The sequence below is a fragment of the Enterobacter cloacae complex sp. P16RS2 genome (assembly GCF_014982155.1).
In the GTDB taxonomy this organism is placed as follows: domain Bacteria; phylum Pseudomonadota; class Gammaproteobacteria; order Enterobacterales; family Enterobacteriaceae; genus Enterobacter; species Enterobacter cloacae_M.
The window spans coordinates 229,444-283,917 of record NZ_JADCKW010000014.1 but is presented as its reverse complement, the minus strand read 5'-3'; the positions used below and the strand labels follow the sequence as shown (position 1 = coordinate 283,917).

51 protein-coding genes, 3 tRNA genes and 3 pseudogenes are annotated in these 54,474 nt (G+C 54.5%); 36 read left to right on the top strand and 21 right to left on the bottom strand.

Annotation, left to right across the window (positions count from 1 at the left end; genetic code table 11):
* The first annotated feature begins 47 nt into the window (after positions 1-47).
* Together INF68_RS11170 and dkgB are read left to right on the top strand one after the other, a co-directional pair.
* Positions 48-124 (top strand) — tRNA-Asp (locus INF68_RS11170).
* 160 nt (positions 125-284) lie between these two features.
* Positions 285-1,088 (top strand): 2,5-didehydrogluconate reductase DkgB, encoded by an 804-nt coding sequence (gene dkgB, locus INF68_RS11165; RefSeq protein ID WP_109846604.1) that lies wholly within the window; start codon positions 285-287, stop codon positions 1,086-1,088.
* 29 nt (positions 1,089-1,117) lie between these two features.
* Here dkgB and yafC read toward each other — a convergent pair whose 3' ends face one another.
* Positions 1,118-2,023 (bottom strand): DNA-binding transcriptional regulator YafC, encoded by a 906-nt coding sequence (gene yafC / locus INF68_RS11160; protein WP_109846603.1) that lies wholly within the window; start codon positions 2,021-2,023, stop codon positions 1,118-1,120.
* 104 nt (positions 2,024-2,127) lie between these two features.
* Here yafC and INF68_RS11155 point away from each other — a divergent pair, with 104 nt between their 5' ends.
* From INF68_RS11155 to INF68_RS11145, 3 genes are all read left to right on the top strand, one after another.
* Positions 2,128-3,303 carry an MFS transporter gene (locus tag INF68_RS11155; RefSeq protein ID WP_109846602.1) on the top strand — a complete coding sequence of 392 codons (1,176 nt, stop codon included), beginning with the start codon at positions 2,128-2,130 and terminating at the stop codon, positions 3,301-3,303.
* Positions 3,304-3,439: 136 nt separating this feature from the next.
* The gene (locus INF68_RS11150; protein ID WP_024909448.1) at positions 3,440-4,240 is read left to right on the top strand and encodes an endonuclease/exonuclease/phosphatase family protein; all 801 of its coding nucleotides are present in this window, start codon (positions 3,440-3,442) and stop codon (positions 4,238-4,240) included.
* Between the two features lie 75 nt (positions 4,241-4,315).
* A complete protein-coding gene (locus tag INF68_RS11145) occupies positions 4,316-5,089 on the top strand; it encodes a class I SAM-dependent methyltransferase (protein ID WP_109846601.1) in 774 nt (257 codons plus the stop codon).
* Between the two features lie 52 nt (positions 5,090-5,141).
* On the opposite strand, the gene mltD is transcribed toward INF68_RS11145, so the two are convergent.
* Together mltD and gloB are read right to left on the bottom strand one after the other, a co-directional pair.
* Positions 5,142-6,506, bottom strand: coding sequence for a murein transglycosylase D (gene mltD / locus INF68_RS11140; protein WP_109846600.1), 1,365 nt, complete (start codon positions 6,504-6,506; stop codon positions 5,142-5,144).
* A gap of 68 nt (positions 6,507-6,574) precedes the next feature.
* Positions 6,575-7,333, bottom strand: coding sequence for a hydroxyacylglutathione hydrolase (gene gloB / locus INF68_RS11135; protein ID WP_126786071.1), 759 nt, complete (start codon positions 7,331-7,333; stop codon positions 6,575-6,577).
* Positions 7,334-7,365: 32 nt separating this feature from the next.
* Between gloB and INF68_RS11130 the strand changes: the two genes are divergently transcribed.
* Entirely contained in the window at positions 7,366-8,085 is a 720-nt protein-coding gene (locus INF68_RS11130) for a class I SAM-dependent methyltransferase (protein ID WP_023310484.1), read from the top strand.
* Here INF68_RS11130 and rnhA read toward each other — a convergent pair.
* On the bottom strand, positions 8,082-8,549 hold the full coding sequence (gene rnhA, locus INF68_RS11125; RefSeq protein ID WP_023310485.1) for a ribonuclease HI: 468 nt from the start codon (positions 8,547-8,549) through the stop codon (positions 8,082-8,084). The two genes, INF68_RS11130 and rnhA, sit on opposite strands and share 4 nt — an antisense overlap.
* A 64-nt stretch (positions 8,550-8,613) precedes the next feature.
* Between rnhA and dnaQ the strand changes: the two genes are divergently transcribed.
* The 9 genes from dnaQ to INF68_RS11080 all read left to right on the top strand — a co-directional run bounded on the left by dnaQ (position 8,614) and on the right by INF68_RS11080 (position 17,708).
* Complete coding sequence (gene dnaQ / locus INF68_RS11120; RefSeq protein WP_029739690.1) at positions 8,614-9,345, top strand: DNA polymerase III subunit epsilon; 732 nt, start codon at positions 8,614-8,616, stop codon at positions 9,343-9,345.
* A 132-nt stretch (positions 9,346-9,477) separates the two neighbouring features.
* Positions 9,478-9,554: transfer RNA gene (locus INF68_RS11115), tRNA-Asp, on the top strand.
* A gap of 379 nt (positions 9,555-9,933) precedes the next feature.
* Positions 9,934-10,653, top strand: coding sequence for a FadR/GntR family transcriptional regulator (locus INF68_RS11110; RefSeq protein ID WP_023334601.1), 720 nt, complete (start codon positions 9,934-9,936; stop codon positions 10,651-10,653).
* A complete protein-coding gene (locus INF68_RS11105) occupies positions 10,650-11,663 on the top strand; it encodes an ABC transporter ATP-binding protein (RefSeq protein ID WP_126786069.1) in 1,014 nt (337 codons plus the stop codon). Before INF68_RS11110 ends, INF68_RS11105 begins: the two co-directional genes overlap by 4 nt.
* On the top strand, positions 11,660-12,742 hold the full coding sequence (locus INF68_RS11100; RefSeq protein ID WP_126786068.1) for an ABC transporter ATP-binding protein: 1,083 nt from the start codon (positions 11,660-11,662) through the stop codon (positions 12,740-12,742). Before INF68_RS11105 ends, INF68_RS11100 begins: the two co-directional genes overlap by 4 nt.
* Positions 12,743-12,744: 2 nt before the next feature.
* Positions 12,745-14,259 carry an ABC transporter substrate-binding protein gene (locus INF68_RS11095; RefSeq protein WP_193525319.1) on the top strand — a complete coding sequence of 505 codons (1,515 nt, stop codon included), beginning with the start codon at positions 12,745-12,747 and terminating at the stop codon, positions 14,257-14,259.
* A gap of 18 nt (positions 14,260-14,277) precedes the next feature.
* Complete coding sequence (locus INF68_RS11090) at positions 14,278-15,219, top strand: ABC transporter permease (protein ID WP_193525318.1); 942 nt, start codon at positions 14,278-14,280, stop codon at positions 15,217-15,219.
* 2 nt (positions 15,220-15,221) lie between these two features.
* The gene (locus INF68_RS11085; RefSeq protein WP_048957588.1) at positions 15,222-16,097 is read left to right on the top strand and encodes an ABC transporter permease; all 876 of its coding nucleotides are present in this window, start codon (positions 15,222-15,224) and stop codon (positions 16,095-16,097) included.
* Between the two features lie 9 nt (positions 16,098-16,106).
* Positions 16,107-17,708 (top strand): gamma-glutamyltransferase family protein, encoded by a 1,602-nt coding sequence (locus tag INF68_RS11080; RefSeq protein WP_126786076.1) that lies wholly within the window; start codon positions 16,107-16,109, stop codon positions 17,706-17,708.
* 51 nt (positions 17,709-17,759) lie between these two features.
* On the opposite strand, the gene INF68_RS11075 is transcribed toward INF68_RS11080, so the two are convergent.
* Together INF68_RS11075 and fadE are read right to left on the bottom strand one after the other, a co-directional pair.
* Entirely contained in the window at positions 17,760-18,530 is a 771-nt protein-coding gene (locus INF68_RS11075) for an amidohydrolase (protein WP_039263863.1), read from the bottom strand.
* A 108-nt stretch (positions 18,531-18,638) separates the two neighbouring features.
* Positions 18,639-21,083, bottom strand: coding sequence for an acyl-CoA dehydrogenase FadE (gene fadE / locus INF68_RS11070; protein WP_109846591.1), 2,445 nt, complete (start codon positions 21,081-21,083; stop codon positions 18,639-18,641).
* 239 nt (positions 21,084-21,322) lie between these two features.
* Between fadE and lpcA the strand changes: the two genes are divergently transcribed.
* A complete protein-coding gene (lpcA, locus tag INF68_RS11065; RefSeq protein ID WP_010427884.1) occupies positions 21,323-21,901 on the top strand; it encodes a D-sedoheptulose 7-phosphate isomerase in 579 nt (192 codons plus the stop codon).
* Between the two features lie 46 nt (positions 21,902-21,947).
* Positions 21,948-22,715, top strand: coding sequence for a class II glutamine amidotransferase (locus INF68_RS11060; RefSeq protein ID WP_023310496.1), 768 nt, complete (start codon positions 21,948-21,950; stop codon positions 22,713-22,715).
* On the opposite strand, the gene dpaA is transcribed toward INF68_RS11060, so the two are convergent.
* Positions 22,686-23,426: a peptidoglycan meso-diaminopimelic acid protein amidase gene (dpaA, locus tag INF68_RS11055; protein ID WP_023310497.1), complete on the bottom strand. Its 741-nt coding sequence runs from the start codon at positions 23,424-23,426 to the stop codon at positions 22,686-22,688. The genes INF68_RS11060 and dpaA overlap by 30 nt on opposite strands.
* A gap of 298 nt (positions 23,427-23,724) precedes the next feature.
* On the opposite strand from dpaA, the gene INF68_RS11050 reads away from it, so the two are divergent.
* The 8 genes from INF68_RS11050 to dinB all read left to right on the top strand — a co-directional run bounded on the left by INF68_RS11050 (position 23,725) and on the right by dinB (position 30,933).
* Positions 23,725-25,068, top strand: a complete 1,344-nt coding sequence (locus tag INF68_RS11050; protein ID WP_126786066.1) for a Na(+)-translocating NADH-quinone reductase subunit A — start codon at positions 23,725-23,727, stop codon at positions 25,066-25,068.
* Positions 25,069-25,071: 3 nt separating this feature from the next.
* Positions 25,072-26,307 carry an NADH:ubiquinone reductase (Na(+)-transporting) subunit B gene (locus INF68_RS11045; protein WP_029739701.1) on the top strand — a complete coding sequence of 412 codons (1,236 nt, stop codon included), beginning with the start codon at positions 25,072-25,074 and terminating at the stop codon, positions 26,305-26,307.
* Positions 26,300-27,094, top strand: coding sequence for a Na(+)-translocating NADH-quinone reductase subunit C (locus tag INF68_RS11040; protein ID WP_033144700.1), 795 nt, complete (start codon positions 26,300-26,302; stop codon positions 27,092-27,094). Before INF68_RS11045 ends, INF68_RS11040 begins: the two co-directional genes overlap by 8 nt.
* Complete coding sequence (locus INF68_RS11035) at positions 27,087-27,725, top strand: NADH:ubiquinone reductase (Na(+)-transporting) subunit D (RefSeq protein WP_014882676.1); 639 nt, start codon at positions 27,087-27,089, stop codon at positions 27,723-27,725. The genes INF68_RS11040 and INF68_RS11035 overlap by 8 nt, the downstream gene beginning before the upstream one ends.
* A gap of 6 nt (positions 27,726-27,731) precedes the next feature.
* Positions 27,732-28,328 (top strand): NADH:ubiquinone reductase (Na(+)-transporting) subunit E, encoded by a 597-nt coding sequence (gene nqrE / locus INF68_RS11030; protein ID WP_008500255.1) that lies wholly within the window; start codon positions 27,732-27,734, stop codon positions 28,326-28,328.
* 10 nt (positions 28,329-28,338) lie between these two features.
* A complete protein-coding gene (gene nqrF, locus INF68_RS11025) occupies positions 28,339-29,562 on the top strand; it encodes an NADH:ubiquinone reductase (Na(+)-transporting) subunit F (protein WP_023310501.1) in 1,224 nt (407 codons plus the stop codon).
* Positions 29,562-29,765: a (Na+)-NQR maturation NqrM gene (gene nqrM / locus INF68_RS11020; RefSeq protein ID WP_023615899.1), complete on the top strand. Its 204-nt coding sequence runs from the start codon at positions 29,562-29,564 to the stop codon at positions 29,763-29,765. Before nqrF ends, nqrM begins: the two co-directional genes overlap by 1 nt.
* Positions 29,766-29,874: 109 nt before the next feature.
* The gene (dinB, locus tag INF68_RS11015) at positions 29,875-30,933 is read left to right on the top strand and encodes a DNA polymerase IV (RefSeq protein ID WP_023310503.1); all 1,059 of its coding nucleotides are present in this window, start codon (positions 29,875-29,877) and stop codon (positions 30,931-30,933) included.
* 76 nt (positions 30,934-31,009) lie between these two features.
* On the opposite strand, the gene pepD is transcribed toward dinB, so the two are convergent.
* On the bottom strand, positions 31,010-32,467 hold the full coding sequence (gene pepD / locus INF68_RS11010; protein ID WP_126786065.1) for a cytosol nonspecific dipeptidase: 1,458 nt from the start codon (positions 32,465-32,467) through the stop codon (positions 31,010-31,012).
* Positions 32,468-32,727: 260 nt separating this feature from the next.
* On the opposite strand from pepD, the gene gpt reads away from it, so the two are divergent.
* The 3 genes from gpt (at position 32,728) to crl (ending at position 34,994) form a co-directional block, all read left to right on the top strand.
* Positions 32,728-33,186, top strand: coding sequence for a xanthine phosphoribosyltransferase (gpt, locus tag INF68_RS11005; protein ID WP_010427903.1), 459 nt, complete (start codon positions 32,728-32,730; stop codon positions 33,184-33,186).
* Positions 33,187-33,290: 104 nt separating this feature from the next.
* Positions 33,291-34,535, top strand: a complete 1,245-nt coding sequence (gene frsA / locus INF68_RS11000; RefSeq protein ID WP_109846588.1) for an esterase FrsA — start codon at positions 33,291-33,293, stop codon at positions 34,533-34,535.
* 57 nt (positions 34,536-34,592) lie between these two features.
* The gene (gene crl / locus INF68_RS10995) at positions 34,593-34,994 is read left to right on the top strand and encodes a sigma factor-binding protein Crl (protein ID WP_023310506.1); all 402 of its coding nucleotides are present in this window, start codon (positions 34,593-34,595) and stop codon (positions 34,992-34,994) included.
* Positions 34,995-35,144: 150 nt separating this feature from the next.
* Here the strand turns inward: crl and phoE are convergent, their stop codons facing one another.
* Positions 35,145-36,197 carry a phosphoporin PhoE gene (phoE, locus tag INF68_RS10990; protein WP_126786064.1) on the bottom strand — a complete coding sequence of 351 codons (1,053 nt, stop codon included), beginning with the start codon at positions 36,195-36,197 and terminating at the stop codon, positions 35,145-35,147.
* Between the two features lie 304 nt (positions 36,198-36,501).
* Here phoE and proB point away from each other — a divergent pair, with 304 nt between their 5' ends.
* From proB to INF68_RS10970, 4 genes are all read left to right on the top strand, one after another.
* Entirely contained in the window at positions 36,502-37,605 is a 1,104-nt protein-coding gene (gene proB, locus INF68_RS10985; protein ID WP_023310508.1) for a glutamate 5-kinase, read from the top strand.
* Between the two features lie 11 nt (positions 37,606-37,616).
* Positions 37,617-38,870 (top strand): glutamate-5-semialdehyde dehydrogenase, encoded by a 1,254-nt coding sequence (gene proA, locus INF68_RS10980; RefSeq protein ID WP_126786063.1) that lies wholly within the window; start codon positions 37,617-37,619, stop codon positions 38,868-38,870.
* Positions 38,871-38,981: 111 nt separating this feature from the next.
* Positions 38,982-39,057 (top strand) — tRNA-Thr (locus INF68_RS10975).
* A gap of 577 nt (positions 39,058-39,634) precedes the next feature.
* Positions 39,635-39,949 carry a hypothetical protein gene (locus INF68_RS10970; RefSeq protein ID WP_109846586.1) on the top strand — a complete coding sequence of 105 codons (315 nt, stop codon included), beginning with the start codon at positions 39,635-39,637 and terminating at the stop codon, positions 39,947-39,949.
* On the opposite strand, the gene INF68_RS10965 is transcribed toward INF68_RS10970, so the two are convergent.
* On the bottom strand, positions 39,946-40,323 hold the full coding sequence (locus INF68_RS10965) for a DUF4225 domain-containing protein (protein WP_109846585.1): 378 nt from the start codon (positions 40,321-40,323) through the stop codon (positions 39,946-39,948). The genes INF68_RS10970 and INF68_RS10965 overlap by 4 nt on opposite strands.
* Positions 40,324-40,851: 528 nt before the next feature.
* Here INF68_RS10965 and INF68_RS23500 point away from each other — a divergent pair.
* Complete coding sequence (locus tag INF68_RS23500) at positions 40,852-41,130, top strand: fimbrial protein (protein ID WP_126786074.1); 279 nt, start codon at positions 40,852-40,854, stop codon at positions 41,128-41,130.
* A 354-nt stretch (positions 41,131-41,484) separates the two neighbouring features.
* Complete coding sequence (locus INF68_RS10955) at positions 41,485-42,096, top strand: LuxR C-terminal-related transcriptional regulator (protein ID WP_126786059.1); 612 nt, start codon at positions 41,485-41,487, stop codon at positions 42,094-42,096.
* Between the two features lie 21 nt (positions 42,097-42,117).
* On the opposite strand, the pseudogene INF68_RS10950 reads toward INF68_RS10955, so the two are convergent.
* The 9 genes and pseudogenes from INF68_RS10950 to INF68_RS10915 form a co-directional block, all read right to left on the bottom strand.
* Positions 42,118-42,236 (bottom strand): annotated as a pseudogene (locus INF68_RS10950) (IS3 family transposase); the annotation flags it as partial.
* Between the two features lie 3 nt (positions 42,237-42,239).
* Positions 42,240-42,908, bottom strand: a pseudogene (gene catA / locus INF68_RS10945) (type A chloramphenicol O-acetyltransferase).
* 63 nt (positions 42,909-42,971) lie between these two features.
* A complete protein-coding gene (locus INF68_RS10940; protein ID WP_109844790.1) occupies positions 42,972-44,903 on the bottom strand; it encodes a bifunctional diguanylate cyclase/phosphodiesterase in 1,932 nt (643 codons plus the stop codon).
* Between the two features lie 17 nt (positions 44,904-44,920).
* Positions 44,921-45,415, bottom strand: coding sequence for a molybdopterin-dependent oxidoreductase (locus INF68_RS10935; RefSeq protein WP_126786058.1), 495 nt, complete (start codon positions 45,413-45,415; stop codon positions 44,921-44,923).
* A 400-nt stretch (positions 45,416-45,815) separates the two neighbouring features.
* Positions 45,816-46,403 (bottom strand): annotated as a pseudogene (locus INF68_RS10930) (cytochrome b).
* Positions 46,400-46,927: a catalase gene (locus INF68_RS23425; RefSeq protein WP_252058469.1), complete on the bottom strand. Its 528-nt coding sequence runs from the start codon at positions 46,925-46,927 to the stop codon at positions 46,400-46,402. The pseudogene INF68_RS10930 and the gene INF68_RS23425 overlap by 4 nt, the downstream one beginning before the upstream one ends.
* Positions 46,852-47,472, bottom strand: a complete 621-nt coding sequence (locus tag INF68_RS23420; RefSeq protein ID WP_255518587.1) for a catalase — start codon at positions 47,470-47,472, stop codon at positions 46,852-46,854. Before INF68_RS23420 ends, INF68_RS23425 begins: the two co-directional genes overlap by 76 nt.
* A gap of 162 nt (positions 47,473-47,634) precedes the next feature.
* Complete coding sequence (locus INF68_RS10920) at positions 47,635-48,246, bottom strand: flavin reductase family protein (protein WP_126786057.1); 612 nt, start codon at positions 48,244-48,246, stop codon at positions 47,635-47,637.
* A gap of 217 nt (positions 48,247-48,463) precedes the next feature.
* On the bottom strand, positions 48,464-49,669 hold the full coding sequence (locus INF68_RS10915; RefSeq protein ID WP_126786056.1) for an L-dopachrome tautomerase-related protein: 1,206 nt from the start codon (positions 49,667-49,669) through the stop codon (positions 48,464-48,466).
* Positions 49,670-49,778: 109 nt separating this feature from the next.
* On the opposite strand from INF68_RS10915, the gene INF68_RS10910 reads away from it, so the two are divergent.
* The gene (locus INF68_RS10910; RefSeq protein ID WP_109844793.1) at positions 49,779-50,678 is read left to right on the top strand and encodes a LysR family transcriptional regulator; all 900 of its coding nucleotides are present in this window, start codon (positions 49,779-49,781) and stop codon (positions 50,676-50,678) included.
* A 16-nt stretch (positions 50,679-50,694) separates the two neighbouring features.
* The gene (locus INF68_RS10905) at positions 50,695-51,204 is read left to right on the top strand and encodes a hypothetical protein (RefSeq protein WP_109844794.1); all 510 of its coding nucleotides are present in this window, start codon (positions 50,695-50,697) and stop codon (positions 51,202-51,204) included.
* Between the two features lie 31 nt (positions 51,205-51,235).
* Here the strand turns inward: INF68_RS10905 and INF68_RS10900 are convergent, their stop codons facing one another.
* Positions 51,236-53,020 (bottom strand): diguanylate cyclase, encoded by a 1,785-nt coding sequence (locus tag INF68_RS10900; protein WP_109844795.1) that lies wholly within the window; start codon positions 53,018-53,020, stop codon positions 51,236-51,238.
* A gap of 119 nt (positions 53,021-53,139) precedes the next feature.
* Positions 53,140-54,249, bottom strand: a complete 1,110-nt coding sequence (locus INF68_RS10895; protein WP_059446603.1) for an AI-2E family transporter — start codon at positions 54,247-54,249, stop codon at positions 53,140-53,142.
* Positions 54,250-54,474: the final 225 nt, after the last annotated feature.

Sequence of the window (54,474 nt, the reverse complement as noted above, 5' to 3'; positions counted from 1 at the left end):
AAGTAGTAAGCCGGTGCATAAATCCGGTGGTTACAGCAGTCTTCGGTGGAGCGGTAGTTCAGTCGGTTAGAATACCTGCCTGTCACGCAGGGGGTCGCGGGTTCGAGTCCCGTCCGTTCCGCCACTTATTAAAAGCCCTGAGCTCACGCTCAGGGCTTTTTTCTTATCTAACGTTTAATTGTTGCGAAATTAGCAAAAATCCTCTGCGTTTTGCGCTCTTTTTCTCTATAACAACGCCAGCGATAATCTTCCTCAGTTTACGAACATAATGATTGAGGAATAGTATGACTCTCCCTGCATTTGGTCTGGGCACTTTCCGCCTGAAAGACGACGTTGTTATCGCATCGGTTAAAACCGCACTCGAACTGGGTTATCGTGCAGTTGATACGGCACAGATCTATGAAAACGAAGCTGCCGTTGGACAAGCTCTCGAAGAGAGTGGTGTACCGCGTAACGAACTGTTTATCACCACGAAAATCTGGATTGAGAATCTCAGCAAAGATAAGCTGATCCCTAGCCTGAAAGAGAGCCTGAAAAAACTGCGTACTGACTACGTAGATCTGACCCTTATCCACTGGCCATCACCGAATGATACCGTCTCAGTAGAAGAATTCATGCAGGCGCTGCTGGAAGCGAAAAAGCAGGGCTTAACCCGCGAAATTGGGATCTCCAACTTCACCATTCCGCTGATGGAAAAAGCCATTGCCGCTGTTGGCGCAGAAAATATTGCGACCAACCAGATTGAGCTGTCTCCATACCTGCAAAACCGCACAGTCGTGGACTGGGCAAAACAGCACGGGATCCACATCACCTCATACATGACGCTGGCCTACGGTAAAGCGCTGAAAGATGAAGTGATTACGCGTATCGCAGAGAAACATAACGCCACTGCTGCGCAGGTGATTCTGGCATGGGCAATGGGTGAAGGTTATGCCGTGATCCCATCTTCAACTAAGCGTGAAAACCTGGCCAGTAACCTTTTAGCAACGGATCTTCAGCTGGATGCTGACGATAAAAAAGCGATCGCAGCACTGGAGTGCAACGATCGCCTGGTCAGCCCGGAAGGTTTAGCCCCAAACTGGGATTAAGATTGACCCGCCCTCTGTAACCTGAACCCTCACACAGCTCCTCCGGGAGCTGTTTTTATATGTTCACTCAGGAAGTCAATAAAGGCACGAATGCGCGTGCTTACCGCTCTGTCACTGTAATACACTGCGCTAAAAGGCATTTCGACCGGCAGACGTCTGTCGGCCATCAGCTCCACCAGTTCACCTCGCGCTATCTCCTTATCAATCATATAGTCTGATAAACAGGCGATCCCGTTCCCTTCCAGGCACAGCTGTTTCAGCGTCTCTCCGCTGTTTGACGATAATCCGCAGGTAATTTCATAAAGTTGACCATCATGACAGGCAACAGGCCAGGTGTTCAGCGACACCGGCTCCGTAAAGCCCAGGCACAGATGCTGCTTCAATTCTTCAACCGTCTCCGGTTTACCATGTTCAGCAATATACTGTGGCGACGCGATAATTTTACGGTAGCTGGCAAACAGAGGGCGGGCACGCAAGCTTGAATCGGTCAGCGTCCCCGCCCGAATAGCCACATCCACTTTACGCTCGATGAGGTTAATAAACGTCTCTGAGGAGACGAGAGAAAGCGTCATCTCCGGATAGCGTTCGCGGAAAGGCTTGATCAGCGGCATCAGAAAGTGAAGCACCACCGGCGTGGCCGCATCAATGCGCAGCAATCCACGCGGCGTGCTGCGGGTCTCCATAATCTCCGTCTCCGCTGCGGCCATCTCCTGCAGTACCGACTGCACGCGGCGGAAGTAACGCTCACCTTCTTCCGTCAGGCTCAGCTGCCGCGTCGTACGGTTGAGCAGACTCACTCCAAGCTTCATCTCCAGTTTTTTTACCGAACGGCTGATGGCCGAATTAGCCTGTCCCAGCTGTTCGGCCGCGCGGCTAAAGCTGCCGCTTTCAACGACGGCGACAAAGATTGTCAGCTCTTCCGAAGTTGCTTTCATTTTTGCACCACCTGCAAAATTCTATTGAGATTTTGACCATTTTTGTTATTTAAGCACTGGCGCATACTGCCTGTCATCTTAATCCTGATGATACGGAGTATTTTATGCCACTGGCGCTACTTGCCCTGACGATCAGTGCCTTTGCAATCGGCACGACCGAATTTGTTATCGTGGGCCTGGTTCCCACTATTGCTAACCAGCTTGCGATCTCGTTGCCCTCTGCGGGGTTGCTGGTATCAATCTACGCCCTGGGCGTCGCCGTCGGGGCGCCAGTGCTGACCGCACTGACCGGGCGTTTTCCGCGTAAGCAGCTGTTAGTCGCGCTGATGGTGCTGTTCACCGCCGGCAACATTCTGGCCTGGCAGGCGCCGGACTACACCACGCTGGTGATAGCCCGTCTGTTGACCGGCCTTGCACACGGCGTGTTCTTCTCAATTGGTTCCACCATTGCAACCAGCCTGGTGCCCAAAGAGAAAGCGGCTTCAGCCATTGCGATCATGTTTGGTGGGCTGACCGTCGCACTCGTTACGGGCGTACCGCTGGGAACGTTTATCGGACAACACTTCGGCTGGCGTGAAACGTTTCTGGCCGTCTCCTTGCTGGGCGTCATCGCTCTGGTGACCAGCCTGCTGCTGGTACCGTCGAATATTCCAGGCCGGGCAAGCGCCAGCCTGCGCGATCAGCTGAAGGTGCTCACGCATCCGCGTTTGCTGATTATCTACGCGGTAACTGCGCTGGGCTATGGTGGTGTGTTCACCGCTTTCACCTTCCTGGCGCCGATGATGCAGGACCTGGCGGGCTTTTCGCCCAATGCCGTGAGCTGGATTTTGCTGGGATACGGTATTTCCGTTGCCATTGGCAATATCTGGGGCGGCAAGCTTGCGGATAAGCATGGTGCGGTACCGGCACTGAAATTCATCTTCGCCGCCCTGGTTGTTCTGCTGATGATTTTCCAGTTCACGGCTTCGGCACACTACGCCGCGCTGATCACTGTGCTGGTCATGGGGATCTTTGCCTTTGGTAATGTCCCCGGGCTTCAGGTTTACGTTGTCCAGAAAGCTGAGCTCTATACGCCAAATGCGGTGGATGTGGCGTCCGGGCTGAACATTGCCGCATTTAATATTGGCATCGCGCTGGGCTCCATCATTGGTGGGCAAACCGTAGCGCATGTTGGATTAGCCCAGACCCCGTGGATTGGCGCGGTGATTGTCCTGGTGGCCTTCCTGCTGATTGGCCTGAGTGGACGTCTCGATAAGCCAGCCCGGGTGGCGCTGGGGTAACATCAGTAAGTGCTTGCTTACAAAACTGGAAAGCGGTTTCTCAGAAATTGCGTTGAAAGTATGACCTAAAGTCCCTATAACATTAGAATCAGTCCGTTTTCCGGGCTGGTTCATGTTACAGAGGCTGTTTCCAAAAGTGCGAAAAAATACCTATGCCATGCGTTATGTTGCCGGAATGCCCGCGGAGAGGATCTTGCCTCCGGGGTCATTTGCGAGCATAAGCCAGGCATTACCCGCCGGCACACCGTTAAGCAGCGATGAGAAAATCCGTGTACTGGTGTGGAATATCTTTAAGCAGCAGCGTGCCGAATGGTTATCGGTGCTCAAGAATTTTGGAAAAGATGCCCATCTGGTTCTGCTTCAGGAGGCACAAACCACCCCTGAACTGGTACGCTTTGCCACCACGAACTATCTTGCCGCCGACCAGGTGCCAGCGTTTGTCCTGCCGCAACACCCCTCAGGTGTGATGACGCTTTCAGCAGCACATCCGGTCTATTGCTGTCCGCTGCGTGAACGTGAACCTATCCTGCGTCTGGCAAAATCGGCGCTGGTGACGGTCTATCCGCTGCCGGATACCCGAATGCTGATGGTTGTGAATATCCATGCGGTAAATTTCAGTCTGGGCGTGGATGTCTACAGTAAGCAGCTACTTCCGATCGGCGATCAGATTGCCCATCACAGCGGGCCCATCATTATGGCCGGCGATTTCAATGCCTGGAGCCGTCCGCGCATGAATGCGCTGTATCGCTTTGCGCGCGAAATGTCGCTGCGTGAAGTTCGTTTTAGCGATGACCAGCGTAAAAAAGCCTTTGGTCGTCCTCTCGATTTTGTCTTCTATCGTGGTTTGAGCGTGCACGATGCCTCGGTTCTGGTGACGCGCGCCTCGGATCATAATCCTCTACTAGTCGAATTCAGTCCCGGCAAACCTGATAAATAATGGTGTGTCAGGTCTGCCGTGGGGCAGGCCTGCGCGGGTGCTGCCCTTTATTTTTCACTCACAAAGGACAGTATGATGACAACAACACGCTCCCATCATGACAATGTAGAAAAACAGTTTGGTTCTCAGGCAAGTGCCTATCTGAGTAGCGCCGTGCATGCTTCTGGCCGCGATCTGGTGCGTCTCGGTGAACGTCTGGCGGCGTTCCCGCAGGCGCACGTGCTGGATTTAGGCTGCGGGGCAGGGCATGCCAGCTTTACGGCTGCGCAGCAGGTCGCTCACGTTACCGCGTATGACTTATCCAGCCAGATGCTGGACGTTGTTGCCGGTGCGGCGAAAGCGAAGGGACTGGACAACATCGATACGCAACAGGGCTATGCCGAATCCTTACCGTTCGATGATGAGTCGTTTGAGGTGGTTATCAGCCGTTACTCCGCGCACCACTGGCACGATGTCGGCCAGGCATTGCGCGAGGTCAAACGTGTTCTGAAGCCGGGTGGCATCTTCATTATTATGGATGTGATGTCCCCTGGACATCCGGTGCGCAATATCTGGCTGCAGACGGTCGAAGCGCTGCGCGATACCTCACACGTGCAAAACTATGCCAGCGGAGAGTGGTTGTCGCTTATCACTGAAGCGGGGCTGATCGCGCGCGCGTTGATTACAGACCGCTTACCGCTGGAGTTCAGCTCCTGGATAGCCCGTATGCGTACCCCGGAGGCGTTAAGCCAGGCAATTAGGCTTTACCAGGAGAGTGCGTCCGCAGAGGTGAAGGCGTACTTTGAACTGCAGGCGGATGGCTCATTTACGAGCGATACCATCATGGCTGAAGCGCAAAAAGCGGGATAAACAAAAAAGGCACCGAGGGGAATCGGTGCCTTTTTATCTTTCGATCGTGTTATCAGGAGTCTGGCGTGGCGCTGTTCTTCACAAACAGCGTCAGCTGGTCACCCGGTTTCAGATTGTCAGTATCATTATTCCAGCGCATCACATCTTTGATGTTCACGCCGTGTCGTTTTGCGATACTGGACAGTGAATCGCCTTTGCGCACGCGATAGGTGATGCTATCGCTGTTGCTGGCGAGACGCTGTGCGCTGTTACCTGCACCCACCGTCAGTGTCTGACCCACCTTCAGCCCAGAGCTGCGCAGGTTATTCCACTGCTGCAGATCTTTCGCCGTCACGCCAAGACGTGACGCAATGCCCGAAAGCGTATCACCTGAACGAACCTTATAGCTGCGGCTGTTAACTGATGATGCATCCGCGATCAGCGTTGACTGAACGGCGGCGATTTCACCAGAAGCTAAAGACTCGCGTAACTGCTCGGCATGTTTCTGCGGAACCATTACATACTGCGGGCCACTTGCCCCCAGGGTTGAGCCTTTAACGCCAGCATTAAAGGTTTTCAATTTACTTACCGACATACCCGTCATATCAGCAACCTGTTGAATATCAACCGGATTGCTGAGGCGAACACGCGCCAGTGCACGACTTTCGTCTGGTGTTGGCAGTTGTACACCGTAACGCTTGCTGTTCTTGAGAATATCGCTCAATGCCAGCATTTTCGGTACGTAAATCTTTGTTTCCTGTGGCAGTGAGAGCGACCAAAAATCGGTGGATTTACCCCGTGCTTTATTCGCTTTCATTGCCTTCAGTACACGACCTTCGCCACTATTATACGCTGCGACCGTTAACAGCCAGTCGCCGTCAAACATCTTGTTCAGACGTTGCATCATATCGAGAGCGGCTGTCGTTGAAGCGACAACATCGCGACGCGCATCATAGTTGCGGGTCTGTTTCAGACCATAGTTTCGCCCGGTGCTCGGAATGATCTGCCAAATGCCTGCGGCATTGGCGCCAGACGTCGCGTGTGGGTCAAAAGCGCTCTCCACTATGGGTAGGAGTACCAGCTCCATAGGCATGTTACGTTTCTTAACTTGCCCGGCTATCCAGTACATATACGGCTCTGCCCGTAACGTTACATCGTGGAGATAGCTCTTATTACTTAAATACTTCTGTTTCTGTTCGCGAATCCGGGGATTTTCCGGAATTCCCATCTTTAGCTCGTCGCCAATAGAGGTCCACAAGTCTTGATCCTGCGCGTAAGATGTTCCATCGTCCATCCATCGCGCCGAACTTGCAAACTTCCCTGCTTCCCCTTGACCAGCCGCAGAAAGGCTCTGTGCGTGCTGTTGTACGTTGCTGCCGTTTTGCGACTGGCAACCTACAAGCAGGACAGAGGCGAGTAATATCGCTTTTGCCTTCATGTGTGTGTCAATAGTTGCTTAAAAGACGAGCGATGATAACGGCGAAATTTTGAAAAGGCAACCCGCAATTATCTGAAGTTATCTTTCTTTGACCTTAACCATGCAAATCGCTGTTCTGGTTGTTGCAAATTTGTTTCTTGGTTAATTTTGTTAATTAAATCAATATCATTTGTTCGTAAAAATAAATTAATTTGGCGCTCGTTTTTCAGAATTACGGGGAGTGTTTTTTGGTTTTTTGCACGTAACTCCTTCACTTTGTGATAATAATCCTGAATCGCTCGATCCTCGGGTAAGAGACTCACGGCAAACTTCATATTTCCTAATGTATACTCATGAGCGCAACAAATGAGTGTCTCATCGGGTAGCGCGTTAATCTTCTGTAAAGACTGATACATTTGAGCTGGCGTACCTTCAAACAGTCTTCCGCAGCCTCCGGAGAACAGCGTATCGCCGCAAAAAAGATAAGGCTTACTGTAGAAACACAGATGTCCCAAAGTGTGACCTGGTGTAGCAAATACGGAAAACTCCCACTCGCGTATGAGGATATTTTCGCCTTCTTCGACTACATGCGTGATTCCCTTATCTTGTGCCTCTGCCGGTCCGTAAACCACAAGATGCGGAAAATGGGCGCGCAGTTCAGGCACGCCGCCAGTGTGATCGTTATGATGATGCGTTAACAAAACGGCTTCTGGCTGCCAGCCGTTCTCTTTTATGGCGTGCAGAACAGGGGCAGACTCTCCGGGATCGACAATGACGCATCGGCGATCGTCGTCAACCAAAACCCAGATGTAATTGTCCTGAAACGCTGGAATACTGATAAGATTCATACATTACCTCTTAGAGCGTGGCGGATGTTTTGATGAAACCGGCAAGGATACCTCAGACTGTCGCAGCACCGGAACGTTGGGCGGAATTGCCCTGGGGTGAATACTATCGCGAAGCGTTAGAACAGCAGCTGAAGCCCTGGCTCGCGAAAATGTATGGCTTTCACCTGCTTAAGATTGGCAATCTCAGCGCGGAAATCAATACCGAAAGCTGCGCTATCTCGCATCAGGTTAACGTCTCTCTCGGCGGATCGCCGGTTCAGGTGAAGGCAGACCCGCTGCATCTGCCGTTTGCGGAAAAATCCGTCGATGCGTGTTTGCTCGCACATACGCTACCCTGGTGCAGCGATCCGCATCGTCTGCTTCGCGAAGCCGATCGCGTGCTGATTGATGACGGCTGGCTGGTACTTAGCGGATTCAATCCGCTAAGCCTGATGGGCCTGCGTAAGTTAGTACCAGTGCTGCGCCGGACTCCACCTTACAACAGCCGGATGTTCACCATGATGCGCCAGCTCGACTGGCTTTCATTGCTGAACTTTGAAGTGCTTTGCTATGGTGGTTTTCAGGTGCTGCCCTGGGCGCGGCAGGGGGGCGTGGTACTGAGCACCCATCTCCCCGCATTGGGCTGTTTGCAGTTTATCGTTGCGCGTAAGCGAACTATTCCCCTTACGCTTAACCCCATGAAGCAGAGCAAGTCGAAAACGCCCATTCGCCAGACCGTCGGCGCCACGCGGCAGTACAAAAAAACCGATTAGGCGTCGGGCTGATAACCCGCATCTTCATGTGCGGGATTGGATGCAGCAGCACGCGCCAGTTCGTCGCAGCGTTCGTTTTCCGGATGGCCTGCGTGGCCTTTAACCCACTCCCACTTAATCTGGTGCTGGCCCAGCGCAGCATCAAGACGTTTCCAGAGATCGACGTTCTTGACCGGCTTCTTATCGGCGGTTTTCCAGCCGCGTTTTTTCCAGTTATGGATCCACTGGGTGATCCCCTGACGCACGTACTGACTGTCGGTGCTTAACACCACGTCACAATGTTCTTTTAACGCCTCCAGCGCCACGATGGCCGCCATCAACTCCATCCGGTTGTTGGTGGTCAGAAAATAGCCTTCGCTAAAGGTTTTTTCGTGCTGGCGATAGCGCATAATCGCGCCGTAGCCGCCGGGCCCTGGGTTACCGAGACAAGATCCATCGGTGAAAATTTCTACCTGTTTACGCATCTCTGGTAGACTTCCTGTATTCGAAACGTTCAGTTAAACGATAAGTCTGACATAAATGACCGCTATGAGCACTGCAATTACTCGCCAGATTGTCCTCGATACCGAAACCACCGGTATGAACCAGATCGGCGCGCACTACGAAGGGCATAAGATCATCGAGATCGGCGCCGTTGAAGTGGTGAACCGTCGTCTTACGGGGAACAACTTCCACGTCTACCTCAAACCCGATCGGCTGGTGGATCCTGAAGCGTTCGGCGTTCACGGTATTGCCGATGAGTTCTTGCTGGATAAGCCGACTTTTGCGGATGTCGCTGACGAGTTCCTGGAATATATCAAGGGCGCCGAGCTTGTCATCCATAACGCATCGTTCGATATCGGCTTTATGGATTATGAATTCAGCAAGCTTAATCGTGATATTCCGAAGACGAACACCTTCTGTAAGGTGACTGACAGCCTGGCGCTGGCAAGGAAGATGTTCCCCGGCAAGCGTAACAGCCTTGATGCACTCTGCTCGCGCTATGAGATAGACAACACCAAGCGAACGCTTCACGGGGCGTTGCTCGATGCCCAGATCCTGGCCGATGTCTATCTGACGATGACCGGCGGGCAGACGTCAATGAAGTTCAGTATGGAAAATGAATCCCAGCAGACGCAAGGCGAAGCGGGCATTCAGCGTGTTGTTCGTCAGGCCAGTCGCTTGCGGGTTGTTTTAGCCAGTGATGAAGAGCTTCTTAACCACGAATCCCGGCTTGATCTGGTACAGAAGAAGGGCGGCAGCTGTATGTGGCGCGCCTGAAAAAACGCCTGAATGCCTGTAAAATCATCGTTTGGGCGATTTTTGCAGCAAACGATTCAAAACGTGAGAAAAAGCGTTGACGAGATCGGAGGCGCACCGTAATATGCGCCTCGTTCCCCAAACGGGAACAGTGGAGCGGTAGTTCAGTCGGTTAGAATACCTGCCTGTCACGCAGGGGGTCGCGGGTTCGAGTCCCGTCCGTTCCGCCACTATTCAGAAGGCCTGAATCAGAAATGATTCAGGCCTTCGTCGTTTCAGCCTTCTGTAATCTCATCCTCTCACTTATTGTTAACATAAAGTTAATATACATGGTGCAATTTATTAACAATTGCACAGGTGTAGTGCATTATTTGCACTATGGTTGTGCATTTCTCCATCGATCTTCTCCTCGCACCTCGTTCAGAATGTTTCTTTCTGTAAAAATAATTCACGCAGAATCATTTGGTTAACTCCTGCTTTCCAAAAATATGCCGAACCAATTAATTATTGGTTTGGTTATTGCTTAATCATTAGCACGATAAGCTTCATTCCATATCAATAACTTATCGTTAATAAAAATAAAGCAATGATGAAAGCGAGCGAACCAATATGGAAAAACCGTCACGGTTTCTGGCAAATTCCAGCACCGCGCTTGAGCAGCTGCGCGGGCTTATCAACCAGCATGAGTCAACACCAGGCATACCGCTGCCCACGGAACGTGAGCTGTCGGACACTCTCGGCGTAGGACGACGCGAAGTGCGTCGTGCGCTGGACGTGCTGGAAGAAGAGGGCCGCATCTGGCGTAAGCAGGGCAAAGGGACCTTTATTGGCCCGGCGGCACCTGTTGAACCGCTGGCCCTTCAGGGATTGGTTCAGCAGACCAACCTTCTGGAAGTGATGGAAGCTCGTCTACAGCTCGAACCCGGCTTAGCCCGGCTTGCGGCACTGCGTGCCACCAGGGAAAACCTCGCGCTCATGCAGCGTATGCTGGAACGCATCGACAAGGTCAGCCCGGATGACCGCGATCTCAACGAACTCTGGGACAGCGCCTTTCACCGGGCAATTGCCGAGGCGGCGGGCAACCGTCTGATGCTCGGCCTGTTTGATGCCATTGATGCCGTTCGGCGCGAACCGGGCTGGCAGCATCTGCGCGAATTAGCCCGCACGCCCGAACGTGTCGACAGCTATAACGACCACCACCATAAGATCATGTCTGCGATTATCCATCGCCAGCCTAATGAAGCCGCGGCCGCCATGCGCGAACACCTGCTCAGCCTGCAAACCGCCCTGATTCAGGCGATCCACCTTGAGGACGACTTCACGCCATGACGACAATACCCTTTAAGGACGCCACGCCCGTATTGCGGGTGCAAAACCTCAACGTTACGTTTGCTGGCTCGCCGGCTAGCGTGCTTGATGGTATCTCGCTGAGCGTCAGGGCGGGCGAAACGCTGGCGCTGGTGGGAGAGTCCGGCTGCGGGAAAAGTATCACCTCACTGGCGCTGATGGGGTTACTGCCCGCCAGCGCGCAGATTGTCAGCGGCGAGATGCAGTTTCGCCGCCACGATCTGCGAAAGCTCTCGCCGCGGGAATATGCCGACCTGCGCGGCAGCGAGCTGGCGATGATTTTCCAGGAGCCGATGACCTCGCTCAATCCGGCGTTTACGCTGGGGGATCAGCTTAGCGAAGCGGTTATGCGGCACCAGAACGTCTCGCGCGCAGAGGCGATGAAGGTCGCGCTGCAGATCCTCGAGAAGGTACAGATCCCGGCGGCAGAGATGCGCCTGAAAGCATATCCCCACCAGCTTTCCGGCGGCATGCGCCAGCGGGTGATGATTGCGATGGCGCTGATTAACCATCCCAAACTGCTGATTGCCGACGAGCCCACCACTGCGCTCGACGTCACCATCCAGGCGCAAATCCTCGCCTTGCTCAACGCCTTAAAAGAGGAAACCGGCACGGCGGTGCTGATGATCACCCACGATTTAGGCGTCGTAGCAGAAGTCGCCCAGCAGGTAGCGGTGATGTATGCCGGACAGGTGGTGGAGCAGGGGAGCGTGGAGGCCATCTTTGCCGACCCGCAGCATCCGTACACCATCGGCCTGATGGGCTCGATTCCTTCACTTGGCGCACGCAAGGGCCAGCTCTCCACCATTCCCGGATCGGTCCCGCTCCCGGAATCCATGCCGAAAGGCTGCCGTTTTGCCACCCGCTGTCCGTTTGCGCAGTCCCGCTGCCATGCTGAAAAACCGCAGCTCACCGCGCTCGGCGCGGGCCATCAGGTCGCCTGCTTCCGCGTACCGCTCGAACAGCACATTGCCCTGGGAGAAATCGCATGACCACGCCCATTCTTGAAGCCCGTGACCTCAGCAAGCTTTTCCCCGGCCCCAAAAAACTCTTTACCCCGGCACGGTTTGTCACCGCGATCGATCGCGTTTCGCTTGCCGTGATGCCGGGCGAAACGCTGGCGATCGTCGGCGAGTCCGGCTCCGGGAAATCTACCCTCGGTCGTCTGCTGTTGCGCCTGCTGGCCGCCAGCGAAGGGCGCGTGTTTTACCAGGGGGAAGAGATCACCGACGCCTCCGGTGCCCGCCTGAACCAGCTCCGGCGCGAGCTGCAGATTATCTTCCAGGATCCCTTCGCCTCGCTCAACCCGCGCATGACGGTGGAGCAGATCGTCGGGGAGCCGCTGTGGCTGCATCAGAACATGAAAAAAGCGGATCGCCAGTACCGCGTTGCCGAGCTGCTCAAAACCGTTGGCCTGCCTGCCGCCTGGGCCGGGCGCTATCCGCACGAGTTTTCCGGCGGGCAGCGCCAGCGTATCGGCATTGCGCGCGCGCTGGCCTCGGGACCGAAGCTGCTGCTGGGGGACGAGCCGGTATCCGCGCTGGACGTCTCCGTTCAGGCGCAGGTGGTCAACCTGCTGGAAAGCCTGAAGCACCAGCTGGGGCTGACGATGGTGATTGTCGCCCACGGCCTTGCGGTGATCCGCCATATGAGCGACCGCGTGGCGGTCATGTATCTCGGGCAAATAGTCGAGCTTGCCACCGTCGACGAGATTTTTGACGCGCCGCTGCACCCCTATACGCAGGCATTGATCGCCTCGGTACCGCAGATGCAGCCGGGCGTTGAACGCGACGCGCCGCTGCTGCAGGGGGATCTGCCCAACCCGGCCAGCCCGCCGTCCGGCTGCCGTTTCCACACCCGCTGCCCGTACGTCACCGATGAATGCCGCCAGGTTGAGCCGATCAATCAGGCGCTCGACGGCGGACGTCAGGTTGCCTGCCACCGCTGGCAGGAGATCAACCGCGATCGCAGCGTTATTCAGATCGCACCGCCATCCGCCGCCTTTCTGCGCCGCCGCGCGCTGTTTGAACACGCGGCCACTCACTCGTCTCTTCCTTCAAGGAACTCATGATAATGACAATGCGTAATTCTCTTTTGACCGTACTGGGAAGTGTTATGTTGCTTGGCGCGGCGCTGCCCGCCCATTCTGAAAGCGTGCTGCGGATCGGCCTGGGCCCTGACCCGGACATGCTCGACCCGCATCTGGCGCGCACCTACTATGGCCGCTTCGTCTTTGCCTCCCTGTGCGACAGGCTGGTGGACGTAGATGAAAATCTGAAGGTTGTCCCCGGCCTGGCTAAAGACTGGGCGTGGAGTGACGACGGTAAAACCCTGACGCTCAATCTGCGCGAAGGCGTCACCTTCCACGACGGTGAGAAATTCGATGCCGCCGCCGCAAAATACAACCTCGACCGCGCCCTGACCTTAAAAGGCTCTCTGCGTAAAAGCGAGATCTCTTCCGTTGAATCGGTCGAGGTCACCGGCCCGATGCAGATTGCGCTGCACCTGAAGACCCCCGATGCCGCTCTGCTGATGCAGCTCACCGACCGCGCGGGCGCGATGATGGCCCCCGAGGCGGCCAAAAAGCCTGACTTTGCCGCCCACCCGGTCTGCTCCGGCCCGTATAAATTCGACAGCCGCGTGTCCCAGGACCGCATCGTGCTGACCCGCTTCGACAACTACTGGAACAAAGGCGCCTACCACTTCGACAAAATCATTTATCTGCCGATCCCGGATGCCTCCGTGCGCCTCGCGAACCTGCGCGCGGGCGATCTCGACCTGACCGAAGGCATCGCCGCCAGCGACGTTAAAACCGTCGAAGCCGACAGCAAGCTGGCGCTGGCGAAGGTAACCGGCCTGGGCTATCAGGGCATCACCTTCAACATCAACAACGGCAAGGTGCCGACCAACGATCCGTTCAAGGACGCCCGCGTGCGCGAGGCGTTTTCTCAGGCCATCGACCGCGATGCGTTAAATCAGGTGGTCTTTGAAGGGCTCTATACCCCGGCCAACCAGGCGTTTTCCCCGGTCAGCCCGTATCACGTTAACCTGCCGGTCCCGCCGCGTGACGTCGACAAAGCCAAAGCGCTGCTGAAGGCGGCAGGCGTCACCGCGCCGCTGACCGTCAACCTGCTGGTGCCGAACAACCCAACCTCACAGCAGGTGGGCCAGGTGCTGCAGGCGATGGTCGCCGAGGCCGGATTTAACCTGAACCTGCAGATGACCGAATTCGCCACGCTGCTCGATCGCCAGCAGAGCGGTGACTATCAGCTGAGCTTCTCAGGCTGGTCGGGACGCCCGGATCCGGACGGCAGCATCTACGGCTTTATCAACAGCAAAGGCACCCTTAACGACGGTCGCTACAGCAACGCGCAGGTCGATGAGTGGCTGACCCAGGCGCGCCAGAGCACCGACCAGGCCGCACGCCAGCCGCTGTACGACAAGGTGGTGAAGCAACTGCAAAGCGACATGCCGATTGCCTACCTCTACTTCGAGCCGCGCATTTTCGGTCTGAACAAAAGCGTGCAGGGCTTTAAGCCGTACCCGGACGGCATCGTGCGTCTGGCGGGTTTGACGCTGGCGAAATAAAGGTCCTGAGGAGAACCCATGCTGGAACTGATTTGCAAACGTCTGCTGCTGGCTATACCAACCCTGCTGCTGGTGGGCATGATGGTCTTCGGTCTGCAAAAGCTGCTGCCCGGCGACCCGCTAATCGCCATGGCCGGGGAGGAGCGCGACCCGGCGGTCATCGCCCAGCTGCGCGCGGAGCTGAACCTCGATGCGCCGATCCCCGTGCAGTATTTCCACTGGCTGACGCGGGCGCTGCAGGGCGATCTGGGCGTCTCCTTACGCACGCACGAACCGGTGACGCAGCTGATTGCCAGCAAGCTGCCGGTCACGCTGGAGCTGTCCCTGCTGGCGATGATTATCGCGCTGGTGTTTGGCATCAGCATGGGGATCCTCGCGGCGGTGAACAAAAACAGCTGGGTCGATCACGGGGCGAACTTCGTAGCGATCTCGGGGATCTCGATCCCGCACTTCTGGCTGGGGATCCTGCTGATTCTGGTCTTTTCGGTGAATCTGCAGTGGCTGCCCGCATCCGGTTACGTGCCGTTCAGTGAAGATCCGCTTCAGAACCTGCGCACGCTGCTGCTGCCCGCGGCCGTGCTCGGAACCGGCCTCGCGGCGACGCTGATGCGTCATACCCGCGCCTCAATGATTGCGGTGCTGAAGGCGGATTATATCCGCACCGCGCGCGCTAAGGGGCTGCTACCGAAGGCGGTGATCCTGAAGCACGCGTTTCGCAACGCGCTGGTACCGGTCATCACCCTCATCACGCTGCTGTTCGGCGAGCTGCTGGGCGGCGCGGTGCTGACCGAGCAGGTCTTCACCATTCCGGGGTTCGGCAAGATGATCGTCGACTCGGTATTTAACCGTGACTACGCGGTGGTGCAGGGCGTGGTGCTGATCGTGGCGATCGGCTTCCTGATGCTCAACCTGCTGGCCGACGTGCTCTACGTCCTTATCAACCCGAAAATGCGAGGTTAACCATGGCGGAACTGACGACGCAAACCGTAGCCCCCGCGCTGCCGCGCGCGCAAAACCGGGTGCTGAAGAAATTCCTCGCCAACAAAAGCGCGGTGATTGGCGCGGTGGTGGTGGGCTTCTTTGTGCTGGTGGCGCTGCTGGCGCCGTGGATCGCCCCGTTCGACCCGGTCAAAGCTAACTTCCTGGCGGTGCGCAAAGCGCCGTCGGCGATGTACTGGTTCGGCACCGACGAGCTGGGGCGCGACATTTTATCCCGCATAATCTGGGGAGCTCGCACCTCGCTGATGGCGGGCTGTATGTCGGTCGTTATCGCGGTGGTCATCGGCGTGCCGCTGGGTCTGGTGGCGGGTTACTTCCAGAAGATGTGGGACGGAGTGATCTCGCGGTTTATTGAGGCGCTGCTGGCCTGTCCGTTTCTGATCATGGCGATCGCGCTGGGGGCGTTTTTGGGCCCGAGCCTGACCAACGCGATGATTGCCATCGGTCTTTCGGCGATGCCGATCTTCGCTCGCCTGACGCGCGGCCAGGTGATCGCCATTCGCAACGAAGAGTACATCGACGGCGCGCGGGCGATTGGCCTGCCGGATCGCTGGATCATCATCAAATACGTCCTGCCCAACGTGATGTCGCCGATCCTGGTGCAGGCCACGCTGGCGATTGCCTCGGCGATTATCGCCGAAGCCAGCCTGTCGTTTTTAGGGCTGGGGCAGCAGCCGCCCAATCCGTCATGGGGCTCCATGCTCAACACTGCGAAAGGGTTTCTGGAGCAGGCGCCGTGGATGTCCGTTTTCCCCGGCGTGGCGATTTTCCTTGCCGTGCAGGGCTTTAATTTACTCGGCGACGGGCTGCGCGACGCGCTCGATCCGCGCCACGACTAAGGAGTCATGATGACCAAAGCGCTTGATTTTACGTCCGGTTACGCTTCACGCCGCCCGCCAATGATGGGCCGTAACGCCGTCGCCACGTCGCAGCCGCTGGCGGCACAGGCGGGAATGAAAATGCTGCAGCTGGGCGGCAACGCCGTGGATGCGGCGATTGCCACCGCGATGGCGCTGACGGTGGTTGAGCCGACCGGCAACGGGATCGGCAGCGACGCCTTTGCCATCGTCTGGGACGGTGAAAAGCTGCACGGCCTGAACGCGTCCGGTCGTTCGCCTGCAAGCTGGCATGCGGATCTGTTTGCCGGTAAAACCGCGGTGCCGGAAATTGGCTGGGACGCGGTGACCGTGCCGGGTGCGGTATCCGGCTGGGTTGCGCTGGCGGAACGCTTCGGCACGCTGCCGCTGACCACGCTGGCGCAGCCCGCCATTGACTACGCGCGCAACGGTTTCCCGGTCTCCCCGCTGATCGGCCATCTCTGGCAGCGCGGCTATAGCAAGCTGAAAGATCAGCCGGGTTTTAGCGCCTGCTTCGCGCCGGAAGGCCGCGCCCCGCGCGTGGGGGAAATCTTCCGTAATCCGGCGCAGGCGAACTCGCTGGAGCTGATTGCCCGCACCAACGGTGAAGCCTTTTACCGCGGCGAGCTGGCGCAAAAAATTGCCGCTTTCGCTAAAGAACACGGCGCACACCTGACGGCTGAAGATCTGGCAAACCACCGCGTGGACTGGGTAGAGCTGCTGTCGCGCGACTTCGCGGGCGGTTCGGTGCAGGAATTGCCGCCAAACGGCCAGGGGATCGCCACGCTGATTGCGCTCGGCATTCTGGAGCAGTGCGGCATTGAGAAGCATCATCCGGATTCTGTGCAGTCCCTGCACCTGTCTATTGAGGCGATGAAGCTGGCGCTGGCGGATCTCGACCGCTACGTGGCGGATGAAGACCATATGGCGTTCGCGGCGAAAGAGCTGCTGAGCGACCATTATCTGAAGTCGCGCGCGGCGCTTATCAATCACGAGCACGCCTCTGATTTTGTCTACGGTTCCCCGACCCAGAGCGGCACGGTCTACATCAGCACCGCCGACGCCAGCGGGATGATGGTCTCGTTTATTCAGTCCAACTACATGGGCTTCGGTTCAGGCATCGTGGTGCCGGATACGGGGATCAGCCTGCAAAACCGGGGCTGCGGTTTTGTGCTGGATCCCAATCACCCGAACGCGCTGGCGGGCAGCAAGCGACCGTTCCACACCATCATTCCGGGCTTTGCGATGGACGGCAACGGCCAGCCGCTGATGTCCTTCGGCGTGATGGGCGGCCCGATGCAGGCGCAGGGGCACATGCAGATGGCGCTGCGCATTATGCTGCACGGGCAAAACCCACAGGCGGCAATCGATGCCCCGCGCTGGCGCGTAGTGCAGGGCAGGGAGGTGATCGTTGAATCGACCTTCGATCGCAATACTATCGCCGCGCTGCGCGAGCGGGGGCATCAGATCGTGGTGGAAGATCCGCTTCAGGATTACAACTTCGGCGGGGCGCAGGTGATTTATCGCCTGCCGGAAGGACACTACGTGGCCGCGACGGAAAGCCGCAAAGACGGGCAGGCGCTGGTGAGTTAATGTTTTATCCTCCCTCTCCCGTTGGGAGAGGGGCGGGGTGAGGGGAAAATTTCACCCAATGCTAAACGGATCCGCATCCTGCCAGGCCGGAAACTTCTCGCGGTACTCCTGCAGCGCCGTCAGCGACAGTTCCGCATCAATGCGCGTCGCCTGATGCGGCTCGGCGGTGGCAATGATCTCGCCCTGAGGATTCACCACCCGGCTGTCGCCGCGGTAGTGATGCCCGTTGCCGTCGGTTCCCACGCGGTTACAGCCCACCACGTACGCCTGATTCTCAATCGCGCGCGCAACCAGCAGCGACTGCCAGTGCAGGGAGCGCGGTGCAGGCCAGTTGGCAACATAAAGCGCCAGGTCGTAATCATTGCGGTTGCGCGACCACACCGGGAAGCGCAGGTCGTAGCAGACCAGCGGCAGAATACGCCAGCCGCGCCACTCGAACACCACGCGCTCGTGACCCGCTTCATAGTGATGATGCTCATCCGCCATGCGGAACAGGTGGCGTTTATCGTAAAAATGCACTTTCCCTTCCGGCTCCACCAGCAGGAAGCGGTTCACCGGCCCGCGATCCGTTTGCAGGGCGGCGCTCCCGGCGATCAGCGCGTTGGTCTGCTGCGCTTTGGCATGCATCCAGGCGACCACCTCATCCTGCGGCATTGACTGTTGTGCTGCTTCCATGGCGAAGCCGGTTGTGAACATCTCCGGCAGGACAATCACATCACGCCCGGTAATCTCTTCCAGTTGACGATCAAAGTGGCGCAGGTTGGCGGGGCCATCCATCCACACTAAAGGTTGCTGCAAAATCGAAATCTTCAAACCAGGCACGATACAGACTCCTCAAAAGACCGCTTTTTGACACTGTAGCACGTCATTACGAGAAAATGTGGCAATAAAAAACCCCGCGCGAGGCGGGGTTTGTATAAGCGAAACGCGTTACGCCGCTTCAGGCTTGCGGTGCTTCTCCGGCAGCTTTACCGGCTGCGTCGCCAGCTCGTCCGGCTCGAAATCATCCACGTTAATACTACGCAGACGGCTCTCTTCGGCTTTCACCAGCAGAGCAGCTTCATCTTTATTGATAATGCCGCCGGCGAGCGCCTGTTTTGCCAGTTCGTCCAGACGGGTAAACGGCAGGTTTTTGCCCAGCTGTTTACAGATTTTCTGGTGGATCGGATCGGCAGCCATCACGTCCAGCAGCGCCTCTTCCAGCAGACCCACCGGGTTATGCGGCGTCGGCGTCAGATACTGACCACGGCCGATACGGGAGCGGGTTGCGCTCGGTACCTGCAGGATCTTCGCCACCTTGTGGTCCAGCTTGTCGGACGGCGCCAGATGGTGACGACCGGTCGGGAAGATCACCGCGCGCAGGGCGCCCGCCACGAAGCGGTTCGGGAAGTTCGCCAGCAGGTCGTCAATCGCCTGTTCAGCCTGATACATCGCATCCTGCACGCCCCAGTGCACCAGCGGCAGATCCGCTTCCTGACGGCCTTCATCGTCGTAACGCTTCAGGACTGCGGAGGCCAGGAAGATCTGGCTCAGCACATCCCCCAGACGGGCAGAGATACGCTCGCGACGCTTCAGGCTACCGCCCAGCACCGCCATGGAGACGTCAGACAGCAGAGCCAGGTTGGCGCTAAGACGGTTCAGATGCTGGTAGTAACGTTTGGTCGCATCGCCGGTCGGCGTCGCGCTGGTAAGACCGCGCGTCAGGCCCAGCCAGAAGCTGCGCACCTTGTTGCTGCCCACGTGACCGATATGTTTGAACAGCAGCTTATCGAAGGCATCCACGTCGTTGTTCTGCGCAGCGGCCATCTCTTCCAGCACGTACGGATGGCAGCGGATTGCGCCCTGACCGAAGATCATCATGCTGCGGGTCAGGATGTTTGCCCCTTCCACGGTGATGGCAATCGGTGCGCCCTGATAGCCGCGCGCCAGGAAGTTGCCTTCGCCGAGCATAATGCCTTTACCGCCCGCGATATCCATCGCGTCAATGATCGACTGCTGCGCGCGGTGGGTACAGTGGTACTTCACAATCGCGGACAGCACGGCCGGTTTTTCGCCCAGCATAATGCCGTAGGTAATCAGAGTAGCAGCGGCATCCATCACGTAGGCATTGCCCGCGATACGCGCCAGCGGCTCTTCGATACCTTCCATCTTGCCGATGGAGATTTTGAACTGACGGCGGATGTGGGCGTAAGCGCCAATCCCCATCGCGACCGACTTCAGACCGCCGGTTGAGTTCGACGGCAGGGTAATGCCGCGGCCCACGGACAGACATTCCACCAGCATACGCCAGCCCTGACCGGCCATTTTCGGGCCGCCGATGATGTAGTCAATCGGCACAAAGATGTCCTGACCGCGGGTCGGACCGTTCTGGAACGGCACGTTCAGCGGGAAGTGACGGCGACCAATTTCAACGCCTGGGGTAGAGGTTGGGATCAGCGCGCAGGTAATGCCAAGATCTTCTTCACCGCCCAGCAGTTTTTCCGGGTCAGAGAGCTTAAAGGCCAGACCCAGCACGGTGGCGATTGGCGCCAGGGTGATATAACGCTTGTTCCAGGTCAGGCGCATGCCCAGCACCTGCTCGCCCTGCCACTCGCCCATGCAGACCACGCCGGTGTCCGGGATCGCGCCTGCATCGGAGCCCGCTTCCGGGCTGGTCAGCGCGAAGCAAGGGATTTCCTGACCGCGTGCCAGACGCGGCAGGTAGTGATCTTTCTGCTCTTCGGTACCGTAATGCTGCAGCAGTTCGCCCGGGCCTAAGGAGTTAGGCACGCCAACGGTAATCGCCAGGATCCCGGAGACGCCTGCCAGCTTTTGCAGGACGCGAGCCTGAGCGTAAGCGGAGAATTCCAGACCGCCGTACTCTTTCTTGATGATCATCGCGAAGAAGCGATGTTCTTTCAGATACGCCCACAGCTCAGGCGGCAGATCGGCCATTTCATGGGTGATGGCAAAGTCGTTGGCCATACGGCACGCTTCTTCCACCGGGCCGTCAATAAAGGCCTGTTCTTCAGCGGTCAGGCGCGGCTGCGGATAGTTATGCAGCTTTTTCCAGTCCGGGTTGCCCTGGAACAGATCGCCTTCCCACCAGGTGGTGCCCGCATCAATCGCTTCTTTCTCGGTACGCGACATTGGCGGCATCACTTTGCGGAAGCCTTTGAACACCGGCGCAGAGATCATTGATTTACGCATCGGGGCCAGGTTAAACGGCAGAAGAATGATGGCAAGAGGGACTAAAAGCCAGATATTCCAGAGGCCTGCGACGCCAAGCGCAGCCGTCCAGGCCAGAAGAATCAGGCTGCTCAGGAATAAACTTACGCGGTGATAGAACAACACACCGAGCAGAACAACGGTTGCGAGAATGCTCAAAATCATCATAAAGAAAAGCTCCCTTGCTTGTAGGAGGTCTGACCACTTGTGATGATATGGTTGTAGTTGATGTTATTTCCTTTAGCAATGTGTTTACAAAATAATTACAACCTGGTTCACATTGTTCGCGTTTTAGCCGGCACAAAAAATCAAAACGCCGGACGTTTCGCATGGCTTTAGCTTCTCGCTTTTCCCGCTATCCGGTACACTCCACTGTGTTATTTCATCAATACTGAAGGATTATCCTCATGTACCAGGATCTTATTCGTAACGAACTGAACGAAGCGGCGGAAACGCTGGCGAACTTTCTGAAAGATGATGCCAATATTCACGCTATTCAGCGCGCAGCGGTCCTGCTTGCCGACAGCTTCAAAGCCGGTGGCAAAGTGCTCTCCTGCGGTAACGGCGGTTCCCACTGCGACGCTATGCACTTCGCAGAAGAGCTGACCGGACGCTATCGCGAAAACCGTCCGGGCTACCCGGCGATTGCGATTTCCGACGTGAGCCACATCTCCTGCGTAGGCAACGACTTCGGTTACGACCACATCTTCTCCCGCTACGTTGAAGCCGTAGGCCGTGAAGGCGACGTGCTGCTGGGGATCTCTACCTCCGGCAACTCCGGCAACGTGATCAAAGCGATCGCCGCCGCGCGTGAAAAAGGGATGAAAGTCATCACCCTGACCGGTAAAGATGGCGGTAAGATGGACGGTACGGCGGATGTCGAAATTCGCGTTCCGCACTTCGGTTATGCTGATCGTATTCAGGAAATTCACATCAAAGTGATCCACATCCTGATTCAACTGATCGAAAAAGAGATGGTTAAGTAAGACTTCGCTGGGGGCACTCTTGCCCCCGCTGTTGTGGAGGTGTTGTATGTGCGAACTGCTCGGGATGAGCGCCAATGTGCCAACCGATATCTGCTTTAGTTTCACCGGGCTGGTTCAGCGCGGTGGAGGAACCGGGCCGCATAAAGACGGCTGGGGCATCACCTTCTACGAAGGCAAAGGGTGTCGCACGTTCAAAGATCCACAGCCCAGCTTTAACTCACCGATTGCCAAACTGGTGCAGGACTACCCCATCAAGTCCCGCTCGGTGATCGCCCACATCCGCCAGGCTAACCGCGGCGAAGTGGCGTTGGAAAACACCCATCCGTTTACCCGCGAGCTGTGGGGCCGAAACTGGACCTACGCGCACAACGGGCAGCTTACGGGCTATAAGTCGCTGGAGACGGGCAATTTCCGCCCTGTTGGCGAAACGGACAGCGAAAAAGCCTTCTGCTGGCTGCTGCACAAGCTGACGGAGCGCTATCCCCGCACGCCCGGCAACATGACTGCCGTATTCAAATACATCGCGACGCTGGCATCTGAACTGCGTGAAAAAGGCGTGTTCAACATGCTGCTCTCTGACGGCCGCTATGTGATGGCGTTCTGCTCGACGAATCTGTTCTGGATCACCCGCCGTGCGCCGTTTGGCGTCGCGACGCTGCTCGATCAGGATGTGGAGATAGACTTTCAGAAGGAGACCACACCGAACGATGTGGTCACTGTTATCGCAACGCAGCCGCTGACGGGCAACGAAACCTGGCAAAAGATTATGCCAGGCGAGTGGGTGCTATTTTGTCTCGGGGACCGTGTAATTTGACGCCAGCTGCGGGTGGACGACTTCGTGGCTCAGCGGTTTGCTGACCACGTAACGGCCATCGACGATAGAGACCACAGGTGGCTTGTGGGTCTGCTCAAAGTAGTCGTAACCCGGCTTCAGCTGTTTCCAGAAATCCGCGTAGTATGAGTACTTGTGACGCGCCATGTTGGCGTCCGTCATGCGGAACGGATAGATGCTGACCTGTACGTTAGGCTGCCCAAAGACCAGCGCGCCCGTCACGAACTGGAAAATCTCATCAATGCCGGAGTCGGTCATCGCATAACAGCCGATAGACACGCAGGCACCGTGGATCATCAGATATTTACCTTCATAACCGTGTGCACGGTCATAGGCATTCGGGAAACCGATGTTAATGGCTTTATAGAAGCGGCTGTCAGGCTTGAGCTGGCTGCGCTGAACGTTGTAGAACCCTTCCGGACTTTTGAAGTCGCCCTGACGCTGTTTTGGCCCCAGTCCGCCGGAGTAGTTACAAATTTTGTAACTATCAAGCAGCTGATATGTCTCGCCCATTTTCACAAACAGATCGAGAGTGCGCTCTTCCTTGAAGATCTGAATATAAACCGGCGATCCCATTAACTGCTGTTTATATTCCTTGCTGACCGGCGTCGTTGAGCTATTACTGCTGAGCAGTCCGGCAAACGACATGCACGGCATCAGAAGCATCGCAATGAACAATGCGATTTTACGCATACTACTAGTTCCTTGATAAAACCATGACCAACTTGCCAGGACGGCAAAAGAGACCCGAAATCAGATTATTCTGTTACGAGCGCTCACATTAGCACCGCTATAGATTTTCGCAAGAGCCGGGCGGTGAGTTTACAAATTAGTTTTACTTTATAAACCATCAAAATTGCGATGGCTCCAGGAACTTTGCGCATTAGCTCGCAATTTGGCGCGCGCGCCGGCGGATTCCCTGCCCGCGGGAAGGGGAAAATGTTACACTTTGCGCCCACTGGATTGTTGTTCATGGAAACCTGCTAACCACATGTTTAAAATTAAAAAAGGACTTGATCTGCCGATTGCAGGCGTGCCAGCGCAGCACGTTTCGACAGGCGCAAGTGTCCGTCACGTCGCCATTTTGGGCGAAGACTACCTGGGTATGCGTCCTTCAATGCTGGTACAGGAGGGCGATCGCGTTATCAAAGGACAGACGCTCTTTGAGGACAAAAAAAATCCCGGCGTGATGTTCACAGCCCCCGCGAGCGGCACCGTTGTGACCATCAACCGTGGCGAACGGCGCGTTCTGCAGTCGGTGGTTATCCGCATTGAGGGCGATGACAAGCGTGAATTTGCCCATTACGACACCGCAGAGCTCGCGTCGCTGAACCGTGACGCCGTTCAGGATCTGCTCCTGGCGTCCGGTTTATGGACCGCGCTTCGTACGCGCCCCTTCAGCAAATCCCCTGTTCCGGGCACGGAACCGGCCGCGATTTTTGTCACGGCCATCGACACCAACCCGCTCAGCGTGGACCCGGAACCGGTTATCCTGGCGCAGCGAAAAGCTTTTGATGCAGGACTCACTATTCTAACCCGCCTCACGCCCGGAAAAGTGCACGTTTGTCAGGCCGACGGCGGCAAGCTTGGCGGCCATCCGCTGGGGCAGGTCACGTTTAATGAATTTTCTGGCCCGCATCCGGCGGGGCTGGCCGGGACGCACATCCATTTCCTTGAGCCAGTCAGCCTGACGAAACAGGTCTGGTACCTTAATTATCAGGACGTCATCGCCATCGGTAAGCTCTTTACTACGGGTGAACTCTGCGCTGAACGGATAATCGCCATCGGCGGACCGCAGGCTGCAAATCCGCGCCTGGTGAAGACGCTGCTGGGCGCTGACATCAACGAACTGCTGGTGGGGGAAACGAAAGAGGGCGAAAACCGCCTGATTTCCGGCTCGGTCCTCAGCGGACGCCATGCTGCCAATGCGCACGCGTACCTGGGACGCTTCCATTTGCAGGTCAGCATAGTGCAGGAAGGGCGGGAGAAAGAGCTGTTTGGCTGGGTTCTGCCAGGCGCGGAAAAATACTCCGTCACCCGAACCACGCTGGGCCACTTCCTGCGTAATAAGCTGTTTAGCTTCTCAACCAGCACGCACGGCGGCGAGCGCGCCATGGTCCCGATTGGCAACTATGAGCGCGTCATGCCGCTGGATATTCTGCCCACCGTGCTGTTGCGCGATCTCCTTGCCGGTGATACCGACGGCGCGCAGGCGCTGGGCTGTCTGGAGCTTGACGAAGAAGATCTGGCGCTCTGTACCTATGTCTGTCCGGGCAAATACGAATATGGACCGGTATTGCGCGAGGTGTTAACCCGCATTGAGCAGGAAGGATAACCGATGGGCTTAAAACACCTCTTTGAAAAAATTGAGCCGCACTTTACCGAAGGGAAGCTCAAAAAGTACTACCCGCTGTATGAAGCAACGACAACCATTTTCTACACTCCCGGGCTGGTGACGAAAGGGGCGGCGCACGTTCGCGATGCCATCGACCTGAAACGCATGATGATCCTGGTGTGGTTTGCGGTCTTCCCCGCGATGTTCTGGGGAATGTACAACGTCGGCCTGCAGACCATTCCGGCGCTGCACCACATGTACGATGCACAGCAGCTGGCGCAGGTGATCCAGTCCGACTGGCACTACCGTCTGGCCCAGTCGTTAGGGGTGAGCTTTGCCGCAGATGCGGGCTGGCTGAGCATGATGACGCTGGGCGCGGTTTTCTTCCTGCCGATTTACATCACGGTATTTGTCGTGGGCGGCTTCTGGGAAGTGCTGTTTGCCATTATCCGTAAACATGAGATCAACGAAGGCTTCTTCGTGACCTCTATTTTGTTTGCCCTGATTGTTCCCCCGACGCTACCGCTCTGGCAGGCGGCGCTTGGCATCAGCTTCGGCGTGGTGATTGCTAAAGAGATCTTCGGCGGCACCGGGCGGAACTTCCTCAACCCGGCGCTGGCGGGACGCGCGTTTCTGTTCTTTGCTTATCCGGCGCAAATCTCGGGCGACCTGGTGTGGACGGCGGCGGACGGTTTTTCCGGCGCGACGCCGCTTTCACAGTGGGCGGCACACGGCGGCGAAACGCTGGTTAACAACGCGACGGGTCAGCCAGTCACCTGGTTTGATGCCTTTATTGGCAACATTCCGGGCTCCATCGGAGAAGTCTCTACGCTGATGATTTTGCTTGGCGGCGCGATCATTCTTTTTGGTCGCGTGGCCTCCTGGCGGATCGTTGCGGGCGTAATGATCGGTATGGTGCTGACCGCCACCCTGTTCAACGTTATCGGTTCGACCACCAATCCGATGTTCTCCATGCCGTGGTACTGGCATCTGGTGCTGGGTGGCTTCGCGTTCGGCATGATGTTCATGGCGACGGACCCCGTCTCTGCCTCGTTTACAGACAAAGGTAAATGGAGCTATGGCGTGCTCATTGGCGCGATGTGTGTTCTGATCCGCGTGGTCAACCCGGCGTATCCGGAAGGGATGATGTTGGCCATTCTGTTTGCCAACCTGTTTGCGCCACTCTTCGATTACCTGGTGGTGCGGGCCAACATTAAGCGGAGGAAGGCGCGTGGCTGAAGTTAAAAATAACGACAGCATCAGCAAAACGCTGCTGGTGGTGCTGGTGCTCTGTCTGGTCTGTTCTATTGTCGTGGCCGGTTCTGCCGTGGGGTTAAAACCTCTGCAGCAGGAGCAACGTGCGCTGGATAAACAGCGCAACATTCTGGCCGTCGCCGGGCTGATGCAGGAAGGAATGAGCGCAGATGACGTTTCGGCCGTCTTTGCTGAACGTATTTCAGCGCGTCTGGTAGATTTAAAAACGGGTGAACTGCTGGATAAAGACCCGGCAAAATTCAACCAGGCGCTGGCGCTTAAAGATCCGCAGATGAGCCTGACCCTGGAGGCATCGCAAGATCCCGCCGGGATTAAGCGTCGCAGCAACCTGGCCGAAATCTATCTGGTTCGCGACCCCCAAAAACGTATTCAGGAAGTGGTACTGCCTGTTTACGGTAACGGTCTGTGGTCAATGATGTATGCCTTTGTGGCCCTTGATACCGATGGGCGCACGGTCAAAGGCATTACGTATTACGACCAGGGCGAAACGCCGGGGCTGGGTGGCGAAGTTGAAAACCCTAACTGGCGGGCACAGTTTGTCGGCAAGAAAGTGCTCGACGATAACGGCCTGCCTGCGCTGAAGGTGATGAAAGGGGCGGCACGTCCCGGTGACGACTACGCCGTTGACGGGCTTTCCGGCGCCACGCTCACCTCAAAAGGCGTGCAGCACAGTTTTGATTTCTGGATGGGCGAGCTGGGCTTTGGTCCTTTCCTGAAAAACGTACGTGAAGGAGCGCTGAACAATGGCTGATACCGGTGAACTGAAAGAAGTTAAAAAGGTGCTCATTGGCCCACTGCTCGCCAATAACCCGATCACGCTCCAGGTTCTGGGTGTCTGTTCGGCTCTGGCGGTGACGACCAAGCTGGAAACGGCGGTTGTGATGACGCTGGCGGTCACGCTGGTCACGGCGTTCTCCAGCATGTTTATCTCGATGATCCGCCACCACATCCCCAACAGCGTGAGGATCATCGTGCAGATGGCGATCATCGCCTCGCTGGTGATCGTGGTCGATCAGCTGCTGCGCGCCTTCGCCTATGAAACCTCCAAACAGCTCTCGGTGTTTGTCGGGCTGATTATCACCAACTGTATCGTCATGGGGCGTGCGGAAGCCTACGCCATGAAAATGCCGCCGCTGGCGAGCTTTATGGACGGCATCGGCAACGGCCTTGGCTACGGCGTGATCCTGCTGACCGTGGGGTTCCTGCGCGAGCTGATTGGCAGCGGCAAGCTGTTTGGCATCACGGTGCTGGACACGGTGCAGAACGGCGGCTGGTATCTGCCAAACGGCCTGTTCCTGCTGGCCCCTAGCGCGTTTTTCATTATCGGTTTGTTGATCTGGCTGATTCGTACGCTGAAGCCAGAACAGCAGGAAAAGGAGTAACCGACGATGGCTCATTACCTGAGTTTGTTTGTGCGGGCGGTGTTTGTTGAAAACATGGCGCTCGCGTTTTTCCTCGGCATGTGTACGTTCCTTGCAGTTTCCAAAAAAGTGTCGACGGCATTTGGTCTCGGTATCGCGGTCACCGTGGTGCTCGGCTTATCTGTACCGATCAACAATCTGGTGTACAACTTTGTGCTGCGGGACGGCGCGCTGGTGGAAGGGGTTGATCTCAGCTTCCTGAACTTCATCACCTTTATCGGGGTGATCGCGGCGCTGGTGCAAATCCTCGAGATGATCCTCGATAAGTATTTCCCGTCGCTCTACAACGCGCTGGGGATCTTCCTGCCGCTGATCGCGGTGAACTGCGCCATCTTTGGCGGCGTCTCGTTTATGGTGCAGCGTGATTACAACTTCAGCGAATCCGTAGTGTACGGTTTTGGTTCCGGCATCGGCTGGATGCTGGCGATTGTCACCATGGCGGGGATCCGCGAGAAAATGAAATATGCCAACGTGCCTGCGGGTCTGCGTGGCCTGGGGATCACCTTTATCACCACCGGGCTGATGGCGCTGGGCTTTATGTCCTTCTCCGGTGTGCAGCTGTAAGGGCAAACAGATGGAAATTATCCTTGGCGTGGTGATGTTCACGCTGATTGTACTGGTGCTGTCAGGGCTTATTCTGGCGGCGCGCGCGAAGCTGGTGAATTCCGGCGATGTGGTCATTGATATTAACGACGAGCCGCAGAATCAGATCCGCACGCCGGCGGGAGACAAGCTGCTCAACACGCTCTCCGGTAACGGCATTTTTGTCTCCTCAGCCTGCGGCGGCGGCGGTTCCTGTGGGCAGTGCCGCGTGACGGTAAAAGAGGGCGGTGGCGATATTCTGCCAACCGAGCTGGCGCATATCACAAAGCGTGAGGCAAAAGAGGGCTGTCGTCTGGCCTGCCAGGTCGCGGTGCGCCAGAACATGAAGATTGAGCTGCCGGAAGAGATCTTCGGCGTCAAAAAATGGGAGTGCGAGGTTATCTCTAATGATAACAAAGCCACCTTTATTAAAGAGCTGAAGCTGCGGGTGCCGGAAGGCGAGCATGTCCCGTTCCGCGCCGGAGGATACATTCAGATTGAGTGCCCGGAGCACGCTGTGGCCTATGCGGACTTTGACGTGCCGCATGAGTACCGCGCCGACTGGGACAAATTCAATCTCTTCCGCTTTGTATCTGAGGTGAAAGAGCCGACGCTGCGCGCCTACTCGATGGCCAACTACCCGGAAGAGAAGGGCATCATCATGCTCAACGTGCGTATCGCCACGCCGCCACCGAATGTGCCGGATGCACCGCCGGGCGTCATGTCTTCATACATCTGGTCCCTGAAACCTGGCGATAAGGTGACGATCTCCGGCCCGTTCGGGGAATTCTTCGCGAAAGATACCGACGCGGAAATGGTGTTTATCGGCGGCGGTGCCGGTATGGCCCCGATGCGCTCGCACATCTTTGACCAGCTCAAGCGGCTGGGTAGCCAGCGTAAGATCAGCTTCTGGTACGGAGCGCGCTCGCTGCGCGAGATGTTCTATGAAGATGAGTTTGAACAGCTGGCGCGTGAAAACCCGAACTTCACCTTCCATGTGGCGCTTTCCGATCCGCAGCCGGAAGATAACTGGACGGGCTATACGGGGTTCATCCACAACGTGCTGTATGAAAACTACCTCAAACAGCACCCGGCGCCTGAGGACTGCGAGTTCTACATGTGTGGTCCGCCGATGATGAACGCCGCCGTGATTAAGATGCTGAAAGATCTCGGTGTCGAAGATGAGAACATCTTGCTCGATGACTTTGGAGGCTGATGATGCTGACGTTTCTGGCAACCTTTGTGGTGTTTGTGCTTGTCATCTTCGGCATGTCGTTAGGCTGGATCGTTAAGCGGAAAAGCATTCAGGGCAGCTGCGGCGGTATTTCCTCTATTGGGATGGAAAAGGTTTGCGACTGCCCGGAACCGTGCGATGCGCGGAAGAAAAGGATGGCCCGCGAACAGCAGCGCATTATTTAATTTTTTTGTAGGCCGGGTAAGGCAAATCCGCCACCCGGCATTCTTACATCTGCTTCTCAATCCTCATTTGTTTACTGTATACTTATCCAGTGATGAGTGAGGGCTTACTATGCGCAAAATAATCCATGTCGATATGGACTGCTTTTTTGCCGCAGTGGAGATGCGTGACAACCCGGCGCTGCGGGATATTCCCATCGCCATTGGCGGCAGCCGCGTTCAGCGTGGTGTCATCAGCACCGCCAACTATCCTGCGCGCAAATTTGGCGTGCGCAGCGCGATGCCAACGGCGATGGCCTTAAAGCTCTGCCCTCATCTCACGCTTCTGCCCGGCCGGTTTGAAGCCTATAAAGAGGCTTCCCTTCATATTCGGGAAATCTTCTCCCGCTATACTTCTTTGATAGAGCCGCTGTCGCTGGACGAAGCCTATCTGGATGTGACCGACAGCGTGCACTGCCACGGCTCCGCCACACTGATGGCGCAGGAGATCCGCCAGACGATTTTCAACGAGCTGAATCTGACGGCTTCGGCGGGCGTCGCGCCTGTTAAATTCCTTGCCAAAATTGCCTCCGATTTAAATAAGCCCAACGGTCAGTACGTCATCACGCCTGACGAGGTGCCGGCGTTTTTGAAAACGCTGCCGCTTGGCAAAATACCTGGGGTAGGAAAAGTCTCCGCCGCAAAGCTGGAAAGCATGGGGCTACGGACCTGCGAAGATGTGCAGCGAAGCGATCTCGCCATGCTGCTCAAGCGCTTTGGAAAGTTTGGCCGCGTGCTGTGGGAGCGTAGCCAGGGGATTGACGATCGCGATGTGAACAGCGAACGGCTACGAAAATCCGTCGGCGTTGAGCGCACCCTCAGTGAAGATATTCATGACTGGTCCGAATGCGAAACCATTATCACGGAACAGCTTTACCCGGAGCTGGAACGACGCTTAAGCAAGGTGAAGCCGGACCTGCTGATTGCCCGTCAGGGTATCAAATTAAAATTCAACGACTTCCAGCAGACCACGCAGGAACACGTCTGGCCGCGTCTGAATAAGGACGATCTCATTGCGACGGCGAAAAAGGCATGGGAAGAGCGTCGGGGCGGGCGAGGGGTGAGGCTGGTGGGATTGCACGTCACGCTGCTGGATCCGCAGTTAGAGCGACAGCTGGTTTTGGGATTGTAAAAAAGCCCGGTGCGCTATGCTTACCGGGCCTACGTTTTTCACCCTCTCCTTTTGGGAGAGGGCTGGGGTGAGGGTATTACTTAACAGGGATCGCTTTCAGCAGTTCAGTCAGCAGCGTCCAGTAGTGACCGACGCTTTCGATATGAACCTGCTCATCCGGCGAGTGCGGACCGGTAATGGTTGGCCCGATGGACACCATGTCCATGTCCGGATACGGTTTCTTGAACAGACCACATTCCAGACCGGCGTGGATCACCTGAATGTTCGGCGTGCTGTTGAACAGACGCTGATAGGTTTCACGCACCAGCGCCATCACCGGAGAACTTGCATCCGGCTGCCAGCCCGGGTAGCTGCCTTTTGCAGACGTTTTCGCGCCCGCCAGCGTGCCCAGAGATTCAAGCATGCTCACCACGTACTCTTTACCGCTGTCGATCAGAGAGCGGATCAGGCAGATGATTTCCGCGCTGTCGTCGCTCATGGTCACCACGCCCACGTTCAGTGAGGTTTCCACCACGCCTTTCGCCACGTCAGAGTTGCGGATCACGCCGTTTGGCGTCGCGTTCAGCAGCTGAACGAAAGTGTCACGAGACTGCGCGGTCAGCGCGGCTTTATCTGTAGATACAGATTCCAGCACTACGGTCAGGTTTTTCTCTTTCGCCGACAGTTCGTTTTTCAGGATATCCAGGTATACGCTGGAGAGTTTTTTCAGCTCGTCCGCTTTTGCCGCGGGAACCGCTACGGTGGCGAACGCTTCGCGCGGAATCGCGTTACGCAGGGTGCCGCCGTTGAAGTCCACCAGACGCAAATCCAGCTCGGCCGCATGGCCTGCCAGGAAGCGCGCCAGCAGCTTGTTGGCGTTACCCAGACCCAGGTGAATATCGCCGCCGGAGTGGCCGCCTTTCAGCCCTTTCAGCGTCAGCTTGAAGGTCTGGAAGCCAGCAGGAATCGCTTCGCGCGACAGCGGCAGCGTAGAGATGAAATCAATCCCGCCCGCGCAGCCCATGTAGATCTCGCCTTCTTCTTCGGAATCGGTGTTGATCAGGATGTCCGCCTGCAGCCAGTTCGCCTGCAGACCGAACGCGCCGTCCATGCCCGCTTCTTCGGTCATGGTCAGCAGCACTTCCAGCGGACCGTGCTCAACGCTGTTGTCGGCCAGCACGGCCAGCGCAGAGGCCATACCGATGCCGTTATCCGCGCCAAGCGTGGTGCCGCGTGCTTTCACCCAGTCGCCGTCGATGTACGGTTGAATCGGGTCTTTGGTGAAGTCGTGAACGGTGTCGTTGTTCTTCTGTGGCACCATGTCCAGGTGTGCCTGCAGCACAACCGGTTTACGGTTTTCCATCCCTGCGGTAGCAGGTTTGCGGATCAGAATGTTGCCAACCTGGTCACGTTCAGCATGCAGACCTTTTTCCTTCGCCCAGCCCATAATATGTTCGGCAAGCTGTTCTTCGTGGTAGGAAGGGTGTGGAATGGAGCAGATTTTCGCAAAAATATCCCACAGCGGCTGCGGAGATAATTGAGACAGTTCAGACACGATAAGTCTCCTTGTCGAGGCGCTGCAAACAGGGTTGCAGGTCACAGGGTTAGCAGGTTAATAGTTACCACAAGTCAGGCTTGCGAGATGAAACTGAGAATACCACTTTCTCTGCTGGCTGGTAGCATAAAGCATGTAAAAACTCAGGCAGAGGGCGCTAAACACTGGTTTTTAGTGCGTCAGATCTCTATAATCTCGCGCAACCTATTTCCCCCTCGAACACTTTTTAAGCCGTATAAAAACAGGCTGGGACACTTCACATGAGCGAAAAATACGTCGTCACCTGGGACATGTTGCAGATTCACGCACGCAAACTGGCTGCGCGTCTGATGCCTTCCGAACAGTGGAAAGGCATTATTGCCGTCAGCCGTGGCGGTCTGGTACCGGGGGCGCTGCTGGCACGTGAGCTGGGTATTCGTCATGTCGATACCGTTTGCATCTCCAGCTATGACCATGACAACCAGCGTGAGCTGACCGTGCTGAAACGTGCGGAAGGCGACGGCGAAGGTTTCATCGTTATTGATGACCTGGTAGATACCGGCGGTACTGCGGTCGCTATCCGCGAAATGTATCCGAAAGCACATTTCGTCACTATCTTCGCGAAACCTGCTGGCCGCCCGCTGGTTGACGATTACGTGATTGATATCCCGCAGGATACCTGGATTGAACAGCCATGGGATATGGGCGTGGTCTTCGTACCGCCTATTTCAGGCCGTTAATACCAGTACGTAACTTTACACGCCCGGCTATGTCGGGCGTTGTTCTTTTTGGCCTGCCACGCGTTACAATAGTCTTCATATGACGTATTCATGGAGGCAACGCAATGACGCAGGCGAATCTCACTGAGACTCTCTTCAAACCCCGTTTCAAACACCCTGAAACGTCGACGCTGGTGCGTCGCTTCAATCCGGGTACCCAGCCTGCCGTCCAGTCCGCGTTAGACGGTAAAAATGTGCCTCACTGGTATCGCATGATTAACCGCCTGATGTGGATCTGGCGCGGTATTGACCCCCGTGAAATCCTTGATGTGCAGGCACGTATCGTGATGAGTGAATCTGAACGGACCGACAGCGAGCTTTACGATACGGTGGTGGGCTACCGTGGCGGAAACTGGATCTACGAGTGGTCTAAACAGGCGATGCTCTGGCAGCAAAAAGCCAGCCAGGAAGAGGACGCCACGCGCAGCGGCAAGCACTGGCTGCATGCGGCCAATCTCTACGCCATCGCCGCGTATCCGCATCTGAAAGGTGATGAGCTGGCGGAGCAGGCCCAGGCGCTGGCGAACCGTGCTTATGAAGAGGCGGCGCAGCGTTTGCCGGGCCAAATGCGCGAGCTTGAGTTCAGCATTCCAGGTGGCGCACCCGTCACCGGGTTCCTGCATATGCCGGAAGGCGACGGCCCGTTCCCGACCGTCCTCATGTGCGGCGGGCTGGATTCGCTGCAAATTGATTATTACAGCCTGTATGAGCGCTACTTCGCACCAAAAGGGATCGCGATGCTGACGCTTGATATGCCTTCAATTGGTTTTTCATCTAAATGGAAACTGACTCAGGATTCGAGCCTGCTGCACCAGCATGCGCTCAAAGCGCTGGAAAACATTCCGTGGGTTGACCACACCCGCGTGGCGGCTTTCGGCTTCCGTTTCGGCGCGAACGTCGCGGTGCGTCTGGCTTACCTTGAATCTTCTCGTCTGAAAGCCGTCGCCTGCCTCGGCCCGGTCGTACACGCTCTGCTCAGCGATCCCGCACGCCAGGGGAGCGTACCTGAAATGTACCTTGATGTGCTGGCCAGCCGCCTTGGCATGCATGATGCATCAGACGAAGCGCTGCGCGTTGAGCTTAATCGTTACTCGTTAAAAACGCAGGGGTTGCTGGGACGTCGCTGCCCAACGCCGATGCTGTCTGGGTTCTGGAAAAACGATCCGTTCAGCCCGGAAGAAGAGTCGCGATTAATCACTTCGTCATCTGCGGATGGCAAATTGCTTGAGGTGCCGTTCAGCCCGGTCTATCAGAATTTTGACAAATCACTGAAAGAGATTACGCGCTGGATCGCTCAGAGATTGTGTTAATAGATTGCTAAATTTCGCTGGTTTGGTAAAACAGTGGCTTCACAAAAGGAGATCGCAATGACGTTACCGAGTGGACACCCGAAAAGTAGACTGATTAAGAAGTTTATGGCTCTCGGCCCGTATATTCGAGAAGAGCAGTGTGAAGAGAATCGCTTTTTTTTCGACTGCCTGGCTGTATGCGTCAACGTGAAGCCTGCACCCGAAAAACGTGAATTCTGGGGCTGGTGGATGGAAATGGAAGCAGAGGAAAAACGCTTTACGTATAGCTACCAGTTTGGCCTGTTTAATAAAGACGGCAACTGGCAGGCGACCACGATTAAAGATCAGGAAGTGATTGACCGCCTGGAATATACGCTAAAAGAGTTTCACGATAAGGCACGCGCGCTGCTGGCTACCCTGGATCTCAAGTTCGAACCCGCGGATGACTTTTCCAGCGAAGCGGTGAAGCTGACTGCCTGATGGTGTCACAGCGCCGGGTGACGGCTTCGCCTTACCCGGCCTACAAATTCTCCCTCTCCCGGTGGTAGAGGGCCGGGGTGAGGGCACCAGACAGCATGAATCCCCGACAATAAAAAACCGGCATCAAGCCGGTTTTTTTATTTCACATCATCAGAACTGGTAGGTCATACCCAGTGCAACGATGTCATCGCTGCTCACGCCCAGTTTATTTTTGTCGTCAATCTGGTTGATTTTATAATCAACAAACGCGGACATATTTTTGTTGAAGTAATAGGTCGCGCCAACGTCAATATATTTCACCAGATCTTCGTCGCCAATACCTTCAATATCTTTGCCTTTAGACTGGACATAGCCCAGGGACGGGCGCAGACCGAAGTCGAACTGATATTGTGCGACCACTTCAAAGTTCTGCGCTTTATTAGCAAACCCACCGGAAATTGGCGTCATATTGCGGGTTTCAGAATACATCGCAGCCAGATAAATATCGTTCGCATCATATTTCAGACCGGTTGCCCAGGCTTCTGCTTTCTGGCCCTGGCCACGTGCCAGCAGGTTCTGAGCATTGGTGCGGTCAGAGTTGGTGTAGGCGCCGCTGACGGCGAAATCGCTGCCACCGAAGTCATAGGTCAGAGAGGTACCAAAACCGTCGCCGTTCTGTTTCTTGGCGTCACGGTTTTCGTTTTTGCCCTGGTACTGCAGCGTCATGTCCAGACCGTCAACCGCGCCGAAGAAGTCGGTATTGCGGTAGGTCGCCAGGCCGGTAGCACGCTTGGTCATGAAGTTATCGGTTTGTGCGGAAGAGTCACCGCCGAATTCAGGGAACATATCGGTCCATGCTTCGACGTCATACAGGGCACCCAGGTTACGGCCGTAATCCAGTGAACCAAAGTTTTTCAGCTTAAGACCAGCAAACGCCAGACGCGTCTTCTGAGAGGAGTCGCTCTCAGCTTTGTTACCTGCAAATTCAGATTCCCAACGGCCATAGCCCGTCAGCTGATCGTTAATCTGCGTTTCGCCTTTAAAACCGAAACGAACGTAAGTCTGATCGCCATCTTTGGTGGCATCATCGCTGATGTAGTGCATGGCTTTCACTTTGCCGTACACGTCCAGCTTATTACCATTTTTATTATAAACTTCAGCTGCGTGAACGGATGCAGAAGCCACTACGCCCGTAACCATTAATGCCAGAGTGCTCTTTTTCATTTTCGATCCTGTCTTATAAACGCGCTAAAAAATTCGCTGGACGATAAGCTCATGCCTAAGTCCCGTGAAAAAACAGGAAGGGTTTTATCGTTCTGGAATGAAACTTTTATGACAAACTAAGAATAATTTTAAAAAACTGTGATTTATTATTTCGGTAATAAAAGTGTCAAATTCCCCCGCTACGCTTCCTGATCCCGCGCAACAAAGTGTTTCGCGATGTGCTAAGGCAGTTGGCAACGGGGCTGACTCCTGCTAAAACGTTCGTTCGACATTACTTTCCCTTATCGTTGAACGGCAGAGAATCATGAGTGACAGCCAGACGCTGGTGGTAAAACTCGGTACCAGTGTTTTAACAGGCGGATCGCGCCGCCTAAATCGCGCCCACATTGTTGAGCTTGTACGTCAGTGCGCTCAGCTGCATGCCGCAGGGCATCGTATTGTGATTGTGACCTCCGGGGCGATTGCCGCCGGGCGTGAACACCTGGGTTACCCCGAACTTCCCGCGACGATCGCTTCCAAGCAGCTGCTGGCCGCCGTGGGGCAAAGCCGACTCATTCAACTCTGGGAACAGTTGTTCTCCATCTATGGCATTCACGTCGGGCAGATGCTGCTGACGCGTGCGGATATGGAAGACAGAGAGCGCTTCCTGAACGCCCGCGATACCCTGCGCGCGCTGCTGGACAACAATATTGTTCCGGTCATTAACGAGAACGATGCCGTTGCTACCGCTGAAATCAAAGTGGGTGATAACGATAACCTCTCGGCGCTGGCCGCGATTCTGGCCGGTGCCGATAAATTACTGCTGCTGACCGATCAGCAGGGGCTGTTCACCGCCGATCCGCGCTCCAACCCGGAAGCCGAGCTGATTACTGACGTTCAAGGAATCGACGATGCGCTGCGCGCCATCGCCGGTGACAGCGTTTCAGGCCTCGGAACGGGCGGTATGGGGACCAAGCTGCAGGCCGCTGACGTCGCGTGCCGCGCCGGTATCGACACCATCATTGCAGCGGGCAGCCGCCCCGGCGTGATTGGCGACGTAATGGAAGGCATCTCCGTCGGCACCCGCTTCCACGCCCAGGAATCCCCGCTGGAAAACCGCAAGCGCTGGATATTTGGCGCGCCTCCTGCTGGCGAACTCGTCGTCGATGAAGGGGCAACCGCCGCGATTCTGGAACGAGGAAGTTCATTGCTTCCTAAAGGAATTAAAAGCGTGACAGGCAACTTCTCCCGTGGTGAAGTGATCCGTATCCGTAACCTCGAAGGCCGCGACATCGCCCACGGCGTAAGCCGCTATAACAGCGATGCCCTGCGCCGCATCGCGGGTCACCACTCGCAGCAGATCGACGCCATTCTGGGCTATGAATATGGTCCGGTTGCCGTGCATCGCGATGACATGATTATTCGTTAAGGAGCCAGAACATGCTGGAACAAATGGGCGCTGCCGCGAAGGCTGCCTCTTACAAACTGGCGCTCCTTTCCAGCCGCGAGAAAAACCGCGTGCTGGAAAAAATCGCTGATTATCTGGAATCCCAGTCTCAGGAAATTTTGCTCGCCAACGAGCAGGATCTGCTGGAAGCGCGTCGTAACGGCTTGAGCGAAGCGATGCTCGACCGCCTGGCGCTGAAGCCGGCACGCCTGAAAGGCATCGCCGACGATGTCCGCCAGGTCTGCAATCTGGCCGACCCGGTCGGGCAGGTGATCGACGGCGGGCTGCTCGACAGCGGTTTACGCCTGGAGCGCCGCCGCGTGCCGCTCGGCGTCATCGGCGTCATTTATGAAGCTCGTCCAAACGTGACGGTGGATGTTGCCTCCCTGTGCCTCAAAACCGGTAACGCCGCTATTCTGCGCGGTGGGAAAGAGACATGGCGCACCAACGCCGCCACGGTGAAAGTCATTCAGCAGGCTCTGGAAGAGTGTGGCTTACCGGCGGGTGCCGTACAGGCGATCGAGAGCCCGGACCGCGCGCTGGTCAACGAAATGCTGCGCATGGACAAATACATCGACATGCTCATCCCACGCGGCGGCGCGGGCCTGCACAAGCTGTGCCGCGAGCAGTCGACGATTCCGGTGATCACCGGCGGTATCGGCGTGTGTCATATCGTTGTCGACGACAGCGCTGAGATTGAACCGGCGCTGAAGATAATCGTTAACGCGAAAACCCAGCGTCCAAGCACCTGTAACACCGTAGAAACGCTGCTGGTGCATCAGGAGATTGCGAACACCTTCCTGCCGGCCCTGAGCAAACAGATGGCGGAGAGTGGCGTAACGCTGCATGCTGACGCCAGCGCGCTCGCACTGCTTCAGAATGGCCCGGCTAACGTTGTTCCCGTAAAAGCGGAGCAGTACGACGACGAGTTCCTGTCACTGGATCTGAACGTGAAAATCGTTGCCGATCTCGACGACGCCATTGCGCACATCCGTGAACACGGCACGCAGCATTCTGACGCGATCCTGACGCGCACCCTGCGCAATGCCGATCGCTTCGTGAACGAAGTGGATTCTTCAGCGGTATATGTGAATGCCTCCACCCGCTTCACCGACGGCGGTCAGTTCGGCCTCGGCGCAGAGGTGGCGGTCAGCACGCAGAAACTGCACGCGCGCGGCCCGATGGGACTGGAAGCGCTGACCACGTACAAGTGGATCGGCTTCGGCGACGATACGATTCGTGCGTAAATAATCACGGGTGATGCAAAAGTAGCCGTTTGATTCAAAAGGGCATTGACGCATCACCCGGATAGATCTAACCTTTTGCCCCGTGGTTACGCTCGTAACCGGCCTCTCAGGGCCGATATAGCTCAGTTGGTAGAGCAGCGCATTCGTAATGCGAAGGTCGTAGGTTCGACTCCTATTATCGGCACCATCTAAGAAAATCAATCGCTTAGCGTAAAGTTTCTAACGGATTGCATCTTCAATTATCATCCTTGATAACACCTGGTAAACGCCTTTGCGTTGTATCAGCTCAAGGATTGTTCAACGTACTGGCGGGTAGTTACCAGGCGCAAGCCCGAACAGCATTAGAAATTATACCATCCCTTGAAGCTGAAAGAGTTACCGGACTCTCTAAACACATCACCTGAACACTTAGCGATACGTTCCGCGCTTCGTGCGGCGCTCAATAATTCTACACGTCGAGATGACGTTGCAGAAAATAAACAGTCGTAATGTTGGTAAGAGTTGGCGCGAGCGGCTATCAACATGTTTTAACCTACCGATCATGGAGCTAAATGGTTTGTATTGCTAGAAATCTAATAAATTGTACAAACATCATGGATCGTTAACCTTAAATTGTCGAAATGCCTTGGCACCACCCAGACGACAAGAAAGAGGATAGAGTCTGCCGAAAAGTTTCGGCTGGATTGCTATAAAGTTCATCAGTATGATTGCTGGCACAATCAGTGATTGAGAAACAATTTCTGAGTGATAAAGGACGATACGATATGAAAGTGACTGATGAGGCGTTGTTACGTTCAGGATTTACACCATCAGATTTGCAGAAGATAAAAAACAACGTTGAAAGCTACGGCGGAACCATGGGGGAAGCGATTCAGGATCTGGCTAATCGATTCAGGGGTGTTTTATGGATAACATCGGCATGTTTGATGGTTTTTATCCTTTTAGTGTTGTTTATTGCGAAAGAAACCGTCGTGGGTGGTGGGATATCAATTCTGATCGCAATAGTCATCGTTGCATTTATTCAGCCTCCAGTCCTTTCTTACAAATCCTGGCGGTTCTGGAGAAAATTCAGAGGCTAATAGTTCGATGTGTCAGTAGAAATCAGGTCAAATATTACTTTAGCCTTAAGTCCATAACCTACTATTTTCATTGTTAATTTGGGACGGCTCATCGTGTCGACCTTGCGATAGAAATCACGGGGCATCCATTTAAATAGCCTCCATGCCTCGGGTCTTCTGGCTAATCCAAATATGCTATATACACTTGCAGTTAACGTAATAGCGTTATAAATCGCAAGTCCTGTTTCAGGCTTGAAACCCATAAACTGGGCCGCTTCCATAGTGCCATCAGCCACAAAGCCCTCTGTTTTGTATTGTTTCCCATATATTCCAGGAATCATTTCTTTTGACAGACCGTTAATGCCATCTGTTACAAGGATAGCCCCTGCCAGCATACCAAAAGTGGACTGACCCCACGCCCGTAGACAAATTCTGTCCTCACGATGAGGCCTGTTCGAAGGCCTCCGGACTGACGCCGCCGAGGTGACTGTGGCGCCGGGCCCGTTTGTAGAACACTTCAATGCCACCGAACTTCTTACGTCAGGCGTAAAAGGTGGCGTCAGAAAAACACCCCTTGATGAGTATGTCCTTACGTTGCTAATGAAAACATTACTGCCATCGTGTTGTGTTAATTAATGGAGAGAGAGCAATGTTTCAAATGTCTAAAAGTGTACATATTAATTGTTGTAAACAATTTTGATGATATATAAATTATCCCCCGAAGTATTGGAGGGTCAGGGCAAATCTTTCTCTTTATATAATATTGAATTATACAGCATGAGATCTGTAGGGAATTCCGTTGCAAATTATCTGGTGTATATAACTTATTTAATATTAATAAATATCACGCTAGAAACGGTTCCTTCTAGTGTATTTGCATCAAGTATAACTGCGGGAGATAATGGGTTTTCAATTTCTATTAACTGTACAACCCCAGCCAACGTCGCACTGAGTTTTACCGGAGATACGGTGGATGCAGAAAATGGCGTTTTTATAAATACTTCAGAAATAACGGGGGGCAGGTTGGAATACAGTTACTGGATAAGAACAATACCCCTGTCGAAATTGGCAAATCGACAAACATTGGTAGTGTAACTGGAGAGTGTAATTATCCAATGACAGCGCGTTATTACCGACTCTCTAACAATGTACCTCCTGGTGAGGTTAACGCGATTGCTAACGTTTCAATAATATATAACTGACTTTTTTAGGTATTGTCGACATTGACTGACGGGCCAAACGTAGATGGAGCAATGTTGACTGCTCATACTGTAACGTCACAAATATGATAGTGTAGACAGTTAAAGAAAGTCACGTTACGGACCTATAGACGCAACGATGAAGATAAAAAGAAAACCCAGAATTGCAGCTCTGGCTTCTTTTTATCTTCTCGGTTGTACTCATCGATAGATAAAATGAGAAGCAATATATCACTTATTATTGTTGTTTGACACTCCTGTCAATAGACCCAGTCATCCGGGCAATACCTCAGCACTTTTTTACTTTATTTCAATGCTTATCTTCTGCTTTTTTTATACAAATATCGGGGTTTAATTATGCTTAATGTTCTTATTAGAGATCATGACACTCTCTATATGAGTAGCTTAAAATTATTTTTGTCGGAGTTGTTTTTATCTTATTATCAGAGGGATGTTGATTTCTTGCCGGTATTTGATGTTGAAAACGTCAGTAAAGCAGATGTTATCATTATTGGGTTTGGGCCTGGGGAGTTTTATACCTGCACTCCGGAGTTAAAATTTCGTAAAAAAAGCATTATCATCGGTATTGTCGACCATGAAAAAGAAACACCAGGCGTCATTAAAACATGTACTCACGATATTGTATTTATCCGGCGAGATTTGTCTTTGAAAGACCTACAAAGAAAAATTATAAGCTTATTGAATCAATCTTATAAATACTCAGGAGTTGACGCGTGTAGAAGTTGCTGCGTTAATAAATGTAACGTGTTATCGCTTCAGCAGATGCGCATTATGTCTCGTCTGTCTCGCGGCCAGGCAATCTCTGATATAGCAAGAGAGTTAAGCATAAGCAATAAAACGGTTTATTCCCAAAAACATTTAGTGATGAATAAGTATCAGTTATCCAGTAACTTTGAGCTGCTTATGTTTCTGGAAAACTTGCAAGGTAAAAAACGGATGGATAATTGATATTTAAAATTTTGGTGTAAAAAAAGTATCGCAACGGGCCACTCCCCGCGTTCCATAGCACTCTTTCTTTATCCGCTCGCGTTTCAACAACTCGAAAAGCTTTCTGTAACCGCGTTATTGTGACCGTTACCGCGACGGCTTTTTTAATATGTTACGTTCGTCGGCAACCCATCACACATCTCCTGCAGCTCATTAAACATTCTTGCTACGTGGAAACCATCGCACACGGAATGATGGACCTGCACCGCCATAGGCAACAACACTTTTCCATCCTGTTCGTAGTATTTTCCAAACGTGAACATCGGGGAAAAGAAGTTCTTCATGTGCGCAATGTTCATTGTAAAGTTCGTAAACGTTACCCAGGGAATAGACGATACGAAAAAGATATTTTCCCGTGACTCTTCCTTCGGCCATTAAGAAAGGTTATTGCCATAGCGGGCAACGTCTTCTGCATAGGTGTTCTGGAAGTGATGAATATTGCCGTCGAAATGGCTCCACAGTGACGAAAAGGTCTCTGCTTCAGGGTGGAAAATGGTATAGCTGGGATGAATTTCATTCCATATAACAAGCTCATTGTCCTTCATGGCCATACGGAATTCCGGATGCCGGTTCATGATTTTAGAGAGGAGGGAAATAATCGTCGGGTAAAACTTCCAGCCGACTTCTTTGATATGTTTTCGCAGCGCGGTAATGTCGATCAGAACCGTTTGGTTAATGGTACACTCAGCAAATGACTGGAAAACTTCAAAATGCTCCTTCCTGGCCCAGCGAGATAAATCAACAGGTGTATAGGCCGGGGCTATTTTTTTCATTGTTTAACCTTTGATTATCAATCGACTAAAGGGTTTTAGGCCAGAAAAAGCCGCGCAACCATTTCAACCGTATCTAATCTTCCTGTCAATCTCAGGCTGTGGTTTTCCGAACAGGTATCCCTGGACGAGATCGCAGCCAAGCGCCTGAAGACGTTCAAGCTGCGCTTCGGTTTCAACACCTTCTGCAATGACCCTCATATTGAGGCTCTTCGCCATGCCGGTTATCAATTTAACGATATTAAGGGCATCATCCTGCGTGGATATCGGGTTCACGAAGGATTTGTCGATTTTAATTTTATCAAAATTCAGTTCACTCAGTCGTGAGAGCGACGAATAACCCGTACCGAAATCATCGATTGAAATTCTTACACCCAGCGTTCTCAGCTTTTTGAGAATAGTGAGCGGCGTGTTGCTGTCGCTGAAGAGCGATGACTCCGTAACCTCTAATTCAAGACGGTTTGCCGGAAGTCCTGTCTCCTTCAGGATGGACTGTACCATTGCCGTAAAGGATTTCGTGCCCAACTGAACGGGTGAGACGTTCACAGAGATCCTTGCCGGAACCGTCCAGGAAACCGCTTCCCGGCAGGCAAGCTCCAGCACGGTTTTGCCGATCTGATTGATCATCCCCGTTTTCTCCGCGACGGAAATAAAGTAATCGGGTGATAGTAGCCCCTTCACCGGGTGTATCCAGCGAATAAGCGCTTCATAGCCGTAAATTTCATTGCTGAATGAATCGACAATAGGCTGGTAATAAACAACGAATTCATGGTTATCGATGGCCAGTGCCATATCATGTTCAAGGGTTCTACTTTCCTGCAACTTTTGCAGCATCCACTGACGGAAGACTTTAATCTGCTGTGAACCCTCTTTTTTGGCTTCGTAGAGCGCCAGATCGGCAAATTTATAAAGATAATCAGAGCGCCGTTCATTATCCGATAACACGATACCCACACAGGTGGCGATTTTTATCAGCTGGTTGTTAATCGTATAGGGCTGGCTGATATGTTCGCTGATTTCTTTGGCACGCGAAACCGCTGCTGCTTCAGTGAGTCCACTGGACAACAGGGCAAACTCGTCTCCGCCCAAACGGTAAAACGTATCAGTGGCGCTGCTCATTGAGGTGAGGCGTCTGGATACCTGATTCAACAGCAAATCTCCGGCATCATGGCCATAGGTATCGTTGACCTCTTTGAAGCGGTCTAAATCAAATAACATCACCGTGACGGGAATGTGGTTTTTATCTGCCTGAAGATTAATTTTGTTGAGATCGTCCCAGAAGAAGAGGCGGTTTTTCATGCCGGTGAGGGAGTCATGATAAACATCATACTCCAGCTTCGAGTTCTGAATTTGCAGCGTTTCTTTTGATATCTGAAGTTCGTCAGCAAGGCTTTTAACCTGCATGTGCGCTTTGAGAATGTTTTTATTCTGGTAGATCATTAAGAAACCAAGAATAAAGCTTAATATCACCAGCAGTAATGAAAGTACCGAATAAATATAATAAAGTATCTGTATTTTATGGTTGGATTCATTAACCGTGTTAATATCTTTCGTCAGTGCCGTTGCAGAAAGCTGGCTCAGCGGCGCATCGAGATCGTGCATATTTGTCAGGTATGCCTGTAGCTCTGGGTGGCTCATTTTTTCAAGATGGCTATCCAGATAGGCCAGTATTTTCTCTAAGCGCAAAGCGAGCTCCTGATGCGCTTTATCGCTGTCAATATAGCGACCTAAATCTCCCCCTTTCATTAAATCGCTCTGGCTTAACATAATTTCGAGACGCATGCGGACCTGGTCTATCGTAACGTCATCAGTATCGGTTGCGTATAGACCAAGCCATGATTCAAAACGGTAATACTCTGATACCAGTTGTGCCACGGACCAGGACTCAGTGTATTGAGTCAGTTTTTGCAATTCCTGCTGTCGATCGTAAACAAGGAATGCAATATATCCTGTCGTGATAAAAAGAGAAAAAATGATACCAACCAGTATCCTGTTCATTATGTTCTCCTGAACGACTACTCAATCTTAATTTTGCTAACCTGCCATGCTGAACGCGAGTAATAAATTTGATTATTCAACTCAGGAAGACTGTCATAGGGGTATACAATGAACGATGGGCCTTTATCGCGAATGCGCATATATTCGCCATTGATCTTTAAGGCAAGTATGGCGTTGTATTTTTTAAAGTCGCTGAGAGGGATCACGGTAGAGTAATCATTGAGCGCAATAACATTAACGTTAGTTCCCTTCGCACCCACATAATCCATGAGTTTATTCATGGGAACACCCTCAAACTTCGTACGACCGTTATACCAGGGAGATGTTGTCTCAAAACTCACCACACCCAGTTTTTCAAGGCTGGCGAGATCAAACACTGCTTTTCCATTTTCATTGGTATTTTCTATATTACCGTAAATCGTTAAAATGGGTTTACCAACTGGTTTTGGCAGCTCGCCAGCCCAGGTTACACTTTGTACGAGACAGCATAACAGCAGTAGGGTTAATCGCATTTTGACCTCCACCTTTTTAACATAAGTATAAGAATTATAATTTAGATATCACACGAGTTGATATATTTTGTTGGGGAGTAAGGGGTTTTATCGTTTTTGTTGAGATAAACTCATTTTAATCAATGAGTTAGGTGTTGCGGATGACAGAGGGTTTGATACTCGAGCGACGCTTAACTTTTTGATAAAAGCTAAAATTGTGGGCACAAATGCTCTTCTGTTTAAAAAATAGTCGCTTTAACTGATTGATATTAACTTCCACGACAATTTTGGGGTGTCCGTGGCTTTTTGGGGCGCGAATCTGGAGATTAAACACGCGTCCCGGTTGTGTCTGTAGCTTCAGGATGACGATGATATGTGAGGACTCGAACATTCCGATTGTGCTTGTCCCGCATCGCTTTACTTACTTCAGGTCATCCTGGATGGCTGACGCCGACTTATCCCCTCTCGCCATGCTGGAAAACACTTCGTCCCGGTAGATCCACGCATGAACGAGTGCGGCAGAGAGATGGACCAGCACCACAGCAAAAAGCAACTTTGCCAGAAGGCTATGGGCGTCGTGACACCAGGCATACAGCGCTGGGCTGGTCGGGACAATCGCCGGCAGGTTGACGCCATCAAACATCACAATCGGCAGGCCCGCTGCCGACAGTTGCGCCCAGCCCAGCAGTGGCATTGCCAGCATTAACCCATACAACATCCAGTGTGATGCCTTTGCGGCAAGCACCTACCAGACGGGCAAATCGGCAGGTAGTGGAGGCGTCCGGCTAAGGAGCCGGTTGACCAGACGCACCACTGCCAGCAGTAAAATGGCGATACCCAGCGGCCGGTGCAGGTCGATTAACCAAATCCGGTGATGTAACGACGTCATCATCGCGGCACCGATGAAAAGCATCGCCAGGATCATCCCCGCCATCAGCCAGTGCAGGCTTCGCGCCAGGATATTGAAATGCTGCGTTGCGTGCTCTCGTATATTTTTATTCGGGCTCATTTTACCTCCTGCTTTTGCACGGCTTCAGTGGCCTTGCCGTAGCCGATTTCCCGCTCGCGGCGACTGAAAGAGTGGGAGTAGGCTGCGGAGCGGGCGTTTAAGATGGGATCATCAGACACCGCAACGCCTGCAGGAACGACAGAAGGATCAAAGTTAACGTCGCGGCACGCGCCTGTGGATTGAGCTTCGACCCGCGTCACTTCCAGCGTGCCGGCCACCATCTGCTTGCGATCCTCAGGCCATGGCTGGGAAGGATCATCCACCGGATCGCCCGGCTGTGCGAGCTGCAAAACGTAATCCCAGTAGAGTGGCTTCTGCGCCAGACGCTGACGCAGGTTTTCAAACAGGAAGTTGTCATCGGCTTTCTGTCGTTGTTCAGCGCTCATCGAAAGGAAAGGCTCGTGCGGACGCATCATCCAGCGAACGGCCTGGCGATCTCCCTGCGCGTTCACAAGATAAAAGGCGTTAATGCTGTAAAACGTCGCGCCCGCGAAGCTGGCGGGCGCGGGGTTTGTGCCGCCCATTTAAGGTATTTCTCCGCCTCCGGGTACGCTTTCAAAAAGTCTGCGAGACGCTGTGGATCCGGTTTGCCGGTGGCTGCATCGACAGCCGTGGCTTTGCGCAAGGCCAGAAAACCTTCCGGGCTGTGCGTGGCGAAGAAAGGCTCGTTGTTCATCGCCATCCGCCATTGTTGCTTGTCATCTGTCTTCAGCATCAGCGCCATGCTCAGGGTTTTGGTTGTACTATCCGGGGCATGGGGATCGCCGGTACCAATAGAGAACCGGCCCACCAGGGGCACTTCCTGCTGCGAGAAGAGGCGGGAGGTTGAAAGAGAATCCGTCGATCCGTTTGGCGTAAAGGTGCCGGTAAAGCAGATGCCTTTTCCATGCGCGCGGCGAAAACCCGGCGGGAAGGGTTTCGGTGTTTCACCTACCAGTGCCTCGCTGACCGTGCGTGAACCAAGCCAGCCCTCCGTCCATGCAAAAGCAGATGCCAGCGTACCGGCGACAACGGCGATCGCTGCCAGCGCGCCCCAGGTTTTTTTGGATTTTAAATCCAGTTTCGACATAGACGTTTTTCCGGAACAAAATATCTTCACATGTCATGCACAACGTATTGCGCGTGACATGTGTTAATACGGTGGCGAATATGGCTCGAGTATAGAAACTAAGGGGCGTAAAGAAAGAATATCACGAAAAGTTTAAACCTTTCCGCTGTCAAAAAGGCCGGTTTACTCATCGTGTCGGAAGTTATGACCGAGCCGGTGACCCAGCGAGAAATAGTGGCGAAACAGGTAATAGAGGGGATTCCATTTCTCCATGTTAAATTTCACCCCTCTCTGAGTACGAATTAATAATGCCTCAGAAACGTGGACGCAGGTTATCGCGGCATCAACGGACACCAGGTTCCCCTGTGAACCTGTCAGGGGCGCTATACCGCAAACCCGAGCCTCTATTTGTACAGGACACTCTTTAATTCTCAATGAGTTAATCGTTACTGCCTTTTCTTTATGGAAATTTCCGCAGCTAAATTTATCCGGTTCAAAAACATATCCCATCTTTTTCTTCCATTCCGGTGGGGATGCTTTTCCCGTTTTATTTGCGATAGCTTCAATATTCGGCCAGAGCCTGCTGTCCGGAATGTTCAGAACAATATCGGGGTTGCCCGTGATATTTTCATAACACTTTCCGGAGGTGCCAAGCCCGAATACGATATTCCGGTCAAGGATCCACCACGAGGAGACCGGACTCAGGTTGGTTGAACCGTCAGGATTTTGGCTGGAGATAATGGCGACCGGTGTACCAAAATATAAAGAAGCAAAATCGACCTGCTGGGTTTTCATTTTATCATCCTCTGATTAACGAAGGCCCAGTCTACGTTGTGCAAACGTGCGTTACTTCGGTGAAGCGTGAAGTAAAATGCGGCTCACGGAATATCCAGGAGCGCAATGTTAACCGCTTCTTCCTGAGCAGGGGGAAGACACCACGTTCAGCCTTTAAGGAAATAAGATCGTGTAAAATCAGGAGCCCCCATATGCTGGGCTCCTGGTTTATTTGCCCTTATTTTTGTAAAGCATCGAGATGCAAGCGCCACAAATCATAGCGTTCCTCTCCCGGTTTAACGGCTCCCGCGAAGTGGTCACTGAGGCGACTCGATGTAAATACAAGGTCTCCGTTCGGACGGATTGCCGGCGTGTCTGGCCAGCGCACCTCTTCGCTTGCCGCAATCAGCGACATGGAAAGGGTCTTAGGGTCGTATCTGACGATACCATTGCGTGTGACATCGGTAATGTAGAGGTTACCTTTTTCATCTGTCACCATACCGTCGGTGTTGCCTCCCACTCTGCCCAGATCGCGGATCTTTTCGGCGATTTGCACATCGGTTGAAGCTGGCTGTCTGAGTATTGCGGTCGGTACCGCATAAGCACGCGTGCCGGTTGTCACTGTCCAGTACAGCGTGTTCGCATCGGGAGAAAGTGCAATGCCATTGATGCCAATCAGCAATGGTTTACCCGGCCATACTTCAGCCCCGTGCGAGACAACGTTAACGCCAGGTTCAATCTGCAGCGCAGGGTGACGATCGAGTACGCGTCGTGCCCTACCGGTGGCGAAGTCCACGACAATCACGCCCACACGGTTTTCCGGCGCACTCCGCGAGCCGCTGTCGGAGATAAAGGCGACACGGCGGTTCTCATCGACCACCACATCATTAAGGAAGCTGGCCTTGCGGTCCGCTACGCCATCCAGGGCGATACGTTTGATGGTGCGGCCAGAGTGGAGATCCAGTACAAGCAGTTTCTGCGCCCCCACGGGGGATTCTGTTTCGCCTGCAACAAACCCCATGTCCAGCGCCCATAGCCAGCCGTTTTTACGGTCAACATAAAAACCGAGTACGTTGCGCAGGCTCTCAGCCGGATCGGTGTTTACCGCATTCCCCTCGCGGGAGGGAAACGCCGTCAGGCGGGCAGGGCCAGACTGCACAGTGGTATCAAGAATGCTTAATGTCGCGGGAGCCGCAGCTGAAACCAGCCGGGGCGTGCTGACAAAGGCCCGGTCCGTTGCATCAAAGTGGATACCCGCAATAGGGGCATTGACCGAACCGGAAAACGTCGCCGGTATCTTTCCGTCTTGAGCGGCATCCCAGCTCACGCCGGCGTAGCTTCGCCAACGCTCCAGAGGCGGGTTATTCGTCGCGTTGACTACACTCGGGAAAGTAAACAATGCCGCCAATGCGATGGCGGGCAGAATAAGGGGGCGGTTGAACATTGAAAGTCTCCGGTGGCACGTTCAGGTGATGAATGCAGGCCACTTTACTCATCGCCCAACGGGAGATAAATTAGCCAAATTGAAAAAGATTTGTTCCAGAGAGAGCAAAATGAGCCGTAAATTCGATTACCTCGGAGACGTTGAAGTCTTCATTGCTGTTGTTGAACACGGCTCTTTTACTGCCGCAGCGGTTGCCCTTTCAACCACACCTTCGGTACTGAGTCGCGCGGTTACCCGCCTGGAAGCGCGTCTTGGAAGGCAGCTGTTACAGCGCACGACCCGCCGGGTGGGGCCGACTGAAGCCGGGCGTGTCTATGTTGAGCAGGCGCGCTCCGCGTTTTCTCTGCTTGATGACGCCGAACGCGATGGACGCGGTCAGGAGGGCGATCTGACCGGTCGCGTGAAAATGAGTGTCCCGACGACCTATGCCCACTACCGCCTGCCGCCGCTGCTGGCATGCTTTACCCAACAATACCCGCGCGTTCAGATTGAATTGAACATTACCAATCGCAACGTTGACCTGATCGCGGAGGGATTCGATCTGACGATCCGTCTGGGACAGTTGCCTGACAGTGGGCTTGTGGGGCGAAAGCTGGAAGACGCGGCATTGCTTCTGGTCGCCTCCCCGGACTATCTGCATCGAAGAGGGAAACCTCAGACGCTGGAGGAGTTGCAGCGCCATCAGTGCCTGCCGTTTATCATGCCGCGTACCGGTCGCATTGCCCCCTGGGTATTTCGGGATGAAGGGCGCGATATTGACTGGTTGCCGGGGTCAACCATCGAAATATCAGACGATGTACTCGGCGTGGTTTCGCTCGCGGAGCAGGGGATGGGGATCTGCCAAAGCTATGAATTTATCGTCCAGGACAGAATACAGCGCGGCCAGTTAGTTGAGGTGTTGCCACAACTCCAGGGACGGTCGCGACCTTTCTCCGTGCTGTTCGCTCCGCACCGACGTCAGTCAGCAGCCACCCGGGCAATGATTGACCTTCTGACCCGGCAAGAATGATAAGGGCGAGTCCACCATGAAAAAAGCGCGTTTTTCCTTTTGGATCCCTCTCATCGCGGGCGGGATAGCACTGATATCGGGTTTTGTGGTCTGGTCAGTCAACATTTACCGCGTGACATACCTTTCGATCCGCGGGGAGCAGTACCTTGCCTGTGGGGCGTTGCTGCTGGCGCTGGTGCCGATGGTCTATTTCATCAGAAAGGGGAGACTGAAAGGTAAGCGCCTTGCTGACGCGGTGAAAATCTACCTCGGCTTCTTTATTTGCAGCCTGCCGGTTGCCATGTTCGTGGTCTTTACAACGGCCTGGCTGCTGGAGGGGGACTATTCGGCCTGGAGCAACCCTTACCGGTATGAGTCCAGTACCCGCCACAGTTGCTCGGGTGCGGAAGTCTACGAGCCGGAATTAAAGAAGGAGATCCGCATCTGTAACCCGCAGGGTAACGTTTATTCCGATACCATCCTTTATGTGGAAAAGCGGAGCAATGCCCTGGGGATTGTGGTGCTCTGGGCTATCACGCGCGCCTGAACCGGGGAAAGTCAGGGCGCGAGAATAAGCGTCAGCCCGCCTCCAGCATCCCAAAGCTCACAATCCGCGCGCGGCCCAGCTCTTTCGCCCGGTACAAGGCCACATCCGCAGCGCGCAGCAGGTTGTCAGTCTGGGCATGTTGCGGGTAGCTGGCAATGCCAATCGACACATCCACCGGCCCAATCTCGGTCAGCCCGTAGCGAATCGACAGCTCATGCACGCTATTGTAAATCTTCTGCGCGCAGGCGTGCGCCTCTGGTTCATCGGCACCGGGAAGCAGCACCAGAAACTCCTCGCCCCCGTAGCGGAATGCGAGTCCGTTGTCATGGGCAACCCGCTGGACAATTGACGCCACGCTTTTAATCACCTGATCGCCCGCTTCATGGCCGAAGCGGTCGTTGATGCTCTTGAAGTGATCGATGTCAATCATCATGCAGCTTAACGGCTCGCCGGTGCGCAATGCCTGTGCCGTTTGGGTTTGCAGGGTATCTTCCAGATGATGACGATTACGCAGGCCGGTGAGCGGGTCGAACAAGGCTTTTTCCAGCAACGCGTCGCGCAGACGCTGGTTGGCCAGCGCCAGACCGAGCGCTTCGGCCATCAGTTCCAGATAGGCGCGGGATGGGGCGTTGTCCGGCGTGGTATTCTGGAAGGAGAGCAGGCCAATGGCCTCGCCCTGGGCGATAAGCGGCACGCACAGCGAACTATCCGCCTGGGGGGCCGGAAGATGATAGCAGGCGATATCCGGCTCACCGTTTACCGGCGGGTGGCTCTGCCCGCGACGCACGGCCCAGCACTCGTCAGGGTGGAAGCTCGTCTCTTCACCAACCGGTGAAAGCCATTGCGCGACGCAGCGCATCTGCCACGGCTCCCGGTCAAGGACGTAAAGTCGGCCCGCGATCCCCGGCGCAATATTAGGCGCAAAAAGTTCCGCCACGTTAATCACATCGTTAAAGTTCTCACACCCCTGCAGCCGCTGGGTCATGCGCGCCAGCAGCTCGCGGATGGCCCAGTCGGCATCGCGTTCTCTTTCCAGACGCTGTCGCGCCAGGCCGTTTTCGCGGAAGATGCGGATGGCCTGGGCCATATCGCCAATCTCATCAATCTGGTTGAAATTGGGCGTTTCAACCGCGTAATCCTGGGATGCCAGACGGTGCACCACGTCGCTCAGGCGCACCACGGGACGCAGCACGCGGCGCTTTAATATAAAGCCGAGAACAAACAGGAACAGCAGGGCGGTCAGGCCGACCATCAGCTCAGACGCGGTACGCAGCGCTTTCGATTTTTTTGTCGCGTCCTGAACGGAGGCGATGACGCGTTTGTCGAGTATCTGGCGGAAGTGATCGATCTGGCTCTGCGCGCGCTCCAGCTCCTGCTCATAGGGCGCACCGTAGAGCAGCGCAACGGCCTGCGCGTCTTCTCCCTGCGTCGCGCTCGTTAGTGCCGTTTGCTGCTCGTCCTGTAGCTCATCGACGATCTTTATTCCTTCATGCAGCAGGGCCAGTTCTTCATCCGATGCGCCGTTATCCTGCAACTTTTCCAGCCGAAGCTCGATGCTCTTCAGGCTGTTTTCCGCCTGGTTATATTCCTTGAGAACCTGAGGATCTTTTTTAATGACGTACAGCCGTGCTAAATCAGACTGTGCCCAGACATCGGTTTCGATATCTTCCGTAAGCTCATCAAAACGCTGGCGTTGTTCAACGGCCTGACGCTCGAGGGTATCAGCACTGGACGCCATCAGCATGATAATGCCGGAGGCGATGGTCAGGCAGACCGTGGCCCCATAGGCCCAGTTTGTTATCGTCGCGATTCGCACCTGATGATCCTTTTACGACATGAGTAGGATGGCGTTCTTCAAATTATAGAAAACGTCTGATTTAAGGCGAAAAAAAAGGCGGCACAGCGCCGCCTGGTGTGGTCTATATCGTCACATCCTCACAATTCTGGAGGATTTTTTCCTTCTTCGATGAAGTCGGGGTCCAGCTCTTCGGCGTTACCTTCGTGATCGCGCCCTGAGAAGAGGTTCCAGCAGGCGATAAACAGCGCGGCAATGAGCGGCCCAATCACAAAGCCGTTAATGCCGTACAGCTCCATGCCGCCGAGGGTGGAGATCAGTATCAGGTAGTCCGGCATTTTGGTGTCTTTCCCGACCAGCAGCGGGCGCAGGATATTGTCCACCAGCCCGACGATAATCACGAAGAAGCCGACAATAAACAGCCCTTGCCAAAGCTGATGGGTGGCGAACAGGAAGATGGCGGCGGGCACCCAGACAATCGCCGAGCCGATGGCGGGCACCAGCGAGAGGAAGGCCATCAGCGCCCCCCAGAGCACGCTGCCGTCAATACCGGCAATCGCAAACGCAATCCCGCCGAGGATGCCCTGAACCACCGCCACCGCCGCCGTACCTTTTACCGTGGCGCGCGACACGCCGACGAATTTGGCGAACAGATGATGCTTGGCGAAATCAGACAGCGGCAGGGAGTCGAGGATCTGGCGCACCAGATACGGGCCGTCTTTCAGCAGGAAGAACAGCAGATAAAGCATGATGCCGAAGCTTATCGCAAAGCCAAACGTGCCCTTGCCAATCAGAAACGCGCTGCCGGCGAGATACTGCCCGCCCTGCAGGGCGACATCAGAGAGTTTTTTCTGGATCTGCGCGGCGTTGGTCAGGTTGTGATCCGCCAGGAAGCCGCTGGCCCAGTCAGGCAGATGGTTGAAGATGCTCGCTACCACTTCCGGAAACTGGGTGTTGTTCTCCTGAAGCTTCGTGTAAACCACGTTCAGCTCAATGGCGAGCGAGGAGAGGATCACCATCAACGGGATAAAGACGATCAGGCAGATAATACCGATGGTCAACAGCGAGGCAAGCCCGTTGCGATCCCCCAGCGCGGTGCGCAGCCTGTTTTTTACCGGGTTGAAGATGACGGTCAGAATCGCGGCCCACAGTATCGCGGAGAAGTAGGGCGACAGCACGTCGAAGAAGGCCCAGGTCACAAGGGCAAGAATAAAGATAAAGAAACCTTTGGTCAGTCCGTTAAAGCGCATCAGTCAGTCCTGGTTACTAAGAAACTGTGTCGACTATAGAACTGATTGTGAGAATTACCAACCTTGCGCCGGCTGGCGGCTGCGCCTTACCCGTCCTGCGGGCAGTGTTGCGGTATGAATCTGCTCTTCACGGATACCACTTTCGACTGACCGAAGATCGCCTTTTCCCGCACCATGCTGTAAGTATCTGCTTGCGGAGGTGCTTATGGCCTGGCGTCCGATTCT

Bases quoted from the DNA above. Each gene is read 5' to 3' on its own strand.
- nqrF (WP_023310501.1), top strand. From the start codon at position 28,339: ATGGAAATTATCCTTGGCGTGGTGATGTTCACGCTGATTGTACTGGTG.
- frsA (WP_109846588.1), top strand. From the start codon at position 33,291: ATGACGCAGGCGAATCTCACTGAGACTCTCTTCAAACCCCGTTTCAAA.
- INF68_RS10905 (WP_109844794.1), top strand. From the start codon at position 50,695: ATGAAAAAAGCGCGTTTTTCCTTTTGGATCCCTCTCATCGCGGGCGGG.
- nqrE (WP_008500255.1), top strand. From the start codon at position 27,732: ATGGCTCATTACCTGAGTTTGTTTGTGCGGGCGGTGTTTGTTGAAAAC.
- INF68_RS11085 (WP_048957588.1), top strand. From the start codon at position 15,222: ATGGCGGAACTGACGACGCAAACCGTAGCCCCCGCGCTGCCGCGCGCG.
- gpt (WP_010427903.1), top strand. From the start codon at position 32,728: ATGAGCGAAAAATACGTCGTCACCTGGGACATGTTGCAGATTCACGCA.
- proB (WP_023310508.1), top strand. From the start codon at position 36,502: ATGAGTGACAGCCAGACGCTGGTGGTAAAACTCGGTACCAGTGTTTTA.
- INF68_RS11035 (WP_014882676.1), top strand. From the start codon at position 27,087: ATGGCTGATACCGGTGAACTGAAAGAAGTTAAAAAGGTGCTCATTGGC.
- yafC (WP_109846603.1), bottom strand. From the start codon at position 2,023: ATGAAAGCAACTTCGGAAGAGCTGACAATCTTTGTCGCCGTCGTTGAA.
- nqrM (WP_023615899.1), top strand. From the start codon at position 29,562: ATGATGCTGACGTTTCTGGCAACCTTTGTGGTGTTTGTGCTTGTCATC.
- INF68_RS11095 (WP_193525319.1), top strand. From the start codon at position 12,745: ATGACAATGCGTAATTCTCTTTTGACCGTACTGGGAAGTGTTATGTTG.
- INF68_RS10915 (WP_126786056.1), bottom strand. From the start codon at position 49,669: ATGTTCAACCGCCCCCTTATTCTGCCCGCCATCGCATTGGCGGCATTG.
- dnaQ (WP_029739690.1), top strand. From the start codon at position 8,614: ATGAGCACTGCAATTACTCGCCAGATTGTCCTCGATACCGAAACCACC.
- dinB (WP_023310503.1), top strand. From the start codon at position 29,875: ATGCGCAAAATAATCCATGTCGATATGGACTGCTTTTTTGCCGCAGTG.
- gloB (WP_126786071.1), bottom strand. From the start codon at position 7,333: ATGAATCTTATCAGTATTCCAGCGTTTCAGGACAATTACATCTGGGTT.
- INF68_RS11145 (WP_109846601.1), top strand. From the start codon at position 4,316: ATGACAACAACACGCTCCCATCATGACAATGTAGAAAAACAGTTTGGT.
- INF68_RS10965 (WP_109846585.1), bottom strand. From the start codon at position 40,323: ATGCTGGCAGGGGCTATCCTTGTAACAGATGGCATTAACGGTCTGTCA.
- crl (WP_023310506.1), top strand. From the start codon at position 34,593: ATGACGTTACCGAGTGGACACCCGAAAAGTAGACTGATTAAGAAGTTT.
- lpcA (WP_010427884.1), top strand. From the start codon at position 21,323: ATGTACCAGGATCTTATTCGTAACGAACTGAACGAAGCGGCGGAAACG.
- INF68_RS11105 (WP_126786069.1), top strand. From the start codon at position 10,650: ATGACGACAATACCCTTTAAGGACGCCACGCCCGTATTGCGGGTGCAA.
- INF68_RS10955 (WP_126786059.1), top strand. From the start codon at position 41,485: ATGCTTAATGTTCTTATTAGAGATCATGACACTCTCTATATGAGTAGC.
- INF68_RS11050 (WP_126786066.1), top strand. From the start codon at position 23,725: ATGTTTAAAATTAAAAAAGGACTTGATCTGCCGATTGCAGGCGTGCCA.
- INF68_RS10895 (WP_059446603.1), bottom strand. From the start codon at position 54,249: ATGCGCTTTAACGGACTGACCAAAGGTTTCTTTATCTTTATTCTTGCC.
- INF68_RS23425 (WP_252058469.1), bottom strand. From the start codon at position 46,927: ATGGGCGGCACAAACCCCGCGCCCGCCAGCTTCGCGGGCGCGACGTTT.
- INF68_RS11080 (WP_126786076.1), top strand. From the start codon at position 16,107: ATGACCAAAGCGCTTGATTTTACGTCCGGTTACGCTTCACGCCGCCCG.
- fadE (WP_109846591.1), bottom strand. From the start codon at position 21,083: ATGATGATTTTGAGCATTCTCGCAACCGTTGTTCTGCTCGGTGTGTTG.
- INF68_RS11155 (WP_109846602.1), top strand. From the start codon at position 2,128: ATGCCACTGGCGCTACTTGCCCTGACGATCAGTGCCTTTGCAATCGGC.
- proA (WP_126786063.1), top strand. From the start codon at position 37,617: ATGCTGGAACAAATGGGCGCTGCCGCGAAGGCTGCCTCTTACAAACTG.
- INF68_RS10940 (WP_109844790.1), bottom strand. From the start codon at position 44,903: ATGAACAGGATACTGGTTGGTATCATTTTTTCTCTTTTTATCACGACA.
- dkgB (WP_109846604.1), top strand. From the start codon at position 285: ATGACTCTCCCTGCATTTGGTCTGGGCACTTTCCGCCTGAAAGACGAC.
- INF68_RS11090 (WP_193525318.1), top strand. From the start codon at position 14,278: ATGCTGGAACTGATTTGCAAACGTCTGCTGCTGGCTATACCAACCCTG.
- INF68_RS10910 (WP_109844793.1), top strand. From the start codon at position 49,779: ATGAGCCGTAAATTCGATTACCTCGGAGACGTTGAAGTCTTCATTGCT.
- rnhA (WP_023310485.1), bottom strand. From the start codon at position 8,549: ATGCGTAAACAGGTAGAAATTTTCACCGATGGATCTTGTCTCGGTAAC.
- INF68_RS10920 (WP_126786057.1), bottom strand. From the start codon at position 48,246: ATGAAAACCCAGCAGGTCGATTTTGCTTCTTTATATTTTGGTACACCG.
- INF68_RS11100 (WP_126786068.1), top strand. From the start codon at position 11,660: ATGACCACGCCCATTCTTGAAGCCCGTGACCTCAGCAAGCTTTTCCCC.
- INF68_RS11045 (WP_029739701.1), top strand. From the start codon at position 25,072: ATGGGCTTAAAACACCTCTTTGAAAAAATTGAGCCGCACTTTACCGAA.
- phoE (WP_126786064.1), bottom strand. From the start codon at position 36,197: ATGAAAAAGAGCACTCTGGCATTAATGGTTACGGGCGTAGTGGCTTCT.
- mltD (WP_109846600.1), bottom strand. From the start codon at position 6,506: ATGAAGGCAAAAGCGATATTACTCGCCTCTGTCCTGCTTGTAGGTTGC.
- INF68_RS11110 (WP_023334601.1), top strand. From the start codon at position 9,934: ATGGAAAAACCGTCACGGTTTCTGGCAAATTCCAGCACCGCGCTTGAG.
- INF68_RS23420 (WP_255518587.1), bottom strand. From the start codon at position 47,472: ATGTCGAAACTGGATTTAAAATCCAAAAAAACCTGGGGCGCGCTGGCA.
- dpaA (WP_023310497.1), bottom strand. From the start codon at position 23,426: ATGCGTAAAATCGCATTGTTCATTGCGATGCTTCTGATGCCGTGCATG.
- INF68_RS10935 (WP_126786058.1), bottom strand. From the start codon at position 45,415: ATGCGATTAACCCTACTGCTGTTATGCTGTCTCGTACAAAGTGTAACC.
- INF68_RS11060 (WP_023310496.1), top strand. From the start codon at position 21,948: ATGTGCGAACTGCTCGGGATGAGCGCCAATGTGCCAACCGATATCTGC.
- INF68_RS10970 (WP_109846586.1), top strand. From the start codon at position 39,635: ATGAAAGTGACTGATGAGGCGTTGTTACGTTCAGGATTTACACCATCA.
- INF68_RS11130 (WP_023310484.1), top strand. From the start codon at position 7,366: ATGAAACCGGCAAGGATACCTCAGACTGTCGCAGCACCGGAACGTTGG.